Below are 57127 nucleotides of genomic sequence, written 5' to 3' on the forward strand. Positions count from 1 at the left end.
GCCTTTCACGGTGGCGATCACGTCAAACTCGGTCTCGCGGCCAGCTTCGATCAGCGGCTGGGCAATCACCATGCGCAGCACCGGGCGCGCGAAGTACTGCTCCTGATCACGGCCGTTGATCGTGATCTTGCCGGAACCCGGCTTGATCCAGACGCGGGCGACGGCTTCCTTGCGGCGGCCGGTGCCGTAAGCACGGCCCTGAGCGTCGATTTTCGGTTCAGCGAGGGTCTCCGGAGCGGCAGTGACGGTTTCGTCACCAGTCATGGTGCCGAGATCCTGGAGGGAGTTTGCAGTGTCGGTCATAATGATCAGGCCGTTTTGACGTTTTTACGGTTCATCGACGCAAAGTCGACGGTTTCGGGGGTCTGGGCCGTGTGCGGGTGCTCTGCACCGGCATAGACGCGCAGTTTCGAGAACTGCTTGCGGGCCAGCGGGCTTTCTTTCGGCAGCATGCGCTTGACAGCCAGCTCGATGGCGCGCTCCGGGAAGCGGCCGGAAAGGATCTTGCCGGCAGTGGTCGACTTGATGCCGCCCGGGTGGCCGGTGTGGCGGTAGTAGACCTTGTCGGTCAGCTTGTTGCCAGTGAATTTGGCCTTTTCCGCATTGATCACAATGACATGGTCACCGGTATCGATGTGCGGAGTAAAGTCAGGGCGGTGCTTGCCGCGCAGGCGCTTGGCGACGTAAGAAGCAAGGCGTCCGACAACGACATCAGTCGCGTCGATCACGACCCACTTATTCTCGACGTCCACGGGTGCGTTATAGGTTTTCATCGCTCTACTCAGAGCCTCTCGCTTTCGGAGTTCATGGAATGGAATTCAAGCGCTGGCGTTTAAGCGCCACATCCACCGTTGTCAACGCAGGGCTTGGACTTGCCCTGCTTTTTGCCACGGCGGCCTGCAGCAAGCCGGAACAGGCGCCGGAATCCCCCCCGGAATCCTCTGCAATCACTGCAGATGTGGTGCTTCCGGCCGTCTGGTCGACGCGTACGCTGGAATCACCGGTCTCCGCAATCGCCCTGTCAGGTGGCTCCCGGGGGATTCTGGCTGTTGCCTATGACACCGGCGGCCTGCAGTTTTTCGACATGGAAGCCGAACGGATCGGCGAACCAACCAATTTCCGCGTCAAAGCGCTAGCGGGCGGCCAAGCTGCCAATATTGCCGGCAGTACGTTGACCGTTTTCCCGGGGATCGACCGCGAAGGCGAGGTCAAAGCCTATGTGTTCGGCGACGGCCTCATCGCCCCGGCCCAGGTTGACCTTTCGGTGGATGGCGAGACCTTCGCCGAGGGCCTCTGTTCCGGCCCGGCAGGAACCGAGGGCATCATGCGCCTTGCCTTCTGGACCCTCGGCAACAATCGGGTGCTGCAGGCCGGTATTGTGAAGGAAAGCAATGGCGAGCTGACATGGGAACGCGGCGAATCCACCTTCACCGACTTTCCGATCGAGTCCTGCGCCTACACCACCGACACGCTGGTCGCCTCGCCGCGGGCCATCGCTGCCGCACCCCTGATCCGCGGAAAGGTCTCCGCCCTTCTGTCTCTGGAACCGGATTCGGGCCTTAAGATCTCCACCGACTTCGGCATAACCACATCGGATGTGAGCATCCGTGACGGCCTCAGCGTCTACGCCCCGGACAAGCCGGTCGCCATGGCGGCGATGGGGACCATGATGTCGGGTGGATATCCCGGCGGCGTAATTGCGCTGGCCGGTGAGATTGAGCCCGGCAAGAGCCAGGTCGTCTTTATCGATCCGAGCCCGATTACCCTGCCGGACGCGCAGACCGGCTCAAACTAGACTAAGCCGACGCATCGGGGCGCGCCGTCAGCCAGCCAAGGCGGACGGCCGCCAGCGTCACCACAACGCCGATGGCCTGGTGAAGCAGGGCGAGGTTCATTGGCGCGGCGTGCAGCAACGTCATGATTCCCCACAGGGCCTGCAGGCTGACGAGACCGGCAAAGGTGATGAAGCTGCGTCCATGCGCGGTTTTCCGGAGCATGAACGCCACAATCAGGCTTGCCGCCCATATCGCATAGGCGATGATGCGGTGATTGAATTGCGTCGCAGCCCGTCCCTCGAACAGACTGCGAATTCCGAGATCGCCCTCCATATAATGTGACGGGAAGAATTCTCCCGCCATCAGCGGCCAGTCATTATAACTGCGCCCGGCATCCAGTCCGGCAACAAGCGCCCCAGCCGCCATTTGCAGGAACACCGCCACCAGCAGCAACTTCGCCGTCACTCGCACGACACGGCTGGCAGGGCTGCGCTCGCGTTTACCGAGATCCAGCCACAACCAGCTGACGATCGCGATAATAAGCAGCGCCAGAATAAAGTGCGTCATAAGCCGGTAAGGCGCGACATCCACCCGGGTCGTCTCGCCGATACCGCTGGATACCATCCACCAGCCGATCGCGCCCTGAAGCCCGCCCAGCACGACAAGCCCCAGAAGCCGCAACAGCAGCGGCCGCGTCAGCCATTTGCGGACCGCAAAAACAGCAATACCGAGAACGGCGACCAGGCCGATCATCCGGCCGAAGAAACGGTGCCCCCATTCCCACCAGTAAATTTGCTGGAACTCAGCCATGGACATGCCGTGGTTGATGTAACGGTACTCCGCGGTGCCCTGGTATTTCGTGAAAGCATCGTTCCATGCACCGGCCGAGAGTGGCGGAATCGCGCCTTTGATCGGGTCCCACTCCGTAATCGACAGGCCGGAATCGGTCAGACGCGTGGCCCCTCCAATCAGGATCATCGCATAGACCATGAGGCCTACCAGAATCAGCCAGCGGCGGATCCAGACGGCAGCAGCGGGGGGGATTGTGGTTTCGCTCATGCGCTTTAATTGACGTGAGGTTGCCGCGCGGCAAGGGTCTGCGGGGTCGCATCTGCACAAAGGACTGCATTCATGCGCAAACCCCTCACCGCCCTGATCCTTCTGGTCTACCTGTTTGCATACATCGTACTGGCGGCCACTATCGGCGGCATGACATCCGGCTGGCCGCGCTGGTCAGAACTGGTGTTCTACGTTGTCGCCGGCATCGCGTGGATTTTTCCGCTGAAGCCCCTGTTCGCATGGATGAACCGCGGCACGCCTCCCCCGGAAGACGAATAAGATCGGACCGCCGCTGCCCGCCCCGTGACTAAAGCTTCATTCTGTCCGAATTGACGTAAAGGCTGCCGCGTGCATGCTGCAGCGCACAATTCAACGCGGAAAGGCGCTCCTTTCTGCCGCAAGACCTTAAAACTGTTGGATTTCCAACTGGCGGGTTAAGCAAGAGCGCACATTTCGCTGATAGGATTGTGTCGAACTGGCCAGCGAATGGCCCCGGAGCAGAAGCCCGATGTCCAAGACGCCGAAGAACAAGCAAGGTTTCTATACCGCCCCGCAACCCCAACCAGCCGATCCAGATGCAGCGCGCCAGGAGGCGTTTGAGGCGATGGACCGGATGCGGGACATGCTGATCAGCCGTTTTTCCAGCGGCGTCTCTCCCGCCTCCCTTGCGCTTGCTTACATGGATTGGGCGCTCCACCTTCAATCCGCACCCGGCAAGCAGCTGGAAATGATCCAGAAAGCCTTCCGCAAAAGTAACCGCCTGTCGGCCTACCTGCTTTCCACGATGGGCCAGGAAGAAGCCGATTGCTGTATCGAGCCGCTGCCCGGTGACAACCGCTTTCGGGATCCGGCCTGGCGCAAGCAGCCTTTCGGCGTCTGGTCGCAATCCTTCCTGCTGACCCAGCAATGGTGGCATAACCTCACGCATGATGTGCCGGGCGTCAGTCCGCATCATGAGGAAGTTGTCTCTTTCGTTGCCCGCCAGTTGCTGGACGTCTTCTCCCCCTCGAACAATCCTTTCACCAATCCGGAAGTTCTGGAGCGGACACGGGAGACCGGCGGACAGAACTTCGTCGCCGGCTTCAACAACTGGCGTGAGGATGTACGCCGCCAGATCCAGGGCAAGCCGCCGGTCGGCACCGAGGACTTCATTCCGGGCGAGGATGTCGCCGTCACGCCCGGCCGCGTCGTCTTCCGCAATCACCTGATCGAACTGATCCAGTATGCGCCCGCGACCAAGGAGGTTCATGCCGAACCGGTCCTGATCGTGCCGGCCTGGATCATGAAGTATTACATCCTCGACCTGTCGCCGCAGAACTCGATGGTGAAATACCTGACCGAACAGGGCTTCACCGTCTTCGCCATTTCGTGGCGCAACCCCTCCGCCGATGACCGCGATCTGTCGCTGAACGACTATCGCCGCATGGGGGTGATGGATGCGCTGGAAGCGATCAATGCGGTCTGCCCGGACCGCAAAGTGCACGCAACCGGCTATTGCCTTGGCGGGACCTTGCTTTCCATCGCGGCCTCGGCCATGGCGCGGGATGGCGATGACCGGCTCGCATCGGTGTCGCTGCTGGCGGCGCAAACCGATTTCAGCGAGCCCGGCGAACTCGCCCTCTTTATCGACCACAGCCAGATGCATTTCCTGGAAAGCATCATGTGGAACCGCGGCTTCCTCTCGGCAGACGAAATGGCCGGCGCGTTCCAGCTGCTCCGGTCGAACGACCTGCTCTGGTCGCGTATGGTGAAGGAATACATGATGGGCGAACGGCCACCGATGTTCGACCTCATGGCCTGGAACGCCGATACGACCCGCATGCCCTACCGGATGCATTCGGAGTATCTGAAAAAGCTCTACATCAACAACGACCTCGCCAATGGCCGGTTCATGGTGGATGGCCGGCCCGTCACCCTGCAGGGGCTTCGCGTGCCGGTCTTTGCGGTTGGCACGGAACACGACCACGTCGCGCCCTGGCGGTCGGTCTACAAGATCCATCAGCTGGCCGACACGGACGTGACATTTGCCCTCGCCAATGGCGGGCACAATGCCGGCATCGTCAGCGAGCCCGGCCACAATGGCCGTCACTACCGCATCGCGCACCACCGTCACCGGGATCAGATCCTCAGCCCGGACCAGTGGCTCGAAGCTTCGACAGAGAAGACCGGCTCGTGGTGGACCGGCTGGAGCGCGTGGCTGGCGAAGCATTCCTCAGCTGGCCTTGTCCGCCCGCCGCGGACCGGCGCAGCGCGTAAGGGTTATCCCGCGCTTGAAGAAGCCCCCGGAACTTATGTATTCCAGAGGTAGGAGTCCCTGCCCATGATCGATGCCTTTCTCGAAAATCGCACCTACGACCAGATCAAAGTGGGCGATACGGCCTCGCTGGAGCGTGCCGTCACCGAAAATGACGTCGAACTTTTCGCCCTCGTCTCCGGCGATGTGAACCCGGCCCACCTCGACGCCGAATTCGCCGCAAAGGACATTTTCGGCAAGCCGGTCGCCCATGGCATGTGGACGGCGTCGCTGGTCTCCGCCGTGCTGGGCACCACCCTGCCCGGTCCCGGCTGCATCTATCTCGGCCAGACGATCGCCTTCACCAAGCCCGTCTTTCCCGGCGACACCGTCACTGCCACCGTGTCCGTGCTGGAGAAGCAGGACAAGAAACGCCTCGTCCGGCTGGAAACGGTCTGCACCAATCAGGATGGCGAGACCGTATTGAAGGGCGAGGCGACGGTCATCGCGCCGAAAGACAGCGTCCGTGTCAAACGCAAGCACATGCCGGGCATCCGCCTGCGCCGGCATGACCGCTACGATGCATTCATAGAACGGGCAAAGGCCTCGCCTACCGTCCGGGCGGCGATTGTTCACCCCTGTTCCCCCATCGCCATTCAGGGCGCGGTCGAGGTACGGGACGAGGACCTGCTGGAACCCGTCCTGATCGGTCCGCGCGCCAAGATCGAAGCCGCCGCCGAAGAGGCTGGCGTATCGCTGGATGGTTTCGACATTATCGAAACCGAGCATAGCCACGCTGCTGCTGCCAAAGCCGTGGAGATGGCTGTCGGCGGCGAGGTTTCCGTTCTTGTGAAGGGCAGTCTCCACACGGACGAACTCCTTGGCGCGGTGGTGGCCCACGATTCCGGCCTGCGCACGGAACGCCGCATCAGCCATGTCTATGCCATGGACATCCCGGCCTATGACAAGCCGCTGATCGTGACCGACGCCGCCGTCAATATCCTCCCCTCCCTCGATCAGAAGCGCGACATCTGCCAGAACGCGGTCGACCTGCTGCACCAGCTGGGCGTTGAGGAACCGCTGGTCGCCGTGCTCGCCGCGGTCGAGACCGTGAACGCCGACATGCCTGCTACGCTGGATGCGGCCGCGCTCACCGTGATGGCAGCGCGGGGGCAGATCTCCGGCGCGCGGGTCGATGGGCCGCTCGCTTTCGACAATGCGATCAGCATGGCCGCCGCGAAAACCAAGGGCATCGTCTCCCCCGTCGCCGGGCAGGCGGACATCCTGCTGGTGCCGGATCTCGAAGCCGGCAACATGCTGGCCAAGCAGCTGATCTATTTCGCCGACGCCATCGCGGCTGGTCTGATCCTCGGTGCTCGCGTACCGATCGTGCTGACCAGCCGGGCCGATCCGCTGACGGCCCGCATGGCTTCGGCGGCGCTCGCCCGGCTGAGTGTCGGCATGACCTATACCAAGTCAGGCAGCTGACATGTCCGGCCCGTTGCTGATGACGTTCAATGCCGGGTCTTCCTCCGTGAAGATCGGCCTCTTCAGCATCGAAGGCGACAGGCTGGATCGGATCGCCCATGCGCTGATCGACTTCCGGCACAGCCCGCTCACCTTCCACCTCGTCGAAGGCAAGGCCGTATTCGATGTCGAACTCAAAGCTGATCATGCCGACCACCTCAACGATGTGATGGCGGAAACATTGGACTGGATTTCCGGACATTACGACCTCAGTGAACTGATCTGTGTCGGCCACCGCGTCGTGCATGGCGGGGACGAGTTCGATGGCCCGGTCCTGATCGACGACGGTTCCCTCGCCCGGATCGAAGCGCTTTCCATCCTGGCGCCGTTGCACCAGCCGCAGGCGCTTCGGCTGATCCGCGCGATGCGGCAGGTCCGGCCGGAACTTGTCCAAGTCGCCTCCTTCGACACGGTCTTCCACCGGACCAATCCGGAACTGATCCGCCGGTTTGCCCTGCCGCGCGAGGTGCATGACCGGGGCATCAAGCGCTATGGCTTCCATGGCCTGTCCTACAAGTTCATCGCCGCCGAGCTCCGCCGCCACTTCCCGGAAGCCGCGGCCGGACGCGTGATCGCCGCCCATCTCGGCAGCGGCGCGAGCCTTTGCGCGATGCTGGACGGCAAGAGCCAGGATACGAGCATGGGCTTCTCCACCATTGACGGCGTGCCGATGGCGACCCGCTGCGGGGCGCTGGACCCGGGCGTGATCCTTCACCTGCTGCAACAGGAACACAGGCCCGTCGAAGAGGTGGAGGACATGCTCTATCACCAGTCCGGCCTGAAAGGTGTGTCTGGTGGGATCAGTGCCGACTGCCGGGAGCTTGAGGCCAGCGATGATCCGCGGGCGAAGGAGGCGCTGGACCTGTTCACCCTGCGCATCGCCGGGGAGATTGGCCGCCTGTCCATGAGCATCGGCGGGCTGGACGCGCTCGTCTTCACCGCCGGTATCGGCGAGAACGATGCCTCAATCCGCGCCGCGGTCGCGAAACGTCTCGGCTGGATGGGGCTGGCCCTGTCAGATGAGGCGAACGCGAAAAACGCCGCCTGCATCTCGGCGCCGGACAGTCAGGTAAAAGCCTTCGTTATTCCGACCAATGAGGAACGTGTGATCGCCGATGAGGCGTTCAGCGTGTTCAATCAGGCTTCGTAAGTCGCGCGGCCAGCACGTTCGCCCGGAGACGCCCCCGCGCTCCGGCAAAAGTCCTGACTGTCTTTGAACTCAGCTCGTGTCGGGCTCGGGCCAGCGTTTCAGCGCCTCAAGCAACTGGACCGTCAGCCCACCGGAGACGAGGGCGACGGCAGCCGGCATCCGGTGCGTGTTCGGGATTGGCGGCACGTGGGGCCGGGCTTCGCCCGCGGCCTGCCAGCGCTGGATCGTGCGGGCGAGACATTTCGCTCGACGCTTGTGATCCTTCAGCGTGTCCAGCATTGCCTGCCACCGCGCGATCAGCGGCGCGGCGGGCACAGGCCCGCGAGACGGCACTGTCACCGGCCCTTTCAGGAAATGCGGACACGGCCGGGATGGCGCGGGCACCATGGTGAAGATGTAACGGTAGTCCGCCTCTTCCTTTTTGGGCGCGTAATAATTGCTGCCGATGCGTGGCTTCAGAGGCGCGAGATCCATCTGCAATGCCAGCAGGAAGATCAGACGGCGGAGCAGCACGGCCAGCCGCTTCAGCTCGGTGCGCACACGCCGATTCACCGATTTCGCTATGGTCTCAGGCGTCTTATAGAGGTCCACATTCACACCTGTCTCGGCGATTGCGCGGGCGAGCGTGTTGAAGGCCTGGAGGAGGAAAGCGCTGCAGTCGGTCATGGCGCGGAGATTGCCATGAAGGATTTATGGGGTGGATAGAGGCAGGCCCTCACCTCCCATCGCTGGCGCGATGGGCCCCTCCTCTCCCGCGAGCGGGAGAGGGGTGAAACCGGCGCCACCGCTACAGGTTTGCTATCTCGAAAGAACAACCCCTCTCCCTCCGGGAGAGGAGGGACCCGCGCCCGCAAGGGCGTGGGAGGTGAGGGATTGGCGCCGGTCTGTCCACTCCTGGAATTGAGGCATGACTAGCGAAGCACGAAAAATGACTACGCCATGACTTTGCATGACCAGCCATGACTATACCGGACTAAGCCGGACTAAAACGGATCATGAGCGACCTGGCGCGGCCGTCCCCGTCAGATCCGCCCCTGCACCCATTCGCGGGTGAGGAAGCCGTCGATCAGGTCGCAGACGAGACCGAGTTCGGAAAGCGCGGTGGAAAAGCGGCGCGGGTCGACCAAGGGCTTGAAAACGGAACCGGCTTCAAACTGGTTGTCGGCCTCCAGCGCCAGCGTCATATGCCCCTGATCGAACAGGCCGCGCAGCTTGCCGCCGGAAAAGTGGCGCTCCAGCGCGATGAGACGTTCCATCCGGTCAGGCGAGAACAAGGCGCGCGCTTCGACCTGATCGCTCGAATAGACGGTGAAGGCCTCGTCCAGTTCGCGAGAGATCAGGTCTACCTTTTTCAGGTCGCCCGCCCCCTTGCCGCGCTTCCACCATCCGGACCGGGCCATCAGTGTGCGTCCGGAAAAGCGCTGCGGATATTCGATGTGGATCAGGATGCCCTGAAAAGCGGTCTGGCTGTTCTTGCCGCCGGTATCGAGTTTCGCCTCGACGAGCGCGAATTTTGCGCCAGCCCGTTCGCCCTCGATCAGGTCTTCGAATTTGCGCTGGCTGTGGCCCGGCAGCAGCGCGGCGTCTTTCAGCACCTGATAGGCCGGAGTGGGTGGCGGACTGCCGGACATATCGTGGGTGGTGACCTGGATGTCACCGAACACGGTAGAGATGGTGCGCCCCTTGCTGGATTGCGGCCCGTTGATGGCTTCCATCAATTCCTTGCCGCGGGTTTTCAGCGACTGGAAATCCTCGATCCCGGAAAGATCCGGATGCAGGGTTTCATAGTGGAAGCCGAATGGCTTGCAGGCGGTCTTGAGGATGAGGTCCTTGGTCTGGGACTTCAGCGAATAGACTTTCAGCCAGTCGAACCCCGAGACACCGACGACGATGATGACACCGACAAAGAAGGACAAGGGAAAGAAGAAGCCGAACCCGCCAGACAGGAACATCATCACGATCACGACCGGCAAGGCCGCGAATACCCCCATCAGGGTGCGGGATTTGGCGCGGGATATGGTCTGCTTCCGGATCGCTTCGCGGGCACCAAGCTCAGGCGCGAGTTCGGTTTCCCAGATCCGTTCCACATCGGCGAATTCCGGCCGCTGGCGCGCCAGCAGGCTCAGGGGCTGCGCCTTGCGGATCGCGTCGTCGATCTCTCTGGTGTTGCCGATTTCCATGGAAAATCCCCCTTCACGCATTCATGCCGTGCAGGGACGCAGGAATCCAGCCCGGAGGGATCAGGCCGTCGCGGCGAGACGCGGACCGGCATAGGTGACGCGGTTGCGGCCGGTGGTTTTGGAGACGTAGAGCGCACGGTCGGCCGTCTCCAGCACCCGATCCAGCGAGGCGTCGGAAGTCAGCATTTCGAAACCGAAGCTGGCGGTCACTTTCAGCATCTGCCCGTTATATTCGATCTCGGTCCGCTCCAGACGTTCGCGAAGCCGGTCACAGACCAGCCAGGCCTGGTCGCGGTTGACGTTGGACAGGAGCACAACGAACTCCTCCCCGCCCCAGCGGCCGAGCTTGTCGAACGGTCCGCGCAGTTCGGAATAGGCGATCTCGGCAATCCGCTTCAGGATCGCGTCACCTGCCTGGTGGCCGTACTGGTCATTGACCAGTTTGAACTGGTCGAGGTCAAAAAGGACAATGGCTGCCATGCCGCCAGCCCGGCGCTGGCGATGCATCTCGTCCTCAGCCGAAATACGAAAGAACCGGCGGTTCAGAAGGCCCGTCAAAGGATCGGTCGACGCAAGGGATTCAAGCTGGCGCTGGTAGCGCTTCAGCTCGAACTCGTGCTGGGACGCGATCGTCGCCGTCGGAATGGCGACACAGACCGCAACGACGAGGTTGGCCACCAGGAACCGTTGCGGATCTTCCAGCACGCCCAGGCGATACACAAAAACAGAGAAGGTGAACGACAAACAAAGCGCCGTCGTCGCGACAAAGACGAAGAACGTCAGTGAATCCTTCATGTCCCGCGCAAAAGCACCCATCGGCCACCGTCTCCTACCCATTCGATCCGACATCCTGCCGGAATGTGCAGTTGTTATTGCATGTATAGGCTACTATCCCGGCAAGGCGCGCCGGCAAATTTACCATCCCGGCTTCAGACTTTGGCAAGGGGTTGAAATCGGCCGGACCTGACGACCGCTAAAATTGCAACCGTTTGCGCATTCCGGCGGCCCCGCGGCCGGATCGAGCCGCCGCAAATCGCAAAAAATTTGCAATGATCCAGTTGACGCTCTCCGGTCCGCGCCCTAAGTCCGCACCACCGCTAGCAGTCGGCAAGGGTGAGTGCCAATTCGCCTGCGCGGTCCGCTGGCTCCCGTGAGATCAATTCAAACTCGCATTCAAAGACTAGAGGGCAAAAGCCATGAAACTTCGTCCCCTGCACGATCGCGTCGTCGTACGTCGCGTCAAGGAAGAGGAAAAGACCAAGGGCGGCATCATCATCCCCGACACGGCCAAGGAAAAGCCGCAGGAAGGTGAGATCGTCGCAGTCGGTAAAGGTGCTGTCGGCGACGACGGCAAAGTCATCGCGCTGGACGTGAAAAAGGGCGACCGCGTCCTGTTCGGCAAATGGTCCGGCACCGAAGTCAAAATCGACGGCGAAGACCTGCTCATCATGAAAGAGAGCGACATCATGGGTGTGCTGGAGAAGTAATCTCCGCCCCTGACCGCTTTCCAGAAAAACAGCAAATTCAAAGAGGAAACTCGAAATGGCTGCAAAACACGTAGTTTTTGGCGCTGATGCCCGCGAAAAGATGCTCAAGGGCGTCGACACGCTGGCCAACGCCGTGAAGGTCACCCTCGGCCCGAAAGGCCGTAACGTTGTGATCGAGAAATCCTTCGGCGCACCGCGCACCACGAAGGACGGCGTCACCGTCGCTAAAGAGATCGAGCTGGAAGACAAGCTCGAGAACATGGGCGCACAGATGCTGCGCGAAGTCGCTTCCAAGGCCAACGACGTCGCTGGTGACGGCACCACGACCGCCACGGTCCTGGCCCAGGCCATCGTCCGCGAAGGCATGAAGCGCGTCGCCGCCGGCATGAACCCGATGGACCTCAAGCGCGGTATCGACAAGGCAGCTGCCGAAGTCGTGTCCGACCTCGCTCACCACGCCAAGAAGGTGAAAACCAACGAAGAGATCGCCCAGGTCGGCACCATCTCCGCCAACGGTGAAACCGAAGTTGGCGCGATGATCGCTGAAGCCATGGCGAAAGTCGGCAATGAAGGCGTCATCACGGTTGAAGAAGCCAAGTCGCTGGAAACCGAACTCGACGTCGTCGAAGGCATGCAGTTCGACCGCGGCTACCTGTCGCCGTACTTCATCACCAACCCGGACAAGATGATCGCCGAACTCGACGACGCGCTCATCCTGCTTCACGAGTCCAAACTGTCCAGCCTGCAGCCGATGCTGCCGATCCTGGAGCAGGTTGTTCAGTCGCAGAAGCCGCTGCTGATCATCGCTGAAGATGTCGACGGCGAAGCGCTCGCAACGCTGGTGGTCAACAAGCTGCGTGGCGGCCTGAAGATCGCTGCCGTGAAAGCCCCGGGCTTCGGCGACCGCCGCAAGGCCATGCTGCAGGACATCGCTGTTCTCACCGGCGGCCAGGTCATCTCTGAAGACCTCGGCATCAAGCTGGAAAACATCTCGATGGACATGCTGGGCAAAGCCAAGCGCGTTTCCATCGACAAGGACAACACGACCATCGTCGACGGCGCCGGCAAGAAGAAAGACATCGAGGCCCGCGTGTCCCAGATCCGCAAGCAGATCGAAGACACCTCGTCCGACTATGACCGTGAGAAACTGCAGGAACGCCTCGCGAAACTCGCTGGCGGTGTTGCCGTGATCAAGGTCGGCGGTGCGACCGAAGTCGAAGTGAAAGAGCGTAAGGACCGCGTCGACGACGCCCTGAACGCAACCCGCGCTGCTGTCGAAGAAGGCATCGTCCCGGGTGGTGGTACGGCCCTGCTCCGCGCCTCCAAGAACATCGACGTTGTTGGCGACAATGACGACGAGAAGGCCGGTATCGACATCGTCCGCAAGGCACTCGAAGCCCCGGTTCGCCAGATCGCCGAAAACGCCGGCGTCGAAGGTTCCGTGGTCGTGAACACGATCCTGCAGACCAAGACCCGTTCGCACGGCTTCAACGCCCAGACCGAAGAATATGGCGACCTGGTTGCCATGGGCGTCATCGACCCGGTGAAAGTTGTCCGCTCGGCTCTGCAGAACGCTGCCTCGGTGGCTGGCCTGCTGATCACGACGGAAGCCTCCATCGCCGAAGCTCCGAAGAAGGATGCGCCGGCTGGCGGCGGCATGCCGGACATGGGCGGCATGGGTGGCATGGGCGGCATGGGCTTCTAAGCCAATCTGCCTATTCCCTCGCGGAATGACCTTGGGGCGGCCCTTCGATTTCGGAGGGCCGCCTTTGTTTTGGCCATTGATGACCGCAACGGCACTGATACGATCTTCCGGGAATCTGCCCTCGCAAGCTGGCAACAAGACCGGCGGTGCTTTCGCCTGAAAGTAGCCTGATGAGGGACGGAAGACGGAGGAAACGCATGACCGAGCTTAATTTCTGGAACCTTGGCGATATTCTGGATGCCGTGGGCGCAGCCCTGGGTCCGGAAGACATGGCGCTGATCCATGGCGAGCGCCGCATTTCGTGGCCTGACATGACAGCCCGATCCAACCGCCTCGCCCGCAACCTGCTGGCTCGCGGCGCGAAAGTCGGCGACAAGGCGGGCTTCTATATGCGCAACCAGCCGGAATACATGGAAGGCCTCGCCGCCTGTTTCAAAGGCCGGCTGACCCATGTGAACGTCAACTACCGCTATCTCGAAGACGAGCTGTTCTACATCTTCGACAATTCCGACTCGACCGTCGTGTTCTTCGATGTCGAATTCATGGACCAGGTGGTGAAGGTGCAGCCGCGCCTGCCAAACGTGGTGGCCTGGGTCCAGGTGGGCGGCGGCGAGACAGCGGACTTTGCCGTGGACTATGAAGAACTCGCAACCACAGGTGACCCTTCTCCTCTGGGTATCCCACGCGCCGGCGACGACCTCCTCTTCCTCTACACCGGTGGCACGACAGGCATGCCGAAGGGTGTGATGTGGTCTCACGAGATCTGGCGCCGCGCTGGTATGGAAGGCGCTGAGGCCGCCGGCCTTCCGGTGCCGAAAAACATGGATGAACAGGTGATGGCCGCGCAGGCACTGGGCCGCCTTGTGCGCAATGTGCCCGCCTGCCCGCTCATGCACGGCACTGGCCTATTCACGGCGATGGGCTCGATGCTGGGCGGCGGCACAATCGTGACGCTGACCGAAAACAAGCATTTCGACCCGCAAAACCTGTTTGAAACGGTTGAGCGCGAAGGCGTGACCAATATGGCCATCGTCGGTGACGCATTCGGCAAACCGATGCTGGCCTATCTGGATGCCAATCCCGGCAAGCACAAACTCGATAGCGTCGTGGGCATCATCTCCTCCGGCGTGATGTGGAGCACAGAGGTCAAGCGCGGCCTGCTGCGCCACATGCCAAACGCCGCCCTGACCGACAGTTTCGGCGCGTCTGAAGCCGTTGGCTTTGGCTCCTCCGTCATGACGGCGGACGGTGAAGTGAAGACATCAAAATTCGAGATCGGCTCGAAGTGCAAAGTGTTCACGGAAGACGGCCGCGAAGTGGTGCCGGGCAGCGGCGAAGCGGGTTTCATCGCCCGCGGCGGCGCCGTACCGCTCGGCTATTACAAGGATCCGGAAAAGTCCGAAAAGACGTTCAAGACGATCAATGGCGAGCGTTATTCGGTGCCGGGTGACTGGTGCACGGTCGAAACGGACGGCACGATCACGCTGCTGGGCCGCGGCTCCAACTGCATCAACACCGCCGGGGAGAAAGTCTATCCCGAAGAGGTCGAGGAAGCCCTGAAGGCCCATGACGCGGTCAAGGATGCCCTCGTCGTCGGCGTGCCGGATGACAAATGGGGCCAGTCCATCACCGCCGTCGTCGCGCTGGATGGACAGGCGGATGAGGCATCTCTGCGGGAGTTCGTGAAAACGAAGCTCGCCCACTACAAGGCGCCGAAACGCATCCTGTTCAAGGACGATCTGGGCCGCGCGGTGAACGGCAAGGCGGACTACAAATCGATCAAGGCGTTCGCGCTGGCAGAGCTCGGTATCAGCGCGTAATTGCGATCAGGTCTTCCGGCGCCGCAGGGACCGGAAGACCGCATCGGCCCGCGCAACGAGCGTACCGTCTTCAGTCTTCATGTCGGCCATGACGTGGACCAGGTCTCCGTCCACGCCTTTCACTTGCGGATGGGCTTCCAGCCAGGTGCCTTCCGGCACGATGCCCATGAATTCCATTGTCAGCTTGATCGTGACCGACATGCGCTGGGTGGCCGACCAGACGGCCCAGGCAAGCGCACTGTCGGCAAAGGCGCAGATCATGCCGCCATGCATGAAGCCCATGCCGTTGCAGTGACGATCCAGAACCCAGATCCCGCTTCGCAGGTCGCCCTCACCCGTTGCGAGGAAGGACGGTCCGTTATGGATCGAGAACTTGCCGCGCGTCGGACGGGTCGCAAAGCCGGGGGGCGGCGGTTTCAGTTCGCCGTCGCCGCTCATTCGCCCGTATTGCCGAAGATGGGGTGAACCACTTCATCGCCCGGCTCAATGCCCAGTTCGGCAGAGCGTCCGCCATTCAGCTCAAGCACGGATTTCACAGGAACACCCGGCGTAATCGTGCGCAGCGAGCCCGGCACGGTCTGGCGCGCGATCGCGATGACTTTCCCGTTCGGGTCCATGAACAGCATGTCCAGCGGGATCAGCGTGTTCTTCATCCACATGGCCGCTTCGCGCGGCTGGCCAAAATCGAACAGCATGCCCGCATCGGCGTCCATGCTTTCGCGGTTCATCAGGCCCGTGGTGATCTCTTCCGGCTCGTCAGCGATTTCCACCGTGAAGGTGTGGGCGCCGTTCGCGGATTCGATGGTCAGCGGGCTGGTTTCAAGCTCGGCCAGCGCAGCCGGCGCTGAGAGGACGAGGGCGATGGCGGCCATGCCGCTGACGAGAAAGCGTTTCATGCGCCATGGTTTAGCCGCCCGCCTGACCAGCGGCAAGCATTCGTGGCGGTTGGAAAATGCTATCCGCGCGGCTTCAGGCTGGAGACGTGCTCGCCCTTGGCGCCGTCTTCGATGATCGCTTCGAGCGGCGTACCGGGTTCAATCTCTTCATACCCGGCTTTCCGCAGGACAACGGCATGGACGAAGATATCCACATCCTTGCCTTCCCGCTGCACAAAGCCGTAGCCGCGGCCGCGGTTGAACCATTTCAGGATCACCGGTTCAAAGTCCGGCTGGACGCCCATTTCCCGTGCCACAACAGCCTTGGGCCGCTCCATTTCGATGATGCTGGCAGTCTGCCAGCCGCGCTCTGTCTGCATCGCATTGCATACGATTCGGGCGCCCTCATCGGCATAGGTTTCGCCATAGGAACGCAGGCAGGTTATGTGAATCATCACGTCGCCCGACAGACTCGCGTCTGACGTCGATTCCGCCACGATGAAGCCGTAGCCCTTGACGCTGTCGAACCATTTGACGCGACCGATCACACGCACCGTTTCGGGCGTGGCGTCCGTCTCAGATTCCGATCTTGCAGCTATTCCCGTCATCAACCCATATTCCCCAATGACGCAACGTAAGAAAAGTTAACGCGCTTGTCACGCGATCTTCACACGAAAATTCGTCAGACCGCCAGGTGAGCGCTTAATGGTCAAATGTGGAGAAAATTGGTGACAACGGCGCGTCAGCAGGAATTTCTGCAATCTCCAGCCCGAATTGGGCTTTTCAGCGCGATCTCAGATCTGGGACGCGCGCAACAGCTAAAACGTGCGCCGTAACGCATATTCCAGAATTCCGGCTTCAAGATTCTTCATTGACAGGCTGGACGCGAAGAAACCCAGACGCACGGCCTCGGGATGAGGCTATTGGGCGCCCCGTCCGATGTAGCCCATATTCTTCGCGACACGGACGGCTTGGGCACGGCCGGTTACGCCGAGCTTGCGCGCGGCATTGGTGAGATGGAACCGGACGGTCGGGACGGACACGCCAACAATCTTGCTGATTTCGCTGTCTGTCTTCCCGAGCGCAGCCCATTTCAGGCACTGCACCTCCCTACGCGTCAGGTCCACAATTTCCGTCAACTTGCTCTGCGAGGCGGTTTCCCGGTGGGCAGACAGGAATTTGAGTGTCTTCAGATGCAGGCCGGGCGCATGTTCCTTGAACGTCGCTTCGATGTCGGGAAGCTTCTCATTTGTCACCCAGGTAATCGCTCCGATCACACCGAATGGCATGTAGCATGGGCAGACGATTGCATTCGTAACACCGTAGACTTCGTATTCGGCATTATCATTGAAAACTTCCAGCGCACGATTGTGCCGCCAGCTCTGCAGTGACTTACCATCGAAATAAAACGGCTCAGAGCAAATGCGCGCCGCATGAACGAAACCGGAGCGCAAGGCGAATGTCCGGTCGTTCCAATAGTCGAGATCAGGATCGAACCATTTGAAAAGCGTTTCGGCGTAGGGCCTGCCATTGGCGTCGCATATCGGCGATGGATCGCTCACATCCGCCGCGGCTGCCATGTAGGGTAGCCGGGCCCGCTTTCCCGCATCCACAAGCTCGACCGCCAAATCATGCAGGTCCATCGATGTTTCACCGGATCCGGTGTCGGAGCGTGAGGAGGAATTCATAACCTATTGGTTCTGGTAGCTTGATAGACCGGGCCCAATGTCGCTAGCCTCCCGGCTTGCAGGGAGGTGCATCATGAATCTTGAGCTATCTAAGGAAGATATCGCGTTCCGCGAGGAAGTGCGAGGGTTCCTTCGCGACAACCTGACGCCTTCCCTGGTTGCCGCTGGCAGAAAAGCAACAAGTGTTTTTGTCGAACCTGAATTTACCCTGCCGTGGCAGAAGAAACTGCACGCCAAGGGCTGGGCCGCGCCGCACTGGCCGAAGGAATATGGCGGCCCCGGCTGGACCGAGATGCAACGCTACATCTTCGCATCGGAATGCGCGATTGCCGGCGCGCCGCCATTGGCGCCGATGGGGCTCAACATGGTGGGTCCGTGCATCATCGGATACGGCACGCCGGAACAGAAGGATTTCTATCTGCCGCGCATCCTCGCCGGCGAGGATTACTGGTGTCAGGGCTATTCCGAACCGCAGTCAGGATCGGACCTTGCGTCCCTGATGCTGAAGGCCGAGTGCGATGGCGACGATTATGTGCTCAACGGGTCGAAGATCTGGACCACGCACGCCCATCACGCCAATCGCATGTTCTGCCTCGTCCGGACGCGTTTCGACGGAAAACCGCAGCAGGGCATCACCTTCCTGCTGCTCGAAATGAAGACACCGGGCATTACCGTTGATCCGATCATTTCGCTGGCCGGAGAGCATGAGCTGAACCAGGTCTTCTTTGAAGATGTGCGGGTGCCCGTGGCCAACAGGCTTGGCGAGGAGAATGACGGCTGGACGGTCGCAAAATACCTTCTCGAATTCGAACGCAGCGGCGGATCATCCGCCGGGCTGGAGGCAGGGCTGAAACGCCTCCGCGAAACCATGCTGAAGGATGGCACGATCGAGGCCAGCCTTGTGGCCAAGCTGGAACAGGCATCCATCCTGCTCGATGCGATCCGCGTCACGGAACAGCGCATCGTGGCGTCCCTCAGCGCCGGGCGTCCGCCGGGGCCTGCGGCCTCGATGCTAAAAGTCCAGCGGACAGAAATGATGCAGCGGATCGACGAGCTGGCCGTTGAGGCGTCCGGCATCCATGCGAACGTCTACGAACCCGCTACCTGGCATCCCGATTCCAACCTCGAACCGGTCGGCTCCGAGGCACTTGTCGTCTCAACGGCGAAATACCTGAACAACCGCGCAGGCTCAATCTACGGTGGTTCCAACGAAGTTCAGCGGAATATCATGGCGAAGGCCGTGCTTGGCCTCTAGGTCACCCTATCAACCTTGATAGCTTGTGCAGAAGGGGCGTTTCCGAGGACTTTCCCCCCAAGCTCCCAATAAAGGGAGTATCGGGAGGAAATTGTGAATCGTCGAACTAATTTTATAAAATCATTGTGCCTGGGCGCCTCGCTGACCGCGATCGCCGTCAACCTGCCGGCAACTGCCCAGGAAGCGGATACGGCCGCCCCTGAGGCTGACGCCGCACAGGACAATTCGATGAAACTCGGGTCGATCACCGTGACGGCCCAGCGTCGCGAAGAATCGGCAAATGATGTTCCGATGTCGATCCAGGCATTCGGTGGCGAGCAGCTCGACATCCTCCGCGTCAATGACGTCGATGACCTGCAGACCCTCGTTCCCAGCTTCTCCGTTTCACAGAGCTATCAGGGCGTGCCGACATACACATTGCGCGGCATCGGCTTTAACACGATCAACGTTTCTGCGACCTCCACCGTCGGTACCTATGTCGACGAAGTCGCCTATCCCTATCCGTTCATGAACTCCGGCCCGATGTTCGACATCGAGCGCATCGAAGTCCTGAAAGGTCCGCAAGGCACGCTGTTCGGCCGCAACACCACCGCCGGCCTGATCAACGTGGTCACGAACAAGCCGATCGACGAATTCCAGGCCAGCGTGGCAGCCGACATCGGCAACTACGACACCTGGAACCTCGAAGGCATGGTGAACCTGCCGATTTCAGAAAACGTGCAGGCCCGCTTCGCCATCCGTAGCGAAAACAGCGACAAAGGCTGGCAGAAATCGATCTCGCGCGGCGAAGACCGCGGCACGATCGACAAGCTTGGCTTCCGGGCTGCGCTGGCCATTCAGCCGACCGACAATCTTGACATCGACCTCTCGTACAATGGCTGGATCAACAAGTCCGACACCATTGCCGGGCAGGGCTTCGCCTTCACGCCTCCGACCGATCCGGCGAACATGACCGCGACGTCCGCCTTCAACGAACCCGGTCTCGCCAACTATCTCGCCAACGTTAATCTCAACAGCGGCGAACAGGCGGACTGGGCGCCTTACGCCCTTCGTTCGATGGATATCGGCGTTGGCGAAGGGATCGACGGACCGACTGAGGAAGATTCATCGTTCGATGCGCTGAAACTCGGTGTCAGCTACAATTTCGACAACGACATGCGCCTCGTCTCGCTGACAGGCTACAACAAGCTCGAGCGCGAAGCGGTTCTCGATTGGTCCGGCGTGCCGTACCAGGTCCTGCTACAGGATGTCAGCGGTGACATCAAATCGTTCAGCCAGGAGCTTCGTCTCGAAGGCGAAACCGGCAAGGCCAACTGGCTGGTCGGCGCTTATTACGGCAAAGACGAAATTACTGACGGCAACCGCACCATGCTGCGGGACAATGCCAACTCCAATTTCGTCAGCACCGCGGCTTACCTGCTGACTGTTGACCCGACACTTCTCGGCTTCCCGGCTTCGGTCGCGCCGTTGGTGAGCCTCGTCAATGTCGATCCGGAAACCGGACTACCCTATTCCGCAGTCGATTTGCTGACGTCTTTCCAGGGCTATTACGATACGGGTGATTTTGAATCGACGACCTGGAGTATTTTCGCCAATGCAGATTGGGAAATTACCCCTGAGCTGTCCCTGACCACCGGCATCCGCTACACGGATGACAGTCAGGACTATGTCGGCTGTTCCGGCGACGTGAACGGCTCGATGCAGCCCAACGTCAACGTGTTCAACCGGGTCTTCTTCACCCTGCTTTACGGACTGCCGACCCCGCCGGCCGCGCTGCAGGAAAATTCCTGTAACACGTACGATCAGGCGACCAATTCGTTCGGTCCGGTTGTGTCCGACACAAGCGAAGACAACGTCTCCTGGCGGGTCGTCGCCAACTGGACGCCGGATTCCGTTCCGAACACGCTGTTCTTTGCGTCTGTGTCGCAAGGCTTCAAATCGGCTTCCACCCCCGTCAACGCGGCGTCGAAGTCCGAGCAAAATGCTCCGGCCACACAGGAAGACCTGCTCGCATACGAACTGGGCGTGAAGGCCAGCCTGTTCGATCAGCGCATGCAGGCCAACGCGTCCGTCTTCTATTATGACTACACGGACAAGCAGGTGAACGCATTCTTCCCGGATCCGATCTACCGGGCGCTTGCACGCCTTCAGAACGCTCCGGAAGGCGAAGCATACGGCCTGGATGCGGAAATCACCTGGTTGCTTTCAAGGGAACTTACCGCTGTGGGCGGCCTGACCCTGCTGCATACGGAATATGGCAGCTTTGACACGACCGACGCAGCCGGCCTGCCGACGAATATTCAAGGCGACCCGTTCCTCTACAGCCCGGAAACGACCGCCAGCTTGTCGCTGATCTACGACAAGCCGGTCACCACAAAACTGGGCCTGCGGGGCTCGCTCAGCGGTCGCTGGCAAAGCGACTCGACTGCGGGTGATCCGGACAATCCGCTTTATGACATCGATTCCTACGGTGTCCTGAACGGAACCATTGGCATCTATTCGTTGAACGACAACTGGGAGTTCGCGATCTGGGGCCAGAACCTGACGGATGAGTATTACTGGCAGCAGATCACGTCGAACGCGAACGTGGTTCTCCGCTTCGCTGGCCGTCCCCGTACCTACGGGGCATCACTCAGCTACAAGTTCTGAGTTCCTCCTCAAACGGGCCGCGTCCCCGGGTTTACCCGGGGGCGTGGCTTCTTTTTTTTCCGGGGATAGGTACTCAGATGTATGATGGCGGCAACGCCACAAGGAATGCAGCCGGCTGAGGCCGGCATATCTGCTAGAGGAAATCATGAGTAACGCGCGAACACTGACCAAAGCCGATTTCGATCAGATGCCGACATTGGGTGACATCGCACGTTATCACGCGAAACAGCGCCCGGATGCGATCGCGCTAAGCTTTGAGGGCCGCGACACATCCTACGAGGCATTCAATCGCCATACCAACAAGGTCGCCAACGCGCTGCTGGCGGCTGGCGTCAAGGCCGGTGAACGCGTCGCCTATGTCGGCAAGAACAGCGACCTCTATTTCGAACTCCTGTACGGCGCAGCCAAAATGGGCGCCGTGACCTTGCCGATCGGCTGGCGGCTGGCCCCGGCAGAAATGGCGTACATCATTCAGGACGGTCAGGGCTCGCTCCTGTTCGTCGGCCCCGAAGTGGTTGACCAGGTGCAGGCCGCGCTCTCCGAACTCGACCACCCGCCGAAAGTCATCCTGATGGAAGATGTCGGCCCGGAGGGGTTCGTCGGCTGGCGCGATGCCCAGAGCGATGCAGATCCAGGCATCGAGATTTCTCCGGACGATGTCGCGCTTCAACTTTATACGTCGGGCACAACCGGCCGCCCAAAGGGCGCCATGCTCAGCCATGACAATCTGCTTGGCGGACGGCGTGAAGCCGCTGAAACGGATCTTCCTTGGAACCAGTGGGGCCCCGACGATGTCAGCCTCGTCGCCATGCCGGTCGGCCATATCGGCGGGACGGGCTGGGGCATTGTTGGCCTGTTCAATGGCGCGAAAGGTGTCGTTGCCCGCGAATTCGATCCATTCAAGGTGCTCGACTTCATCGAACAGGACCGCATCTCGAAAATGTTCATGGTCCCTGCAGCCCTGCAGATCGTGGTCCGGCAACCGAACGCCCGCAAGGTCGACTATTCGCGCCTCAAGTACATTCTATATGGCGCCTCGCCCATCCCGCTCGACCTGCTGCGCGAGTGTATGGAAGTCTTCGGCTGCGGTTTCTGCCAGCAATACGGTATGACAGAGACCTGCGGCACGATCGTCTACCTGCCGCCAGAAGATCACGACCCGGCCGGGAATGAGCGTATGAGAGCCGCCGGCATTCCCATGCCCGGCGTGGAAATCCGTATCGAAGATGACGAAGGCAACGTCTTGCCGCCGCACACGGTCGGCGAAGTCGTTACGCGATCCCGCGCCAATATGAAGGGTTACTGGAACCTCGACGAGGCGACCCGCACCACAATCGCCGACGATGCCTGGCTGCACACAGGTGACGCGGGATACCTGGACGAGGACGGCTACCTCTACATCCACGACCGCGTGAAAGACATGATCATCTCAGGCGGCGAGAACATTTACCCTGCCGAGGTCGAAAACGCCGTCTACGGTCACCCGGATGTCGCCGAGGTCGCCATCATCGGCGTGCCGGATGAGAAATGGGGCGAAGCGGTGAAGGCCGTCGTTGCCCTGAAGCCGGGCGCCGAGCCGGACGCAGACTCCATCCTGAAATTCGCCCGCGACCGGATCGCTGCTTTCAAGGCTCCAAAAAGCGTTGAATTCATCGAGGCCCTGCCGCGCAATGCGTCCGGGAAGATCCTGAAGAAGGACCTGCGCGCGCCATACTGGCAAGGCAAGGACCGCGGCGTGAACTAAGCGGAGCGCGCCGGTTCAGTCTGCCGCCCTCAGCGTGGTCAGGTAATCAATAATGGCTGCCCGCCGTTCCGGCTTCCGTTCACCGGGGTACGCCATGTTCGTACCATGCACCTTCTTGCGGGGTGACTCTATAAAGGCATCGATCTCTTCGGGGGTCCAATCGAAACCAGCTTCCTTCATGGCGGGCGAGTAGCGGAAATTGTCGAGCGATCCTGCTGTGCGGCCGACAATTCCTGCCAGGCTTGGTCCCATAAGGGTTTGCCCGGGCACCACCGAATGGCAGACGGCACATTGGCGTTTGAATAGAAGTGCGCCTTCAGATGTCTCATCTGCCGCAGCGGACCCTGCCAACAGAGCGCCAACGGCTGCAGCCAGAATCAATTTGGTGCTTGCGAATAAAGCGTTCATTTCGGCCTGCTTCCCTGCTGATAGAATCCTGAGTCCGCGCGTCTCTTGCTTCTGAGTACCCGCCGTTTCCTGAACCGGATATGAAAAATGGGAGGGTGTGTGCACAGTCCCTTTGCACAGACGATGGTGCGAACCCACCTTCTCCGCCATTTGTTGCACGATCCGCGAGCGCCACTGTTCGGCCTTGAGGCAAACGCCATCACCTAAAGGCGCAACACCCCCTATCTTTCGGCGCAATCGGTCCGGTCGAGCGCCGATCCGCACGAAAACAATCACCGCAGCAACGATCCTGCGCGAAGTGTGTGCGTCTTCCCACGCACTCGGGATTTCGACCAAAAAAATTCTGGATCGCTTCTGATCCCTCCAAATAACAATTGTGTTACAAGAGTAGCTCGGAAGCCGATCAGGTTCAGCGCTACAAAAAATTCAGGGACGGGAACGACTTCCGGGGCAAGAGCATTTTTTTGATCGCTTTGACGAGGAAGTTCACATGACTAAACACTGGTTCGGCGCATCGTTGGTCGCGTTGTCACTATCTACTTCCTGGGCTCACGCTCAGGAGACCGCCATTCCCGATCCGATCGAACCGGAAGAGCTGGTCGTTGAAGCAGAGATCGCCCCCGGCCCGAATGTCTTTGTCGCTTCGCCGTCCTGGGGCGGCGCCGGCGCGGTGACCATTCTTTCCGCGGACGACCTTTCCTACAAAGGCAACTTCGCGACCGGTATGACGACACAATTCTTCCTCGGCCCGGACGCCGCGGTCGGTTACGTTGCATCGGCCTTCCCTGAGCGGATCACCTATGGCCCGGTCAAAGCCTATTTCCAGAAGTTCGACGTCAACACGCTGGAGACAACGCAGGAAATCGAGATCCCGCCGCAATTTGCCCAGACCCAGGCGCAACAGCCAGGCATGAGCATCAGCGCTGACGGCAAATGGGCGTATATCCAGAACGCAACGCCGGCCACCTCGGTCACCGTACTGGACCTGAAAGCCGGCACGGTCGCTTCCGAAATCCCGAACCCGGGCTGCTGGGGCATCTACCTCGCCGAAAAAGGCCTGAAATTCTCGAGCCTCTGCGGCGATGGCACGATGTTGACCGTCGAGCTGAATTCCAAGGGCAAGCTGAAGAACCAAGCCTACAGCGACCCGATCTTCGACGTCGATGCGGATCCGCTGTACGTCCACTCGCAACGCATTGATGGAAATCTCGTATTCACCACATATGGCGGAACGTTCGTCACCGTGTCCGACAAAGGCAAGAAAGCTACTGTTCTCGATAGCTGGTCGTATACGGATGGTATCGAGGGCGATTGGGCGCCCGGCGGGTATGAAATCCTCGCCTACAATGAACCGAACGGCATCATGTTCGTTCCCATGCATCCAGACGCCAAGGACGGCAGCCACAAGAACGGCGCCACCGAACTCTGGGCCATCGACATGAAAGCGAAGACGGTGCTTTACCGCTCTTACGTCGAACACATGACCCACATTGCCGTGACCGATGACGCAGAAGCCCCCGTCCTGTTCGGCGTGAACAGCCACGGCGGCGACGTCTACCGCTACGAAATCGACCCGACTGCGAAATTTGCGGCCAAATTCACCGATACGCTCCAGATCATGGACGCCGGTTACCTGGTGGTGAAATAAGCATGTTACAAAGCATGCTTCTTCTCACCCAGGCAACCATCGCCTTTTTCCTGGCGTTGCTGTTCGTGCGGGCTGCCCTGCACAAGCTGGGGGACAGGTATCGCTTCCAGGGCATTCTGGCAGACTACGATCTGCTGCCGGAAGGGTCGCTCAGCATTGCATCATTCGCCATTCCGGTGATCGAGCTGGCTGCTGCGGTTCTCCTGATCATGCCGGCTGGCCGGCCGATCGGCGCCGCACTCGCCGGGACACTCCTGACTGGCTATGCCATCGCCATGGCCATCAGCCTGGCTCGCGGCCACTCCCTGATGGATTGCGGATGTGGTGGCGCGCCCGAGCCGATCAGCTGGATGCTGGTCGTGCGAAATGTGAGCCTCGTGGCGCTCATCGTGCCGACCGCGACAGGACTTGTTGGGTCGACGGCGCCAAACCTCGCACTTGATGCCACCTCGCTCGGCATGGCCACGCTGCTTCTTCTGGTCTGGATGACCGCAGAAACGATGCTGGCGAATTCCCGGCGAATGAATGAAGGCATGCCGGGCCCGGCAACGACATGGAGCACATCATGATGGTCAGCATTCTTAGTTTTGCGGTCGCCGCACTCTGGCTGGTCGTTGTGGCCATGGCCCTGATGATGTGGGTGATGCTGCGCCAGATTGGCGTGCTTTACGAGCGCGTCGCCCCGGTTGGCGCCCTGATGGACCAGGCCGGTCCGCAGGTCGGCGAAGCAAGCCCGGTGTTCCCGCTTCAAAGCCTGACGGGCGGAACCGTGCGGGTCGGCGCATCAGGCGCGAAGGCCATGCTGGTCTTCTTCCTGTCGCCCACCTGCCCTGTCTGCAAGCAATTGCTGCCAGCGCTGGCGGGTATCCAGTCTGCGGAAAAGGCATGGCTCGATGTCGTCCTCGCCAGCGATGGCAGCCCGGACAAGCACATGGAGTTCATCAATCGCCAGAAGCTTTCGAACTTCCCTTATGTTCTGTCGACGGATCTCGGAATGGCCTACCGGGTCCAGCGCCTGCCCTTTGCCGTACTGGTCGACAAGGCCGGCACCGTGCAGGCGAAAGGCCTGATCAACAACAGGGAGCAATTGGACAGCCTGTTCAACGCTCTGGATGCGGGCGTTGCCTCATTCCAGCAGCTGAAATCGATCCGGGAGGCAGGGTAATGCCGGGAACGAAGTAACAGGCACGACCACACAGCATTGAAAAAGACGACGAAAATTCAGGAGAGACAAGAGTGTTGAAAGTCATTGAACGGATCCAGAGCGCCCTCACCGGCCTTGTTGAAAACACCGCCCGGCGCAGTGCCCGGCAATTCGGTCGCCGCAGCGCGCTCGCCAAAATGGGCGGCGTGATGGTTGGCGGTGCAGCCTTTTCGGCTCTGCCATTTGACCGCGCCTGGGGCGCTACACCGTCCGCAGGTGACGGCACCTATGACGACAAGAGCTGCGACTATTGGCGCTACTGCGCGCTGGACGGCTTCCTCTGCACCACGTCCGGCGGCAGCAAATCCAGCTGCCCGGTCGGCGCCGAAGCTTCGCTGGTCTCCTGGGTGGGCACCTGCCACAACCCCGGCGACAATCGCGACTATCTGATTTCCTACTATGACTGCTGCGGCAAGACGGCGTTCTCCGGCGCCCAGTTCTGCCTCCGCAGCGAAGGCGAACGCCCGGCATACTCCATGGGCCTGCACAATGACATCAACTGGTGCATGTCCAACGCCAACAAGGGCTATCATTGTACGGTCGCTCTCGTGGTCGGAGTTGCCGAATAATGACTCTGAGGACGCTTGTCACCGGCATCAGCATCGCAACGCTCTTGGGCTTCACCATGCCACTGGTGACGTCAGCCGAACCACAAGCGTCCTATGGTCTCGACGACCACGACAAGGTCGTCCGTAAAATGTCATCGGCGAAGTCTCTCTACATGCTGAAATGTTCAGGGTGTCACCGGGTGGATGGCAAGGGAGCGCCGACCGCCGGCATCCCGCCATTCCCCGGCTTCATCGCCCCGCTCGCCCGCAACCCGGATGGACGTGTCTATATCGCACACGTCCCGGGGATTGTTGGATCGAGGCTGTCGAACGAACAGCTCGCCGATGTCCTGAACTACGTTATCGATGAATGGGCGGGTGAAGACGCATCCGACACCCCAAGATTCACAGTCGAGGAACTGGCCGAACTTCGGCAAGTGCCGGTGACCAACATCGTCGAATACCGACGCGACGTCGTGAACCAGTTGATCGAATCCGGTGATCCGGTTGCTGATTATCCATGGCCCTGATCCGGCGGGATCGGTCATGAACACCTTTGTCCAGCCAACGGAGGCTGGAAAATAACAGGCACTCAGTCCTGGGGCAGACTGAAGAGCCACTAACAAAAAAAGGGAGCGAGCATCTGAGCAAGCGCCTTCGCATCGCGAAGGGGCACAGGGAAGTTGTGTTCAAAATTGGGAAGATAGACATGCGTGATGAAGTGATTGGAGTTTTTAAGAAGGCGTCTCTGCCGCGAGCCGGCAAACTGCTTCTCGGAGCCTCGGGGCTGGCTTTGGCAATGTCTCTGGCATTCGTGCCCGCCGCCTATGCGGATGACGAACCGGAGAGCGATAACCTGATGTTCGAAAAGGTGACTGTGACCGCCCAGAAGCGTGAACAGGATTCACAGGACGTCGGCATCGCAATTACCGCCCTCAGCGGGGACCAGCTTGAGGCGCTCGGCTATACCAATGCGCAGGATGTTGCCGCATTCTCTCCTGGCGTCGTATCGGTCCAGCCGAACGGCGAAGGCAGTTACTCCTTCGCTATTCGCGGCGTTGCCAACAACGACCTCAGCACGAACGTGGAAAGCCCCGTCGCTGTGTATGTCGACGAAGTTTACATCAGCCAGATGTCGGCCGCCGGCTTCTTGCTGTTCGACATCGATCGCGCTGAAGTCCTCCGTGGTCCACAGGGCACGCTCTTCGGCCGGAACGCGACCGGCGGCCTGGTTTCCTTCACGACGGTCAAGCCAAGCCAGGAATTCGGGGGCTATGGCAGCATCTCCTACGGTCAGTACGACGACATGATGATGGAAGCCGCTATCAACATGCCGATCAATGACTGGATTTCTGCGCGTCTTTCAGGTGCGCAGCATACCTCCACCGGCTATATCAAGAACCGGGAACATCCAGGTGAGAACCTGAACAACAATGATGATTACGGTCTGCGCTTCCAGCTCCTGATGGAGCCTTCCGACGATCTCAGCATCCTTCTGAACGCGCGGACCGGTGGCCAGGAAATCCGTACCGGCTTCTTCGAGTACAAGTCTGCGGTCGATGGAGGCGGTCAGTACACGCCCGGCGTGCTGAACGAATTCCTCGGAAACTACGAAGATACAGATGGCGATGTCTGGGCGGGTGACTATGACACGCGCGGCTTCAACATTTCAGAAACCGAAGGATACACAGCGACCGTCAACTGGGATGTCGGCAACTGGAAACTTACTTCCATCACCGACTATCAGAAAATTTTCCGTAACTATATCGAGGACACCGACGCCACACCCGTTCGGGCATATGAGTACTTCCAGACAAACGATGCCGAGCAATTCTCCCAGGAGGTCCGGGCCTCTACCACGATCGGCGCGCTCGATTTCGTGACCGGCATTTACTACATGGATTTGAGCAGCTCGGACTCCACCGGTGGCATCGCGCCCCTGCTCTATACCGATCCTGACAATGGCATCTTTGAAGAAGATGTGATGACGGATCCGACGCTGGCAAACGGCGACCGGACCCCGTCTCAGTCCTCGACCAAATCGGCATCGATCTTTGCCCAGGGCGAATACCGATGGAAAGATTTCACTTTCATCGGCGGTCTGCGTTACATCGATGAGAAGCGTGACTTCGTCTCCACCCGTCAGGATGTTCACTTCGACGAAGAAGCCATCAGCGGGCTCGATCCTCGCACGACCGTGATCTACACATACTCGACGTTCGATCCGCCGGAGCGTTCGTTCAATATGTGGTCCTGGCGGGCACAGGCGAACTACCAGCCGAACGAAGACATGCTCTACTATGTCAGCTGGAACCGGGGCACGAAGTCAGGTGGCTTCAGCCAGCCTCCATATGATCCGACGTCTGCGCTTCTGACTTCGCCTGAAAACCTGACCTACGAGCCGGAAGAACTGGACGCGTATGAAGCCGGTATGAAGTGGGATGCGATCCCCGGTTACCTCCGGATCAATGGCGCAGTCTACTATTATGACTACGGCAACTACCAGGCCTACACCAACTTCCCGGGCAGCCTGGGCAGCGCAACCATCAACGCCCAAGCCACCAACAAAGGCGCGGAAATCGAACTGCAAGCCGCCCCCATTGACGGCCTGACCACTCAGCTGGGTGTCGGCTATGCCGATATTGAAGTGACCGACGTGGTTGGCTTTGAAGGCATGACATTGACCTCGGTCAATTCGCCGGAGTGGAACATCAATGGTTTGATCCGTTACGAGTTCCCGGTCGGTTCCTGGGGCAATCTCGCCCTGCAGGCGGATGCACAGTACCAGTCCGAACACTACTTCGGTCTGGATGTGACGCCGGCAACGACGGAAGATGGTTACACCGTCGCGAACCTCTCTGCGACCTGGCTGCCGGCTGATGCGAACTGGAAGTTCGGCGTCTCGGTGGAAAACGCCTTCAACGAGGAATACCTCGTCCAGACCTTCGACCTGTCCGACTGGATCGGCATGATCGAGGAATATTATGGCAAGCCACGCTGGGTGAGGGCGAAACTGAGCTGGGAGTTCTGAGGTCTCCCTATGGATGGGGCGGGGAGGTTTTGCCTCCCCGTCAAAACCTGCCCCGCCCCACCGAACCCAGACGAACCGTGCCCACGGCTCCGGCATTCCGCTCACTACGGGATGCCGGAGCCGGTCATTTCGTGGCCTGATGCCTCCGGCGTACATCTATTCGGCCCTACAGACTTGACCTTGCCGCCGGTTTGCCAAGTCTGCGAATTGCGCAGTTCGGAGACCTCGGCCCCATATGCTCAACAAGCTTTTTGATCTGGATGCCCGGGGCACGACAGCCCGAACCGAGATTGTGGCAGGCATCACGACGTTCCTCGCGATGTCCTACATCATCTTCGTGAACCCCGACATTCTGGCGGATGCCGGCATGGACAGAGGCGCCGTCTTCGTGGCGACCTGCCTCTCTGCGGCCATCGGGTCCGCCATCATGGGGCTTTACGCGAATTATCCGATCGCGATTGCGCCCGGCATGGGGCTCAATGCCTATTTCACTTATGGGGTCGTGATCGGCATGGGCCTGTCCTGGCAAGTCGCGCTGATGGCTGTGTTCATGTCTGGCGTCATCTTTGTCGTGTTGAGCCTGCTGCCAATCCGCGAATGGATCATCAATGCCATTCCGCTGGACATGAAGATGGCAATCTCCTCGGGCATTGGCCTGTTCCTGATCATCATCGGCCTCACCGGCGTCGGCATTGTCACGTCTCATCCCGCAACGATTGTTGGCCTCGGTGACCTGTCACAAACGCCCGCATTGCTCGCGATGTTTTGCTTTTGCCTGATCGGCATTCTGGAAGCCCGGAAAGTGCCGGGCGGTATCCTGATCGGCATACTGGCGACCACGCTGATCGGCATCGTGCTCGGAGCCGCCCCGCCGCCGGGATTGCTCTCCATGCCACCGTCCATCGAGCCTACGCTGTTCGCGATGGATTGGTCACAGGCACTGAACCTTGGAATCACAATCATCGTGATCTCGTTCCTGTTCGTGGACATGTTCGATACTGCCGGCACGCTTGTTTCGGTCGCGCACCGCGCCGGCCTTCTGGATGACGAGGGCCATGTCACAAACCTGAGGCGCGCCCTGGTCGCAGACAGCACCGCGACCGTTATCGGGGCGGCGCTCGGCACGTCGTCGGCCACAAGCTACATCGAAAGCGTTGCAGGCGTGAAAGCAGGTGGCCGGACAGGACTGACCGCGCTCACCGTTGCGGGGCTGTTCTGCCTGGCGCTGTTCTTCGCCCCCCTCGCGGGAGCGGTCCAGCCTTACGCAACCATGCCGGCGCTCGTCTATGTAGGATGCCTCATGCTCAGCGGCCTGACCCATGTGAACTGGCAGGACCCGACATCATTCATGCCGGCCGTGATCACCGCCGTGGCGATGCCGCTCACCTATTCCATCGCGAACGGCATCGGCCTCGGGATCATCGTCTACGTCGTACTGAAGATTGGCGCAGGAAAGTGGCAGGATGTCGGGCCTGGCGCACTCGTTCTGGCCGCAGCCTTCCTGCTCAAATTTGTATTCCTCGACTCTGTCTGAAGCAAAGAAAGGCGTAACCGGACAATGCAGCGGACATACCTTCGAAGACTGACGCCGTTGATCGCTGTCTTCTTCGCGGCGCTTGCCTGCGCTTGCGCGACGTCAAACGCAGTTCCAGTCAACAGTGAAGTGATGTCGGTTGACGGGCTGATCGAGGCCACCCCCAGGATCGCTGTTGCCACAGCCTACGATCCGGAGTTTTCGGTGCTGCTCCCGTCGCTCGAACACCCCGTGGAACACAAGGTTCACGGCACCTCGTACTGGACGGGGGAATTGGGCGACCACCCGGTTGTCCTGTTCAAAACCGGGGTCAGTATCGTCAATGCGACGATGAACACACAGCGCCTGCTGGACGGGTTCCACATTACTCACATCGTGGTCAGCGGCGTTGCAGGGGGCCTCGACCCGGATCTCTCGATTGGCGATGTGACGGCGCCTGCCCGCTGGGTAAAATATGATGAAGCCACCTATTTGCGGGAAACCGAACCCGGCGTCTTCAAGGCACCCTTCCCGGGTGTCCGCCCCCTTGTGCCGCCTTACGGATTCATGGGGACAAGAGGCGTACGGATTGCGACCTCCGAAGACCCGGCTCCTGCCCCCCAACTCTGGTTTGAAGCTGACTCAAGCCTCCTTGATATCGCCGAGGCTGCCGCTTCGAACGCGACCCTGCAGCAATGCGAAGAGTCAGGCCTATGCCTGCCCGATGAACCAGACTTTCATATCGGCGGGGCCGGTGTTTCGGGGTCTGTCTTCATGGATAATGCGGCGTACCGGGACTACCTGCATGAGACATTTGACGCGCAGGTCGTTGAAATGGAGACGGCGGCCATCGCCATGGTCGCCCATTCCAATGAAATTCCTTTCATCGCCTTTCGGAGTGTATCAGACCTGGCTGGCGGAGGCACCGCCAGCCAGAATGAAATCCGGGCTTTCGAGCACCTTGCCGCCCGAAACTCTGCCGTCCTCGTGATCGCGTTCCTTGAGCAGATGCAGACACCATGAAGCGGTAATCCGTTTCATGGATGATTGAGCTATCGCGCGCCTTGTCCGTCATCCACACGAATGCATGTACCGGTGACAGCATCCGAAGCCGGGCTCACAAGATAGAGCAATGTCGAATCCAACTGAGCAGGATTGCCTATCCGCTTTCGAGGGAAATGCTGGGCGATATCACCCATCCGGCTGAGCATGCCGTCCATCATCTCGGATTCGAAGGCGCCCGGCGCAATGGCATTGACGTTGATGTTATTGCGTGCCCACTCAACAGAGAGCGTCTCCGTTATCCGCACAACGGCGGCCTTCGACACCGAATAAAGCGCCGCGCCTTCCCCACGATAGCTGTACGCCGCGGAAGACGCGATATTGACGATCCGGCCCGGCTTGCCCGCAGCCATCAACCGCCGTGCAACCTCGCAGCTTAGGACGAATGGTGCCCGCACATTGATATCCAGCACACGGTCAATCAGTTCGATGTCCATCTTGTGCGCACGTTGTGCGTCGGGAATGCCGGCATTGTTGACGAGTATCGTGACCAGCCCAAGCTCCGCTTCAGCTTTCACGACGCCAGCGATCATCTGGTCCGCATCCGTCGCATCCATCTCGATCGCGACGGCTTCCCCACCATCTGCACGGATTTCCGCGGCCAGCGCTTCAAGTCGGTCAAGACGGCGGGCTGCCAGAGCCACCTTGGCACCGCAGCTTGCCAACACTTTCGCGAAGCGAAGGCCAAGTCCCGAAGACGCACCTGTGACGAGCGCCACCTGCCCGGACAGGTCGGCCGAGTTGTTGGGAAGTGGATAGGTCATTACTTGCGTGTCCCGCTGGTTGGAATCTCATTGAACGGAACGTTCTTGTCGACGCGGATATCTCCCGGAAGGCCAAGCACGCGCTCGCCGATAATGTTCCTCAGGATTTCATCCGAGCCGCCCTCAATACGTGTCGCAGGTGAACGCATCAGCATGGCCTGGAAACGGCCGTTCTGCGGGCTGTTCTCATCCCACAGCACGCCAGCCTGCCCCTGCAGGTCCAGTGCATAAATGGCGAGGTCCTGCATGGTGGCACCGGCTACCAGCTTGCCGATGGAGTTCTCCGGCCCTGGCGTCTCTCCCTTGGATAGTGCCGTGATGGAACGCATGCCCGTATACTTGAGGCCGCTCTGTCTCACGGCGATTTGAGCGAGTTTCGACTTCACAGCCGAGTCCGCCACGGCGGGCTGTCCGTCGATCTCGGCTTCCATGCAGAAGCGGAAAAGTTCCGGGAACCCGGTCGACATGCTGGAGCCGATGGAAAGCCGCTCATTCATCAGCGTGGTCAGCGAAACCTTCCAGCCTTCGCCCACGGCGCCGAGACGCTGCGAGTCCGGAATGCGGACGTCGGTGAAATAAACTTCGTTGAAGCCGGAGGCGCCGTTCGCCTGCTTGATCGGCACGACCTTCACACCCGGCGTCTTCATCGACAGGAAGAACATGGTCAGGCCCTTGTGCTTCGGCACGTTCGGGTCCGTCCGCGTGATGAGCAGGCCCCAGTCGGAGTTCTGAGCTCCGCTGGTCCATATCTTCTGGCCATTGATGATCCAGTCGCCGGAACCGTCATCGGCTTTCACGGCGCGGGTGCGCAAGCCGGCAAGGTCCGATCCTCCGGCGGGCTCGGAGAACAGCTGGCACCAGATTTCCTCGCCATTCGCCAGCGGGGGAAGACGCTCGCGCTTCTGCTCTTCGCTGGCCCACTCCATCACGGTTGGACCGCACATGCCATGGCCGATGGTGAACGGGCCGGAGAGCGCTGCATACGGGCCCTCTTCCTGGCTCCAGATCACGCGCTCGATCGGAGTTCGCGCGGCGCCGCCATATTCTTTCGGCCAGTGGAGGCAGGCCCAGCCTGCATCGGCTTTCTTCTTCTGCCATGCCTTGCCAGCCACAATCGGGTCTTCAGTGACGACGCCGCTCGATCCGAAATTGGCGCGGCGAAGCTCCGCCTCCAGATGTTTCGGTGCATTTGCGTCGATCCATGCACGCACTTCCTTGCGGAAAGCTGCTTCTTCGGGTGTGTCTTCGAAATCCATGTCCCTGCCCTTTCCTTATGCGGCCGTTTCGGCGTTGCCAGCGCTCATGCGGTCGATCAGTTCAGCTTCCCATGTAGAGAGCGAACCGAGCGCCAGCGCGAGGTTGTTGGACCGCCGGTAGTAGAGGTGGCAGTCGAAGGCCCAGGTGAAGCCCATGCCGCCATGCACCTGAATATTGTTCTTGGAACAATGCTGGAAAGCGGTCGTCGCCGAGACGCGCGCCGTCGCCGCCGCGACAGGAAGCTCCGCCGGGCTCGATCCCAGCGCCCACGCGCCGTAATAGCAATTGGAGCGCGCCAGCGTCGCGGAGACGTACATATCCGCAAGGATATGCTTGATCGCCTGGAAGGATCCGATGGGCCGGCCGAAGGCCATGCGCTCCAGCGCATAGTCCCGCGCCATCTCCAGCGCCTTGTCGGCGCCGCCGACCTGTTCGAATGCCATAAGCACAGCGGCCCGGTCCATCACCTGCGTCGCGATGTGCCATCCATCGCCTGCCGTACCCAGCAGCTCTGCCGGTGCATTGTCGAACGTCAGGCGCGCCTGCCCGCGCGTCGGGTCGATGGACTGAAGTGTCTCGCGGGCCACCCCCTCGCCGGTCAGCGAAACGAGGTAGAGTGAGATGCCCTTCTCATCCTTCGCAGCAACGATGGCGAAGTCGGCATCGGCGCCATCGGCCACCGGCATCTTCACACCGGAGAGCTTGCTGCCTTTGGCGCTGACGGAGATATTGTCCGGTCCGGCACGGCCCTGCCCCTCGGCCAGTGCGAACGTCCCGATGGCTTCGCCCGCAGCAAGCTTTGGCAGCCATTCTGACTTCTGGCTTTCGGACCCGGCCAGCAGCAGGAATTCCGCCGCGAGATAGATGGAGGAAGCCACTGGCACCGGCGCAATCGCGCGACCGAGTTCCTCTGCGATCACGCAAAGTTCCAGATGGCCGAGGCCAACGCCGCCATACGCTTCCGGAATCGCTGCGCCGAGCAGGCCCATGTCAGCCAGCCCCGCATAGAGCGCCTTGTCATAGGTCGCGTCGGATTCGAGGATCGCACGAACTGCTTCGGGCGGGCATTTTTCGGATAGAAAACGCCGCACCTGATCGCGCAACTGTTTCTGCTCGTCGGAGAAATCGAGGTTCAATTTTGCCTCCCTGTTTCATGTTTTGCCCGGAGTGTCCGGGCCTGCCCGGCACAGGTCAAGCCATTCCGCCAAGGCATCCCCGAGCGAATTGCCATAACCCTATCAGGAGTAGTTCGGTTTCCGCTTTTCAAAGAATGCCGCGACCCCTTCGGCGAAGTTCGGATCATTGGCGGTCAGGATCTGGTTACGATCTTCAATTGCCATTGCAGCTTCAAGGCCGGACACGTCGACAGCGATATTCAGGCCATCCTTGGTGAGACGCAGACCCAGCGGCGTTGCGTGCAGCATGTCTTCGACAAAGCCCTCGGCTTCCTTGTGCATCTCGCTGCCATGAACAACCCGGTTCGCAAGACCGATCTCCATGGCCCGCTGCGCAGAAATGAACCGCCCGGTCAGCATGTACTCGCTTGCGAGCGACATCCCGACCATGCGCGGCAGGAAGTAGGATACGCCCATATCGCAGGAAGAAAGCCCAATCCGGATGAAGGCGGCATTCATGCGCGCATCTTCCGACAGGATCCGGATGTCCGAAGCCAAAGCAAGCGCAAACCCGCCGCCACTTGCGGCCCCCTGGACGAGACTGATGATCGGCTGGGGGCAGCGGCGCATCGCGACATAGATCTCCGCAATCGACCGCTGATTGTCGAGACCGCTTTCCATGCTGCGCTTTCCGTGGTTTTCCGAGGAATCCTTGAGATCCAGTCCTGCGCAGAAAGCCCGGCCTGCCCCTTCAAGGACAACGACCCGCACAGACCGGTCGAAATAGAGAGATTGAAAGACTTCCCGAAGTTCTGAAACCAGTTGCGGATTCAACGCGTTCAGCCGATCCGGCCGGTTCATCTTGATATACAGAACCTGGTCTTTCTGCTCCAGAATAAGTGCCTGATAGTCCGACTTCATGATACCTCACCTCCTTATTTCCTTTCTCAAATTCTGAGGCGGAGTGGTGCATAGGCGCAAGGCCTTTCCTTGCGGAATGACGCTCCGTAGGCCTACGATCAGTGCGTTTGGCCGGGCGAAACGCACGTTCCCCAAGGGCAAGCGAAAATCCCCATTCCTGGGTTGGAAACACCGGGAAAAGGCTTGTGAAAACGAGCAGACACCTCGTAACTTCCCACCCAACATCAAACCAAGGAACGCCATTCCTTGCAGTGGCCGAACCAGATCAAAGTGCGAAGAAACCCATGACCTCCGTGACGACGAAGTACCCCAACCTCTTTTCTCCCCTGCAGGTCGGCAACACGACAATCAAGAACCGGGCGATCATGGGCTCGATGCATACCGGCCTTGAGGAGCAAGAAGATGGTCATTTCCGGATGGCCGAATTCTTTGCCGAACGAGCGCGCGGCGGAATCGGCCTGATCATTACAGGCGGCATTTCTCCGAACGAGGAAGGCGGTCTTGGTGCAAAACTGTCAAATGCTGAGGAAGTGGCCCGCCACCGCGTGATCACCGACGCGGTCCATGACGCCGCCCCGGATGTTCGCATTTGCATGCAGATCCTGCATTCTGGTCCGCTCGCACCGCATGACAAATGCGTCGCCCCCTCACCTGTCCGCTCCCCCATCGCGCGCTTCGTTCCGAACGAACTCGATGAAGAGGGTATCGAGAAGCAGATTTCCGATTTCGCCAATTGCGCCAAGTGCGCGAAGGAAGCCGGATATGACGGCGTCGAGATCATCGGATCTGCCGGTTACCTGCTGTCGACCTTCCTCGTGCAGAAAACCAATCTTCGAACCGATCGCTGGGGCGGTTCTTTCGAAAACCGCATGCGCTTTCCGCTGGAAATTGTCCGCCGGGCACGGTCGGCGGTGGGCGATGATTTCATCATCATCTTCCGCATCGCCGCGATGGACATGCTGCAGGGCGGCATGTCGTGGGAGGAAATCGTCGAGCTTGCGCACGAACTTGAGAAAGCCGGCGTCTCGATCATCTCGACACACTTCACCTGGCATGAATCCGCAGTTCCGACGATCGCCACCATGGTGCCACGCGCCGCCTTTACCAGCGTGACCGGCCGCCTCAAAAAGCTGGTGAATGTTCCGGTCATCACGAGCAACCGCATCAACATGCCGGATGTTGCAGAAGCGGTTCTGGAACGCGGAGATGCAGATCTGGTCTCCATGGCACGTCCGATGCTTGCCGACTCCCAGTTCATGAAAAAGGCTGCTGAAGGCCGGGAAGACGAAATCAATACCTGTATCGCCTGCAACCAGGCCTGTCTCGACCATACATTCGGCGGCAATCAGGAAGTCAGCTGCCTGGTCAATCCTCGCGCCTGTCATGAAACCCAACTGGTCTACAAGCCGACCTCAAACCCAAAACGCATCGCTGTTGTTGGCGCCGGCCCCGCGGGTCTCGCCTACTCCACCATCGCGGCGGAACGCGGGCACACCGTCGACCTGTTCGACCAATCCCCCGAGATCGGCGGCCAATTCAATCTGGCGAAAAGAGTTCCGGGTAAAGAAGAATTTTACGAGACGCTCCGCTACTTCAAACGCCAACTTGAAGTGACAGGCGTCAATGTGAACCTTGGCAAACGCGTGGATAAGGACTTCCTGAAATCCGGCGGCTATGACGAAATCATCTTCGCCACAGGCATCAGCCCCAGGACGCCGGCAATCGAGGGCATCAACCACCCAAGCGTGGTCGGATACATCGACGCAATTCAGGGCAACAAGCCAATCGGTAAGCGCGTCGCCATCATCGGCGCCGGTGGCATCGGCTTCGATGTCGCAGAACTGATCACCCATGTGGGCAAATCCTCGGCGCTCGACATCGACAAATTCGCGAAGGAATGGGGCATCGATTTCGAGAACCACCCGCGAGGCGGTGTGACCGGTGTGGAGCCCATGGTCGAGGAATCGCCGCGCGAGGTCTGGCTGTTGCAGAGAAAGAACACTGGCGTCGGCCGTGGGCTTGGCAAGACGACAGGCTGGACCCATCGCCTGACGCTTAATCGGAAGGGCGTACGAATGGTGCCGGGCGTCACCTATGAACGCATCGATGATCAGGGCCTCCACTGCCTGATCGACGGTGAGCCGAAAACTCTGGAAGTCGATACGATCATCCTGTGCGCAGGTCAGGAACCTCTCCGGGATGTATACAACGAGTTCGAAGGCGACTCAGAGAAGGTTACGCTGGTCGGCGGCGCTTTCGAAGCCGCGGAACTGGATGCAAAGCGCGCCATCAATCAGGCCGCCCACCTGGCCGCTGAGGTGTAAGCTCTCCACATTCAGCTATCAGGAGTTCACTCCTCCATTCCCCACAATGGCTATGCCAATTCTCTCAGGATTGGCATGGCCTTTTTCGTTCTGGACACAAATTGAATGCATGACCGTCCGACGACCTCGCACACAGGAATTCCGACACGCGTCAGCCTAACCCGACGTCACGCCGATACCTCCCTAACCTGCGCTTGCCGAAAATATTGGAACATGTTCTAGTTTTCTCGAAAAGGGAGAAAACAACATGCCAACAAGTCAGCTTTCGAGAGTCCGGAAATCCATTCTGCCGGTGGCCGGCGACACCTGGCAAAGCATAGCAGACCGCGAACTTGCGGACATGAACGCTGAAGAAGGCGTGTCCAGCCTGCAAAGCTGGAATCTGCATGTTTTCATGCGTTCTTCCGGCGCGGCCGGTGGACCAAAATCAGGCAACCCCATCCTGCCCAGCGACGTGATCTTCGTCGAACCGCCAATGAGCGATGCATGACCAGCGCCAAAATAAGGGATGTGCAAATCGCGGCGGCCCATGACGGCGAGGCGGAACTTCTGGTGACGCTCGAGTATGGCAATGGCGGCCGGACGCAGGTGACACTCGATGAGTTCGCCGCCCGCGTTCTGCTCTCCAGTTGCCAGACCGAAAAGCCGGATGACCTGATCGGTGCCGACTGGGTGCTCGTGCGCGACGCCCTTATCGCTTCCTCTGAACGATACGCAGACAACACAACAAACAAATAAAACGGGAGATAACTGACATGTATGACCTGATCATCAGGAACGGTACGGTCGTCGACGGATCCGGAATGCCCGCCTTCAAGGCCGACATTGCCGTTCGCGGGAACAAGATCGAAAAAATAGGACGCATTTCGGAGAGCGCTTCCAAGGAAATTGACGCTGAAGGACGGATCGTTGCGCCAGGCTTCATCGATCCGCACACGCATTTTGATGCTCAATTGCTGTGGGACGGCTTCGCGAAACCTGCACTCTCGCATGGCGTGACAACCATCGTGCCAGGGAACTGCTCACTTTCCCTGGCTCCCTTGAAGGCGGAACACCGGATGAAACTCGTGGGCATGTTCAACCAGATCGAAGAGATGCCGCTCAAAGCGTTCGAAGAAGGCGTTGTCTGGGACTGGGAAACCTTCTCGGAATACATCACACGCATTCGCAAGGGTCTTGCCATCAATGTTGCGCCACTGGTCGGCCATAGCGTCCTGCGCCTGTGGGTCATGGGCGATGCCGCGATGGAGCGGACGGCAACCGACACCGAAATCGCAGAGATGCAATCGGTCCTGCGCGAATGCCTGGACGCCGGCGCCATCGGACTATCGACCAGCTATGTCGACATGGACGAGAAACTGCAGCCAGTGCCGAGCCGGCATGCCGATGCGGGCGAAGTGGATGCGCTGGCCAGCGTTCTTGGAGAATATGGACGCGTGCTCCAGATCGTCCCGGAATTCTACGACCCGGACCTGACTATCGCACGGTTGGACCAATTGGCTGAGCTTTCCCTGAAATATGGAATTCCCACGACGTTTTCACCGCTCTTCGTGAACGCTGACAACACGAATGCGGTCGACAAAGTTATCCGCCGTGTGGATGAGCAGTTTGCACGAGGCGCACGTGTCTGGCCGCAGGTACAGACCCGCCCGATCGACATCAGCTTCTGTTTCGCCGTGCCGAGCCTGCTCTTCATCCGCCTACCGAGCTGGTATGGCGTGATGCGCTTCGGCACACACGACCAGATCGTTGCAGCATTCCGTGACGAGGATACCCGCAAGAAGCTGATCGCCGAAGCCGCACAGCAAGGCGAGTTGTGGCCTCGCCTGCGCTTGCGCCACGTCAACACACCAGAGAACCAGAAATATGTCGGCAAGACATTGGCCGAAATCGCCGAGATGCGCGGGACGACGCCAATCGATGCAATGATCGACCTGTCTCTTGAGGAAGATCTCGACGCGCACTTCATTGCTGCAAGTATGGGGCACAATTCGGATGAGAAGGTTTCCAGCATGCTGAAGCATCCTCGTGTCCACATCGGCGCGAGCGACGGCGGGGCGCACATCCTCTCATTCTCGACTTACGGCGACACGGGGTACCTGTTCGGACATTTCGTCCGCAGTCTGAACCTGATGGGCATGGAAGAAGCTGTGAAGAAGGTGACTTCCGACACAGCTGCCATCTGGGGCATCCCGGACCGCGGCCTCCTTCAGACGGGCTATATCGCCGACATCGTTGTCTTCGATCCCGATTCCATCGACCGGGGAGAAGAAATTTACGTGCAAGATGTGCCGGGTGACGGCAGCCGTTATGTACGGGAATCTCACGGCGTTGATACGGTTATCGTGAGCGGCGGAATCGCCTGGTCCGCTGATGATGGCTATCAGGAAACACGCGGCGAAATCCTTCCGGGTGCGAAGGCCGATTTGCGTCCAGTGGTGGCCGCATGAGCTGGCCGGGAGTAAAGCAGCGGCGCATCGGAACCAATGGCATTCAGTTGAACATTGCAGAGGCGGGGGACGGCCCCCTCGTCCTCCTGCTGCACGGATTTCCGGAGAGCTGGTATTCCTGGCGTCATCAGTTCGCACCACTGGCAGCGGCCGGATACCACGTCGTGGCACCGGACATGCGCGGCTATGGCAAGAGCGACAAACCGGAAGAGATCACCGCCTACAATCAGGTGGAAGTGGTGAACGATATCATCGGCCTCATTCCGGCGCTCGGATACGATGAAGCCGTCGTGATCGGTCATGACTGGGGTGCGCCAACGGCCTGGTCGACCGCGTTGTTCCACCCGAACAAGGTCCGCGCCGTCGGCGGTCTCTCCGTTCCCTTCATGCCGCGCTCCCCCGTCCAGCCGATGCCAATGATGCGGGAGATGTTCAAGGGCCAGTTCTTCTACCAGCTGTATTTCCAGGAACCCGGCGTTGCAGAAACAGAGTTCGAGGCGGACCTGAAAACCAATCTGCGCAAATTCCTGTGCATGGCGGGCGGGGAGACCGACCTTGCCGCACTCCCCCCCAAGGCAGAGGATGATGACCTTCTCTCGGGCCTGCCCGATCCGGAACAGCTTCCAGCCTGGCTGACAGAAGCGGATCTCGATTTCTACACGAATGAATTCACGAACTCCACGATGCGTGGGCCAATCAACTACTATCGCAATCACGACCTGACCTGGGAGATGACCGAGGGCGCGCCGACGGAAATCCACCAGCCAGCCATGTTCGTCGCGGGAACAAACGACGGCGTCGTCATGATGGCCGAGGAAGCCATCAAAATGATGCCGCACTTCGTGAAGGACCTCCGCATCAATCACATGATCGAAGGCATCGGACACTGGACCCAACAGGAGGCGCCTGACGCGGTGAACACGCAGATACTTGCGTTCCTGAAGAGTCTGGACGCCTGAAAGCGAGGGGCACATGGCTGAGAAAGTAATCATCATCGGCGCCGGCATTGGCGGACTCTGCACTGCGCTCATGCTTCAACCCACAGGACGCAACATCCTGCTTCTGGAAAGGGATGGCCCGATCGGGACAGACGAGCCTGATGATCTGTTCCGCACATGGAAGCGAACTGGTGTCGGACACGTTCGGCAGAGCCACGCCTTCCTTGCGCGTCTTCGCACCATCCTGAAGGAGGAACACCCGGCCTTGCTGGATAGCCTGATGTCCCACGGGGTGCGGGAACTCACCTTCGAAATGATGCTGACCGAGCAGCAGCAGGAAACCTACCAGCCGCAACCGGAAGACAGCGACCTTACCATCATCACCAGTCGGCGCACTACGCTGGAAATGGTTATCCGCAGATACGTTGAATCTTTGCCGAATGTAGAAGTTCAATCCGGCTTCTTTGTCCGTAGACTTATCACTTCAAGAGGAACTGACGGAGTGTTCGCTGTCAGCGGCGTTGAGGGAGAGCAGGACGGAAAGCCCACTTCCATCACCGCAGACCTCGTTGTCGATGCTTCCGGCAAAGGTGGCTTCACCATCGAGCAACTGATGGAAGAAGGCGCGAACATTTATGAAGAAAGCGAAACAGCAGGCATTCTGTACTTCACCCGCCACTACCGCCTCCTGCCCGGCTGTTCCGAACCGGATCGCAAATCAAACCCGCCTGCTTCGGGTGACCTGGGATATCTGAAGTTTGGCGTATTTCCGGGGGATAATGGAAACTTCTCTATCACGATCGCCCTGCCCGAAGTCGAGATGGAGTTGAGGAAAAAAATCCTGAACCCGGAAATTTTCCACCGCATTACCCTCATGCTGCCCGGTCTGCAGCCGTGGACCAATGAGGAGCGATCAGAGGGAACGAGCAAGGTCTTCGGTATGGGCGATTTGAACAATCGCTGGCGCGATACGGTTGTGGAAGGCAAACCCGCCGCCGTCGGCTATTTCCCGCTCGGCGACACGCTCGTTCGGACAAATCCGCTTTACGGGCGGGGATGTTCATTCGCCGCGGTCAGTGCACAGCTGCTACGTCAGACTCTGGACGAATCGGCGGACCCAACCAGGCGGGCCCTTGCCTATCACCAACGGATCCTGAGCGACCTGCGTCCCTATTATATCAATCAGCGCAAACAAGACCGCTCCGCGATACGCCGGGCTCAACGCAACCTGATGCCCGGCACAACCCCGTCGATCCGTTCGCGTATGCTCGAGAGTTTCGCAGAGGATGGTGTGCGAATTGCCTTGCGGTCAGACACCCGGCTTTTGCGCGAAGCAATGCGCGGGTTCCACATGCTGGAACATCCGGACAAATGGTTGGGCAAACCCGGCAATCTCGCAAAGGTGCTCTACTTCTGGATCCGTGGAAAGAAAGCGAACGCGGCTGCGTACCCACCACCGCCGGGCCCGGAAAGAACCGAAATGCTCTCGGCCCTTCAAATCGACCCCCAGGCCGATATCATCCGTTTGAAACAGGATGAACAGCTCGCAGCATGACAAGTACTTCCACCCTCCCAGACATCGGACAGCGTGAGCGCGCAAAGGAAGAGCGCCGCCAGAGAATTATCCGCGCCGTGCGTGACCTCATTCGGGAGACTGGCGATGCCAATCCCTCGATGCGCCTGATTGCCAGTCGCGCGGGTGTCAGCATTGCGACAGCCTACAATCTTTTCGGATCAAAACAGGCGGTCGTTCTGGCTGTTCTGGAAGACCGGCAGAACTTCAAGGAGCGGTTTGCGTCGCTGAAAGCACGGAACCCGATCGATCTGGTTTTCGCCGCTCACGAACTGGCTGTGAGCTACTACACGCACGACCCGGAATTCTATCGCCCGCTATGGCGCGCGCTCCTGGATTCCAGTGGTAAAAGTGACATGAGTATCGTCCCTCCCGAACGCCAGGCGGAAACGCGCGCAGCATGGCGGACAGTACTATTGCAAGCCCGGGATGACGGGTATCTCGACAAGGATGAATCCATTGAATGGCTGGAACGCAGCCTGACGCATAGCGCAACAGGCGCCATGCTTTCTTGGGCTACCGAAGCCCTTTCGACGGAAGCACTCCTGCCTTCAGCTGGCTTGGGATACGCTTACATCCTGAGCGCCGCCGCAACCGCCAAAGGCAGGCCTACGCTCAAACAGCGTATCGCGAGCTACAAAGCCTCACTTCCATAAGCTTCTGTCTTGCGAAATTGCGATAGATGGGAAAGCTCGACAGCGGGGTCGATACCACGCCTGAGGGGTTGAGCCCCGCGAAAAACCACCTATTGGAAGGTCTCGTGATCGGATTGGGGGATCACGAGGTCAGCAACAGGAAGCCTGGGGGACATGACCTACGTCGCGGCAATGTTCATAAAGAAAATGATCGATCAGGCGCCAGAGTCGCTTGATCGAGCCGAGCTGTTTGCCGACGTGGGTATTACCGAAGAGGATGCAGCGAACCCAAATACTGTGGTTCGGGATACTCAGTACTATTCATTGCTTGAAACCATAGCGGCGGCCGAAGCACCGAATATCGGTTTCCACCTTCGTACATCTGCGGCGATGACATGTGCGGATTTCGGCGCCGTCGGTCTCGCCTGGAAATGTGCACCAACCCTGCGCCGTTCCTTTCAGCGGATGGACCGGTATGCCCGCGCTTACAATACAACGGCCACATTCCGGCTTGTTGAAAAAGACGGTTTCAGCATGTGGACTCACCAAAGGTTGGAGCCCAAGCGGCTGGGCATGTATCTGTCGACCGAAGGCACGCTGGGGACCTATGTCGCCATGTGCCGGGAAACGACGTTTGCGGAAAACAAACCGCACGCGGTTCAGTTTCGCCACCCCGAACCAGCAGGATCCCTTGAGGCACTGGAAGCCTATTTCAGATGTCCGGTGACATTCGGCGCTGAAATTGATGCGATCATCTTACCCGAGGAGCGTCTCGACCGGAAAAACACCGTCGGCGATGAAAGCATCTGGCGGTTCCTGACGAGCCATATTGAGCAGACCCTGGTCGAAGAAGATCATGAGGAAGCACTGGATCGTCAGGTCATAATCCAGATCGCCAATATGTTGAGCGAGGGTATTCCGACCCTTTCAGACATCGCGTCGGAGCTCGGCATGAGCGCCCGCACGCTTCAACGCCGTCTCGCCGACCAAGGGCAGACATTTCAGTCCCTCGTCGATGAGGCGCGCAGGCAGCTCGCCGAAAAGTTTCTGACAGATACCAGATACTCCATCGCCCAGGTCGCGTTTCTGACCGGGTTTTCCGAGCAGAGCGCGTTCACCCGGGCATTCAAACGCTGGGCCGGACAAACCCCGGGCTCATTCCGGGAAAGCGCAATGGAGCACCGGGTGTGACAACCTGCGAATGCGCGCGCTGATTCCGCCCCTTCGAGTCGCGCCAGCTTGAACCGCCCGGGAAAGTAGCCAGAGCCGGTTTTCATCTCCAGGCGACTCGACCAAAACGCGCCAGATGCCCAATATTCATGAAGCTGGTCGCCCAGATTCCGCTCAGATAATCAGGGCCAGGCGCAGACAAAGGCCCAGCGGGAAAATTTAGAACCACTGGGGCGTGCAATACGATCCTGATTGGAATAGGGTTCCCCTAACGGAACAATCTCAAAAACTCGGAGCATTGAAATGGCAACACTCAAGGTCAATGGGCAGGTGATGACGGTTGATGTTGACGATTCAACGCCCCTGCTCTGGGTCATTCGCGAACAGTTGGGACTTACGGGTACGAAATATGGTTGTGGCATTGCCGCGTGCGGCGCCTGCACGATCCATATCGACGGTCAGGCTATCCGCTCCTGCGTTTACCCGGTCGGCGCACTCTCGGGAGAAGAAGAAATCACAACCATCGAAGGCCTGTCGGAGGACGGTAGCCATCCGGTCCAGCAGGCATGGGTGGAGCTCGATGTTCCCCAGTGCGGTTACTGTCAGCCTGGCATGATCATGGCGGCCGCAAGCCTGCTCAATGAGAATCCCGAAGCGACGGACGAAGACATCGACGCATCGATCACCAACATTTGCCGGTGCGGCACCTTCACCCGTGTCCGGAAGGGCATCCACCTGGCCAAGACGAAGAAAGCCTGAGGAGGACGACAGAAATGACTGCTATCACAGGCCTTTCCCGCCGCGGATTTATCATCGGAACCGGCGCCACCGGTTTGACCATCGGCATTCTTTCCGCTTGTGCACCCGGCGGCCAGGACGCACCGGTCGACGCGGGGCCGCCCCCGCCTGAAGTGAACGCATGGGTTCACATCGGAACCGACGACGTGGTCACGGTTCGCATCGCCCGCTCCGAGATGGGCCAGGGCACACTGACCGGTCTCGCGCAAATGGTCGCCGAAGAACTTGAGTGTGACTGGGACTATGTGAAGACCGAATACCCAACCCCGGGGCAAAACCTCGCACGTGACCGCGTCTGGGGTAACTTCCTCACGGGCGGCAGCCAGGGCATCCGGTCGAGCCAGGACTATGTCCGGGAAGGCGGCGCAGCAGCCCGCATGATGCTGGTTCAGGCCGCGGCAAACCGCTGGGGCGTCCCAGTCGATGAATGTTCAGCCGCGAAGAGTGTCATCACGCACGGCCCGAGCGGCAAGACTTTGCGGTTCGGCGAAGTCGCCGCCGAAGCCGCCGAGCTGCCAGCCCCTGAAACGGTTACACTGAAAGATCCGTCCGAGTGGAAGATTATCGGACAATCCGTGCCGCGTCTCGACACGACGGGGAAAGTCACCGGCAAGCAGCTCTACACCACCGACATGAAAATGGATGGTATGCTGAACGCCGCGATCAAGGCGGCACCCAAACGTGGCGGCACGCTCAAATCCTTCGATGCCGAAGCGGTCACCTCAATGCCGGGAGTGAAGGCAGTCGTTCAAGTGGACGATAAAGCCGTTGCGGTTGTTGCAGACTACTGGTGGCAGGCGAAGACGGCACTCGATGCCCTCCCGATCGAATGGGACACTGGAGAGGGCTCTGACTTTTCGAGCGCTGCGTTTGAGGCGGATCTCGACGAAGGTCTCACAGCCAGCGAAACCTTTGTCGGGAACAAGGCTGGCGATGTCGACACGGCCTTTGCCAACGCCGCGCAGGTCATTGAAGCAAGGTACAACGCACCTCACCAGAACCATGCCTGCATGGAGCCGATGAATGCGATCGCAGTCTGGACACCGGAAAAGTGCGAAGTCTGGTGCCCGACCCAGAACGGCGAAGCTGCTCTGGCGGCAGCGGCCGAGGCGGCCGAGCTGCCAATACAGAATTGCGACGTATACAAACAGCTTCTGGGCGGCGGATTCGGCCGCAAAGGGGCAGCAGACTATATCTCGCAGACGGTAAAGATTGCGAAACAGATGCCGGGCACGCCGATCAAGCTGCTCTGGTCCCGCGAAGAAGACATGGAACAAGGCTTCTATCACCCGATCACCAAAGCTTATTGCCAGGGCGCGCTGGATGCGGACGGCAATCTGACCGGCCTGAAAATCCGGATTTCCGGTCAGTCCATCCTCGCTGGCATCATGCCGCAAGCGCTGATGGATGGCGCCGATATGATCGTGTTCCAGGGACTGCTTCCGTCAGGCGTAGACCCCAGGGTCGAAGACCAGTCGATCAAGTACACCTTCCCAAATCTCCTGGTCGACCACGCCATGCGGAACCCGCCTGTTCGGCCGGGTTTCTGGCGAGGGGTGAATGCGAACCAGAACGCCATCTATCTCGAATGCTTCCTGGACGAACTCGCTCATGCCGCTGGCCGGGATCCACTGGAGTTCCGTCTGGCGCATCTGAAGGACAGTCCGAAAATGACGGCAGTACTGCAGGCGGTTGCGGACAAGTCCGGATGGGGTGCCGATGACGGGCTTTCCCGCGGACTCTGCTGTTTCTATTCGTTCGGCAGCTACACGGCCGCTTGTGCGGAAGTGACTGTCAGCGATGACGGCGAACTGAAGATGCACAGGATCGTGGCCGCAACAGATCCGGGCTACGGCGTCAATCCGCAACAGATCGATGCACAGGTTGCTGGATCGTTCGTTTACGGTCTTTCCGCCATGCTGCATCAGGAGATCACATTCGAAGATGGCGAGACCCAGCAGAAGAATTTCAACACCTATGATTCAATGCGGATCGCCGAGATGCCGGAAGTGGAAACACTCGTGATGCCATCGGGCGGCTTCTGGGGTGGCGTCGGCGAGCCAACCATCGCGGTGGCACCCCCGGCCGTCCTCAACGCAATTTTTGCGGCCACCGGCAAACGTATCCGCCAGCTTCCACTGAAGGACCAGGCATTGAGATAACTCATGACCAGGCAAACTGGCGCACTGGGAATTCTTGCATTACTCATGTCTCTTCTCGGGGCGTGCGGGTCAACGCCGACAGACGCAATGGCCGCCGAAACAAGCCCGCTGGCAGACACCGGTTCTGCCGCGGTGCTTGCACTTGCATGTTCTGGCTGTCACAGCCCGGCGGGCGGGGCAATTGCCAGCCTTGAAGGCCGCACATCTACAGAATTGCGAACCGCCCTGCTTCGCTACCGCACCGACCCGGATGGCGGCAGCGTGATGCACCGCATGATGAGAGGGTATTCCGAGGCAGACATAGACGCGATCAGCGTCTACCTGGCTGAGGATATCGCGGAATGACCTATTCGTATCTCAACCGGCGCGACCTGATCGTTGCCTTGTCCGGGACAGGCTTGCTCGCTGCGCTGCCGCTGAAGGCCGCGGCACAGGTCAAAGCGAGACTGGTCATCGTCGGGGGCGGTTTCGGTGGCGCCACAGCAGCCCGTTTCCTGAAAACGCTACTTCCGAGCGCCTCCGTCACCCTCATTGAAGCCAATAGGGAGTACTACGCCTGCCCGTTCAGCAATCTCGTTGTTGCTGGCCTGCGCGAGCTCTCCGCGCAACGATTCAGCTACGAGGCACTGAAGTCGCAAGGGATCAGGGTTGTTCAAGACCACGCGATGAAAGTGGACCCTGTTGGCCGGTCTGTGCAGGTCTCCTCCGGCCAAACTTTTGACTATGATAAACTGATCCTGTCTCCGGGCATCGATTTCAGGTGGAATGAGATAGAAGGCTATGACGAGGCGGCCGCAGAAATCATGCCGCACGCATGGAAAGCAGGTCAGCAGACCACCTTGCTGCAGCAACAATTGAGCAAAATGAAAGACGGCGGTGTCGTGGTGATGTCTGTGCCGCCCGCACCGTTCCGCTGCCCGCCCGGGCCATACGAGCGGGCCAGCCTGATTGCACAATACCTCAAGACTCATAAGCCGGCGTCGAAACTGATCATCCTTGATGCTCAGGACAAGTTCTCGAAACAGCCTCTCTTCGAGGAAGCATGGTCCAGTCTCTATCCGGATCATATCGAACGATATGGCGCCAGTGAGTTTGGCCGTGTCGTTTCCGTTTCGCCGTCATCCATGACCCTCTCGACGGAATTCGAAGATTTTCAGGCTGACGTCGCGAATGTGATCCCGCCTCAACAGGCGGGCGCGATCGCTCACCATGCCGGCGTAGCGGACATGACGGGCTGGTGCCCGATCGATCCCCTGACATTCGCCTCCACTCTCCAGCCGGACATCCACGTCATCGGCGATGCCACAATCGCCTCCCCAATGCCGAAGTCCGCGTTCTCGGCGAACCTCCAGGCGAAGCTTTGTGCGATGCAGATTGCGAGAGTTCTTGCCGGAGATTCACCTCAGCCAACGACCCTGACAAACACCTGCTACTCGTACCTCTCCGATACGACCGCCGTATCGATCACAGGCGTCTACACAAATAGTGGCGGCGCTCTGCATTCTGTTGAGGGCGCGGGGGGCCTCAGCCCGCTGGATGCATACCCGATCATCCGCCAGAATGAAGCGCTCCAGGCAAAAACCTGGTTCCGCACGATCACCGAACAGACATTCGGATGAAGGCCGCCGCTCCGTTCGGACTGCTTTCCTTCCTGTTTCTGGCGGCATGCGGGCAGGCGCAGGACGATCGGCTGGCAAGCCCCGTGACAATCGTCGGGGATGCCATCACTGCCCCCCTCGAAGGCAGAATGGGGAATCCTGTACGTGGGCGGGAAACCTTCACCTCACGCGAGGAAGGGCATTGCGTCCTGTGCCACCAAATGGCGGGCCTCGATGCTGAATTTCAGGGAAATGTCGGCCCGGCACTCACCGGCATCGGCGCACGCCTGACTGCCGGACAGATCCGCTACCGCCTTGTTGACGCTCAAGGCATTTGGCCGGACACTGTCATGCCCTCCTACTATCGCACAGGCGGTCTTCGTCAGGTTGGCAAAGCGTATCAGGACGCCCCAGCGCTCAGCGCACAACAGATCGAAGACATCGTCGCGTTTTTGGAAATGCAGGCTGACTGATGCCCGACGACAACCGCTCACCTTCCACAGTTCGCTGGACGCGCCGCGCCGTTCTTGCCTCCACCGGTCTCGTCTCGATCGCGTCCATCCTTGCGCCATTGGCATCCGCAACCCCTGAAGATGCCGATCAGGCAATCCGGGATATTTTCGGCGACCGGCCGGTCAATCCTGGCAGAGTGACCGTGACTTTGCCGCCCATCGCTGAAAACGGCAATTCCGTCTCGATCGGGATCTCCGTCGACAGCCCCATGACCGATGCTGACCACGTCAAACAGATTGTCATCCTCTCGCCACGCAACCCGATCGCGACAATCGCGCGGTTCCATCTGGGACCGCATGCCGGACGTGCCGAGGTTTCCACGCGGGTCCGCATGGCCGGAACACAGACACTCCGGGTGATCGCGGAGATGAGCGATGGCACGCTCTGGTCCGGCACGGGCAGCACCTATGTCACGCTGGCTGCGTGCATAATCGGTTAGGAAGGTATCGGCGCAATGATCCGCATTTCAGCCCCGGAATCAGCCTTTGAAGGCGAGGTGATCGAGCTAAAAGCAATGATCCAGCACCCCATGGAAACGGGCTACCGGCGCGATTCCAAAGGCGACATCATTCCCCGCGACATCATCAAATCTTTCCGCTGCACCTATGACGGCAATATCGTCTTCGAGGCTGAATTCTTCCCGGGCATTGCCGCCAATCCGTTCCTGACTTTTCATGCCCGCGCCACACATACCGGCGCCCTGACATTCTCGTGGACCGACCAGCATGGAGAGAGCTGGACCGAAGAACGGATGCTGACAGTCTCATGAGACGGGCCTGCTTGTTGGCCTTGGTCCTCGCGGGATGCAGCGAAGATCATGACCGCGTCGCTCAACCTAGCCAGATTGCCCCTGAGGATATCCAGTCTGGCTACGACTTCCTGCAGCCGGAGACCCAGTCCCTGCAGGACGATGAATTCGCCAACCCCGGATACCTCTGGGTCGACAAGGGACAAGCCTTGTTCAATCAGGCCCCGGAGAATGGCGGGCCAACCTGCTCTTCCTGCCATAGCGACGACAGCCGCCCGGTCTCCAAAGCCGCTGCGCATTACCCGGCTATCGACGAACTAACCGGGAAACTTGTGAATATCGAGGCTCGGATCAATCTCTGCCGCGAGCGCTATCAGGATCTCTCGCCACTGGAATACGAGAGCGACGAGCTTCTGGGCCTGACAGCCTACCTCTCCCACCTTGCACAGGGAGAGCCGGTCTCCGTGAAAATCGATGGCCCGGCGAAGAAATACTACGCTGCTGGCGAAGAGTATTTCTTCCTGCGCAAAGGCCAGTTCAATCTGGCCTGCAGCCAATGCCACAACGAACACTGGGGGGAAAAGCTGCGCGGCGACACGATCAGCCAGGGGCACGGCAACGCGTTTCCAGCCTACCGGATGGAATGGCAGACTTTTGGATCACTCCATCGCCGTCTGCGCGATTGCGATTCCGGGATCCGCGCTGAGCCGCTGGAATTCGGTTCGGAGACCTACACCGCCGTTGAACTCTATCTGGCGAAACGAGCAGAGGGGCTGGCCATGGAATCTCCGGGTATCAGGCGATGACAAAGCCGCAAAAGCCCCGCCTGAGCATCCGAGTCGATCTGCCTGGCGGCGGACGGTTCGGTCCCGGCAAAGCCGCGCTGCTGGATGCCATTGCGGACCTTGGCTCCATCAACAAGGCGGCCACGCATCTTGGCATGTCGTATCCACGGGCCAAGAAACTTGTCGAGGAAATGAACAAGGATTTTGGTGTTCCGCTCGTCATTTCAGCGCAAGGCGGCGCTGACGGGGGTGGCTCCCGCCTGACCGAAGCTGGCGAAAGCACAAGGGAGATGTATCGGGAGCTCTGCAAACGATCACTCGCGCACACAAACACGCTCCTCGCGAAGTTTTGTAAGCCCAATTCAGGTGAATAGGGCTGTCGCATTATAATTCGCCATTTATAATGCCCTGAATGCCTAATCCATCACGCCTCTACGCAGAACACCCTCAGAATGTGCTCGCCCAGTGGCTGGCGTGGCGCCAGACCGGCCCGGTTGCGCTCGTGGTTGTCTCGTCCACGGAAGGCGGGAGCGTCCGGTCTCCCGGGGCATTGATGGCGGTATCAAGTGATGGACGGCGGTGCGGCTACATCTCGGGCGGCTGCGTGGACGCTGATGTCGTTTTGCAGGCGCAGCAGGCCATCGAAGACAACAAGGTCCTGACGCTGAGATATGGTGCTGGATCTCCCTTCATCGACATGCCGCTCCCCTGCGGCGGCGCTATCGAGATCACGATCCTGCCCAGCGCCGATGAAAATGCCCTGCGGCAGTGCCATGACAGTTTGCGCGCAAGAAACTGGACTCGACTTTCGCTGCCCGAACTCCCGTCGTCATTTGTCTATCGCCCAAAACTCCGTATCAGGATTGCCGGGCGCGGCGCCGATGCGCTGGCGCTCGCCCGTCTCGTCCGGGCAGGCGGCTATAACCTCACGCTCCAGCTGCGCGATGGCGAGGACATCGACGAAGCCGCGCTGGATGGTTTCGACGATGTGAAAGCTCTCAAAACGCCCCAGGACCTGCCACCCGCGGCAGACGATACTTCGACTGCCTTCCTCCTGATGTTCCATGATCCCGATTGGGAAGCAGCTTTGCTGAAACAGGCGCTGCGCGGTCAGGCCTTCTACATCGGCGCCGTCGGCAGCCGGAAGACGCAAAACCGCCGCAAGGCGCACCTCGAGCAGGAGGGTGTTGAAGCGGCACAAATTACCCGCGTGCGCGGACCGATCGGTCTGGTGCCTTCAATGCGGGATGCTTCGATGCTCGCGATTTCCGCGTTGGCGGAGATCGTCAGCGCTTACAAGGACACGACAATCAATCCATTTGCGAACACAGCCATTATTCTCCTGGCCGCGGGGCAATCGGAACGTTTCCAGGATGGTGACAAACTGCTCGCAGACCTCGCCGGGAAACCTGTCCTCGGTCACGCCGCCGCAATGCTTGCAGACCAACCGGTCGCGGCCCGGATAGCTGTGACGGGACCGGGTCAGGCGGACAGGCAGAGAATCCTGAAGGCCGCAGGGTGGCAGATCGTTGAAAACAGCGACACCACCAGCGGACAGTCTACGTCCCTGAGAGCCGGCATGGACGTCGTCGCCGGAATGCCGGCGGTCGAGCAGGTCCTGATCCTGCTGGCCGACATGCCCTTCGTTTCCGACGCGCACCTTCACGCACTTCGTGAAGCCATGACGTCTGAAACAACAGCGTCAATGTCGGTAAACCGGAACGCGCTTTGTCCGCCCGCCATTTTCTCGAAAGCGACGTTCGATCAATTGAAGAGCATTTCAGGGGACGTTGGTGCCAAGCAAGTGTTCCGTGCCTTGAGCCACACACAAACCTGCCAGCTACCGGACAGCAACGCGCCGGATATCGACACCGTCGAAGACCTTGCCCGGGCGACCGGCGCACTGCCAGCTTAGGAGCCGGGGTTTGATCTACGTGCTTCCTGTCGTCTTCTTTATCACAGCAGCGCTCTATGCCAGCGTAGGCTTCGGCGGTGGGTCGACATACAACGCCGTTCTGATCTTGTCGGGCGCAGATTTCCGGGTCGTGCCCCTCATAGCGCTCGCCTGCAACATCCTCGTCGTTTCGGGAAATGTAATCCGCTATGGCATGACGGGCAATTTGAACTGGCGTGCGCTGTTGCCAGCATTGTCCTTGTCCATACCACTCGCCTGGCTCGGCGGACGCATACATGTGAGCGAATTTGTCTTCTCGGCATTGCTCGGAGTTACGCTTTTGCTGACCGGGCTTTCCATGATGTTCCAAAATCGCTGGCGGCAATCTGATGAAGATATTCCTCCATCCCGCAGTCTGTTCCTGCTGCCTGTCGGTGCGGGGACCGGATTCCTGGCCGGTCTGGTGGGCATTGGTGGAGGTATCTTCCTCGCGCCCGTGCTCTACTGGCTCCGGTGGAGCCACGAAAAAGCCATCGCGGCGGCCTGCAGCCTGTTCATTCTTCTGAACTCCGTTTCCGGACTTGCAGGGCAAGCGACCAAACTGAACAATGTCGGCACGCTTCAACTCGCGACGCCCTATCTTCCCCTTTTGCCAGCCGTCCTGGTTGGCGGGTGGATCGGCAACCGGTTTGGTGTCCTGAAAATGCAGCCCGCCCATCTGCGCCGCGGAACGGCTATTCTGATCCTCGTCGTTGCCGTACGGCTGCTCTACAAAGTCTGGAGAACAGCATAACGCCATGACCTCTCCTTCACCCACACCTCTTCGCGACACCTTCGGCCGGCAAGTCACCTATCTCAGGCTTTCAGTCACGGATCGCTGCGATCTTCGCTGCACCTATTGCATGGCAGAGGCGATGACATTCCTTCCGCGGAAAGATTTGCTGACCCTCGAAGAACTGGAGTTCGTGGCGAAAGCGTTCATACGCCGGGGTGTCAGGAAAATCCGTATCACAGGCGGCGAACCCCTGGTCAGAAAGGATATCCTGACACTGTTTGGAAATCTCGGTGCAGCACTTGGCCAGGGCCTTGAGGAATTGACCCTCACCACGAATGCTACACAGCTCGCACAACATGCAGATGACCTCGCCAGAGCTGGCGTTCGCAGAGTAAATGTTTCGCTCGATACGCTGGACCGGAACCGGTTCGAGGAGATCGCCCGGCGAGATCAGCTTGCTCAGGTTCTTGATGGCATTCACGCGGCAAAAGCCGCAGGACAGAAGGTCAAAATAAACACAGTAGCCTTGAAACATCAGAATGCCGATGAACTGTCCGATATCATCTCATGGTGCCACGAACAGGGACACGACATATCCCTGATTGAAGTCATGCCGCTCGGTGAGACCGGAGAGGACCGGTTTGACCAGTACATTCCGCTGGACCTCGTTCAGCAAAAACTCGAAACGCACTGGACACTCGACCCGGAAGAAAAAACTGACCCGCTGGCCGGGCCTTCTCGCTACTTCCGCATCCGGGAAACGGGCGGGCGGGTCGGCTTCATCACGCCGCTGACAAACAATTTCTGCACCGGATGCAACCGGGTCCGGGTGACCTGTACCGGCCGGATATATATGTGCCTTGGGCAAAATAGTCATATTGATCTGCGCACGCCGCTGAGAGAGTCCACAGATCCCGAAAAAGCGCTCGACGAAGCATTGGACGCCGCCCTCTTCGCCAAGCCTGAGCGCCATGATTTTGCGATCCGCTCGCCAGGTGAAGCTCCGTCGCTCAGGCGCCATATGTCAGTGACGGGAGGCTAGCGATGGCAACAATTCTTTATTTTGGGAAGCTGTCGAGCCTCTTCGGCGAGCTTTCGGAGCAAGCCCCTCTGCCGAGCGAAATTTCGGACACGGCAACACTCAGGAAATGGCTCGACGAAACACGAGGTTTCGATGGCGCGCTCATGCACAACAGTGTCCGCGTCGCGGTGAACAGCGAAATTGTCTCCGACCCCTTTCCGATTTCAAATGCAGATGAAATCGCATTCCTGCCGCCGGTCGGAGGGGGATGATGATCCGCGTAACCGACCAGCCGTTCACAATTTCCGATGCCGTCACAGAATTTGAGAGGCACGCTGCCGGCGCTGGCGCAATCGTTACATTTTCCGGCCTGGTCCGGCCGCAATCCGCTGAAGGAGAAGTCGTGACGCTGCACCTGCAGGCTTACGCTCCAATGACAGAAAACGGAATCCGGCATGCGGTCGACGCGGCGGCAATAAGATGGTCGCTTGGCGCGGTTCAGGTCATCCATCGGATTGGCGACATGACACCGGGAGATCCGATTGTGTTCGTGGCCACAGCCGCTCCGCATCGGCGGGCTGCATTTGAAGCGGCGGACTTCCTGATGGATTACCTCAAGACCGACGCGGTCTTCTGGAAAAAGGAAGTGACTGCGTCCGGATCGCACTGGATCGAACCAAGAGCGGAAGACTATCGCGACCGCTCCAGATGGAAACAACAGGAAGAGAGCTGACCCCCAATGCATGGCATCAATGAAAGTCTCGAGTTCAAACCGGTCCGCATCGCCGTTCTGGTCGTCAGCGACACGCGAACGCTCGACACCGACACGTCTGGCGCGACACTCGTTCAGAGGCTTGAAGAGGCGGGTCATATTCTCGCCGACAGGAAAATTCTGAAGGACGATAAAGCCGCTATCCGGGCCCAGGTTTCAGCCTGGATTGCCGATCCTGAAACCGATGTTGTGATCACCAGCGGCGGCACCGGGCTGACTGGCCGGGATGTGACACCGGAGGCAGTGACACCGCTATTCGACAAGACGATTGAAGGCTTTTCCGTAATCTTCCACCAAGTCAGCTTCCAGAGCGTCGGGCTGTCTACACTGCAATCGCGTGCGGTCGCGGGGCT

57 protein-coding genes (2 of these 57 running past the window's edge) are annotated in these 57127 nt (G+C 59.7%); 42 read left to right on the forward strand and 15 right to left on the reverse strand.

Annotated features, from left to right (window positions below; translation table 11 throughout):
* Together rpsI and rplM are read right to left on the reverse strand one after the other, a co-directional pair.
* Nucleotides 1-303, reverse strand: partial view of a 30S ribosomal protein S9 gene (rpsI, locus tag R3C98_RS10065; protein WP_035584248.1) — the 5' portion only. The gene continues 186 nt to the left of window position 1, outside the view; 303 of the gene's 489 nt are visible here — the first part of the coding sequence; its start codon is at nt 301-303; its stop codon lies off the left edge, out of view.
* Between the two features lie 5 nt (nt 304-308).
* The gene (gene rplM / locus R3C98_RS10070) at nt 309-773 is read right to left on the reverse strand and encodes a 50S ribosomal protein L13 (protein ID WP_371313931.1); all 465 of its coding nucleotides are present in this window, start codon (nt 771-773) and stop codon (nt 309-311) included.
* A 38-nt stretch (nt 774-811) separates the two neighbouring features.
* Here rplM and R3C98_RS10075 point away from each other — a divergent pair, with 38 nt between their 5' ends.
* Entirely contained in the window at nt 812-1795 is a 984-nt protein-coding gene (locus R3C98_RS10075) for a hypothetical protein (RefSeq protein WP_371313932.1), read from the forward strand.
* A gap of 1 nt (nt 1796) precedes the next feature.
* Here R3C98_RS10075 and R3C98_RS10080 read toward each other — a convergent pair whose 3' ends face one another.
* Complete coding sequence (locus R3C98_RS10080) at nt 1797-2834, reverse strand: COX15/CtaA family protein (RefSeq protein ID WP_371313933.1); 1038 nt, start codon at nt 2832-2834, stop codon at nt 1797-1799.
* A gap of 72 nt (nt 2835-2906) precedes the next feature.
* Here R3C98_RS10080 and R3C98_RS10085 point away from each other — a divergent pair, with 72 nt between their 5' ends.
* From R3C98_RS10085 to R3C98_RS10100, 4 genes are all read left to right on the forward strand, one after another.
* Nucleotides 2907-3113, forward strand: a complete 207-nt coding sequence (locus R3C98_RS10085; RefSeq protein ID WP_371313934.1) for a DUF2842 domain-containing protein — start codon at nt 2907-2909, stop codon at nt 3111-3113.
* Nucleotides 3114-3342: 229 nt separating this feature from the next.
* The gene (locus tag R3C98_RS10090; protein WP_371313935.1) at nt 3343-5142 is read left to right on the forward strand and encodes a PHA/PHB synthase family protein; all 1800 of its coding nucleotides are present in this window, start codon (nt 3343-3345) and stop codon (nt 5140-5142) included.
* A 12-nt stretch (nt 5143-5154) separates the two neighbouring features.
* Nucleotides 5155-6555, forward strand: coding sequence for a bifunctional enoyl-CoA hydratase/phosphate acetyltransferase (locus tag R3C98_RS10095; protein ID WP_371313936.1), 1401 nt, complete (start codon nt 5155-5157; stop codon nt 6553-6555).
* A 1-nt stretch (nt 6556) separates the two neighbouring features.
* The gene (locus R3C98_RS10100; RefSeq protein ID WP_371313937.1) at nt 6557-7744 is read left to right on the forward strand and encodes an acetate/propionate family kinase; all 1188 of its coding nucleotides are present in this window, start codon (nt 6557-6559) and stop codon (nt 7742-7744) included.
* 69 nt (nt 7745-7813) lie between these two features.
* On the opposite strand, the gene R3C98_RS10105 is transcribed toward R3C98_RS10100, so the two are convergent.
* From R3C98_RS10105 to R3C98_RS10115, 3 genes are all read right to left on the reverse strand, one after another.
* On the reverse strand, nt 7814-8410 hold the full coding sequence (locus tag R3C98_RS10105; protein ID WP_371313938.1) for a hypothetical protein: 597 nt from the start codon (nt 8408-8410) through the stop codon (nt 7814-7816).
* A gap of 356 nt (nt 8411-8766) precedes the next feature.
* Nucleotides 8767-9924, reverse strand: coding sequence for a DUF3137 domain-containing protein (locus R3C98_RS10110; protein WP_371313939.1), 1158 nt, complete (start codon nt 9922-9924; stop codon nt 8767-8769).
* 60 nt (nt 9925-9984) lie between these two features.
* Complete coding sequence (locus R3C98_RS10115) at nt 9985-10740, reverse strand: GGDEF domain-containing protein (RefSeq protein WP_371313940.1); 756 nt, start codon at nt 10738-10740, stop codon at nt 9985-9987.
* A 380-nt stretch (nt 10741-11120) separates the two neighbouring features.
* On the opposite strand from R3C98_RS10115, the gene groES reads away from it, so the two are divergent.
* The 3 genes from groES to R3C98_RS10130 all read left to right on the forward strand — a co-directional run bounded on the left by groES (nt 11121) and on the right by R3C98_RS10130 (nt 14936).
* Nucleotides 11121-11411 (forward strand): co-chaperone GroES, encoded by a 291-nt coding sequence (groES, locus tag R3C98_RS10120; RefSeq protein ID WP_371313941.1) that lies wholly within the window; start codon nt 11121-11123, stop codon nt 11409-11411.
* Nucleotides 11412-11466: 55 nt separating this feature from the next.
* Entirely contained in the window at nt 11467-13116 is a 1650-nt protein-coding gene (gene groL / locus R3C98_RS10125) for a chaperonin GroEL (RefSeq protein WP_371313942.1), read from the forward strand.
* Between the two features lie 197 nt (nt 13117-13313).
* Nucleotides 13314-14936 (forward strand): acyl-CoA synthetase, encoded by a 1623-nt coding sequence (locus R3C98_RS10130; protein WP_371313943.1) that lies wholly within the window; start codon nt 13314-13316, stop codon nt 14934-14936.
* Between the two features lie 6 nt (nt 14937-14942).
* Here R3C98_RS10130 and R3C98_RS10135 read toward each other — a convergent pair whose 3' ends face one another.
* From R3C98_RS10135 to R3C98_RS10150, 4 genes are all read right to left on the reverse strand, one after another.
* On the reverse strand, nt 14943-15374 hold the full coding sequence (locus R3C98_RS10135; RefSeq protein ID WP_371313944.1) for a PaaI family thioesterase: 432 nt from the start codon (nt 15372-15374) through the stop codon (nt 14943-14945).
* Nucleotides 15371-15832: a DUF192 domain-containing protein gene (locus R3C98_RS10140; protein ID WP_371313945.1), complete on the reverse strand. Its 462-nt coding sequence runs from the start codon at nt 15830-15832 to the stop codon at nt 15371-15373. Before R3C98_RS10140 ends, R3C98_RS10135 begins: the two co-directional genes overlap by 4 nt.
* 59 nt (nt 15833-15891) lie before the next feature.
* Complete coding sequence (locus tag R3C98_RS10145) at nt 15892-16419, reverse strand: cold-shock protein (RefSeq protein WP_371313946.1); 528 nt, start codon at nt 16417-16419, stop codon at nt 15892-15894.
* A gap of 312 nt (nt 16420-16731) precedes the next feature.
* Complete coding sequence (locus R3C98_RS10150) at nt 16732-17499, reverse strand: helix-turn-helix transcriptional regulator (protein ID WP_371313947.1); 768 nt, start codon at nt 17497-17499, stop codon at nt 16732-16734.
* A 73-nt stretch (nt 17500-17572) separates the two neighbouring features.
* Here R3C98_RS10150 and R3C98_RS10155 point away from each other — a divergent pair, with 73 nt between their 5' ends.
* From R3C98_RS10155 to R3C98_RS10165, 3 genes are all read left to right on the forward strand, one after another.
* On the forward strand, nt 17573-18754 hold the full coding sequence (locus R3C98_RS10155) for an acyl-CoA dehydrogenase family protein (RefSeq protein ID WP_371313948.1): 1182 nt from the start codon (nt 17573-17575) through the stop codon (nt 18752-18754).
* Nucleotides 18755-18847: 93 nt separating this feature from the next.
* The gene (locus R3C98_RS10160; protein ID WP_371313949.1) at nt 18848-21403 is read left to right on the forward strand and encodes a TonB-dependent receptor; all 2556 of its coding nucleotides are present in this window, start codon (nt 18848-18850) and stop codon (nt 21401-21403) included.
* Between the two features lie 145 nt (nt 21404-21548).
* Nucleotides 21549-23147: a fatty acid--CoA ligase gene (locus tag R3C98_RS10165; RefSeq protein ID WP_371313950.1), complete on the forward strand. Its 1599-nt coding sequence runs from the start codon at nt 21549-21551 to the stop codon at nt 23145-23147.
* 15 nt (nt 23148-23162) lie between these two features.
* Here the strand turns inward: R3C98_RS10165 and R3C98_RS10170 are convergent, their stop codons facing one another.
* Nucleotides 23163-23831: a cytochrome c family protein gene (locus R3C98_RS10170; RefSeq protein WP_371313951.1), complete on the reverse strand. Its 669-nt coding sequence runs from the start codon at nt 23829-23831 to the stop codon at nt 23163-23165.
* A gap of 214 nt (nt 23832-24045) precedes the next feature.
* On the opposite strand from R3C98_RS10170, the gene R3C98_RS10175 reads away from it, so the two are divergent.
* The 8 genes from R3C98_RS10175 to R3C98_RS10210 all read left to right on the forward strand — a co-directional run bounded on the left by R3C98_RS10175 (nt 24046) and on the right by R3C98_RS10210 (nt 32522).
* The gene (locus tag R3C98_RS10175) at nt 24046-25203 is read left to right on the forward strand and encodes an amine dehydrogenase large subunit (RefSeq protein ID WP_371313952.1); all 1158 of its coding nucleotides are present in this window, start codon (nt 24046-24048) and stop codon (nt 25201-25203) included.
* A gap of 14 nt (nt 25204-25217) precedes the next feature.
* Nucleotides 25218-25772 carry a MauE/DoxX family redox-associated membrane protein gene (locus tag R3C98_RS10180; protein WP_371313953.1) on the forward strand — a complete coding sequence of 185 codons (555 nt, stop codon included), beginning with the start codon at nt 25218-25220 and terminating at the stop codon, nt 25770-25772.
* Nucleotides 25769-26368 carry a redoxin domain-containing protein gene (locus R3C98_RS10185; protein ID WP_371313954.1) on the forward strand — a complete coding sequence of 200 codons (600 nt, stop codon included), beginning with the start codon at nt 25769-25771 and terminating at the stop codon, nt 26366-26368. The genes R3C98_RS10180 and R3C98_RS10185 overlap by 4 nt, the downstream gene beginning before the upstream one ends.
* Before the next feature lie 71 nt (nt 26369-26439).
* A complete protein-coding gene (locus tag R3C98_RS10190; RefSeq protein WP_371313955.1) occupies nt 26440-26976 on the forward strand; it encodes a methylamine dehydrogenase light chain in 537 nt (178 codons plus the stop codon).
* Nucleotides 26976-27485 carry a cytochrome c gene (locus tag R3C98_RS10195; protein ID WP_371313956.1) on the forward strand — a complete coding sequence of 170 codons (510 nt, stop codon included), beginning with the start codon at nt 26976-26978 and terminating at the stop codon, nt 27483-27485. Before R3C98_RS10190 ends, R3C98_RS10195 begins: the two co-directional genes overlap by 1 nt.
* A 269-nt stretch (nt 27486-27754) precedes the next feature.
* Nucleotides 27755-29986 carry a TonB-dependent receptor gene (locus tag R3C98_RS10200; RefSeq protein WP_371313957.1) on the forward strand — a complete coding sequence of 744 codons (2232 nt, stop codon included), beginning with the start codon at nt 27755-27757 and terminating at the stop codon, nt 29984-29986.
* 235 nt (nt 29987-30221) lie between these two features.
* A complete protein-coding gene (locus R3C98_RS10205; RefSeq protein WP_371313958.1) occupies nt 30222-31520 on the forward strand; it encodes an NCS2 family permease in 1299 nt (432 codons plus the stop codon).
* Between the two features lie 24 nt (nt 31521-31544).
* A complete protein-coding gene (locus R3C98_RS10210) occupies nt 31545-32522 on the forward strand; it encodes a 5'-methylthioadenosine/S-adenosylhomocysteine nucleosidase (protein ID WP_371313959.1) in 978 nt (325 codons plus the stop codon).
* A 29-nt stretch (nt 32523-32551) separates the two neighbouring features.
* Here R3C98_RS10210 and R3C98_RS10215 read toward each other — a convergent pair whose 3' ends face one another.
* The 4 genes from R3C98_RS10215 to R3C98_RS10230 all read right to left on the reverse strand — a co-directional run bounded on the left by R3C98_RS10215 (nt 32552) and on the right by R3C98_RS10230 (nt 36618).
* Nucleotides 32552-33325 carry an SDR family NAD(P)-dependent oxidoreductase gene (locus tag R3C98_RS10215; protein WP_371313960.1) on the reverse strand — a complete coding sequence of 258 codons (774 nt, stop codon included), beginning with the start codon at nt 33323-33325 and terminating at the stop codon, nt 32552-32554.
* Complete coding sequence (locus R3C98_RS10220) at nt 33325-34581, reverse strand: acyl-CoA dehydrogenase (RefSeq protein WP_371313961.1); 1257 nt, start codon at nt 34579-34581, stop codon at nt 33325-33327. The genes R3C98_RS10215 and R3C98_RS10220 overlap by 1 nt, the downstream gene beginning before the upstream one ends.
* Before the next feature lie 15 nt (nt 34582-34596).
* Nucleotides 34597-35718 (reverse strand): acyl-CoA dehydrogenase family protein, encoded by a 1122-nt coding sequence (locus R3C98_RS10225; protein WP_371313962.1) that lies wholly within the window; start codon nt 35716-35718, stop codon nt 34597-34599.
* 102 nt (nt 35719-35820) lie between these two features.
* Nucleotides 35821-36618, reverse strand: a complete 798-nt coding sequence (locus tag R3C98_RS10230; protein ID WP_371313963.1) for an enoyl-CoA hydratase/isomerase family protein — start codon at nt 36616-36618, stop codon at nt 35821-35823.
* 284 nt (nt 36619-36902) lie between these two features.
* On the opposite strand from R3C98_RS10230, the gene R3C98_RS10235 reads away from it, so the two are divergent.
* The 23 genes from R3C98_RS10235 to moaB form a co-directional block, all read left to right on the forward strand.
* Nucleotides 36903-38942 (forward strand): FAD-dependent oxidoreductase, encoded by a 2040-nt coding sequence (locus R3C98_RS10235; protein WP_371313964.1) that lies wholly within the window; start codon nt 36903-36905, stop codon nt 38940-38942.
* A 292-nt stretch (nt 38943-39234) separates the two neighbouring features.
* Nucleotides 39235-39432: a hypothetical protein gene (locus R3C98_RS10240; RefSeq protein WP_371313965.1), complete on the forward strand. Its 198-nt coding sequence runs from the start codon at nt 39235-39237 to the stop codon at nt 39430-39432.
* Nucleotides 39429-39680, forward strand: coding sequence for a hypothetical protein (locus R3C98_RS10245; protein WP_371313966.1), 252 nt, complete (start codon nt 39429-39431; stop codon nt 39678-39680). Before R3C98_RS10240 ends, R3C98_RS10245 begins: the two co-directional genes overlap by 4 nt.
* A gap of 17 nt (nt 39681-39697) precedes the next feature.
* Nucleotides 39698-41392: an amidohydrolase family protein gene (locus R3C98_RS10250; RefSeq protein ID WP_371313967.1), complete on the forward strand. Its 1695-nt coding sequence runs from the start codon at nt 39698-39700 to the stop codon at nt 41390-41392.
* Entirely contained in the window at nt 41389-42351 is a 963-nt protein-coding gene (locus tag R3C98_RS10255) for an alpha/beta fold hydrolase (RefSeq protein ID WP_371313968.1), read from the forward strand. The genes R3C98_RS10250 and R3C98_RS10255 overlap by 4 nt, the downstream gene beginning before the upstream one ends.
* A gap of 13 nt (nt 42352-42364) precedes the next feature.
* The gene (locus tag R3C98_RS10260; RefSeq protein WP_371313969.1) at nt 42365-43885 is read left to right on the forward strand and encodes an NAD(P)/FAD-dependent oxidoreductase; all 1521 of its coding nucleotides are present in this window, start codon (nt 42365-42367) and stop codon (nt 43883-43885) included.
* Nucleotides 43882-44559 (forward strand): TetR/AcrR family transcriptional regulator, encoded by a 678-nt coding sequence (locus tag R3C98_RS10265; protein WP_371313970.1) that lies wholly within the window; start codon nt 43882-43884, stop codon nt 44557-44559. Before R3C98_RS10260 ends, R3C98_RS10265 begins: the two co-directional genes overlap by 4 nt.
* 153 nt (nt 44560-44712) lie before the next feature.
* Nucleotides 44713-45729 carry an AraC family transcriptional regulator gene (locus tag R3C98_RS10270; RefSeq protein ID WP_371313971.1) on the forward strand — a complete coding sequence of 339 codons (1017 nt, stop codon included), beginning with the start codon at nt 44713-44715 and terminating at the stop codon, nt 45727-45729.
* Nucleotides 45730-46011: 282 nt separating this feature from the next.
* Entirely contained in the window at nt 46012-46467 is a 456-nt protein-coding gene (locus R3C98_RS10275) for a (2Fe-2S)-binding protein (RefSeq protein WP_371313972.1), read from the forward strand.
* Between the two features lie 14 nt (nt 46468-46481).
* The gene (locus tag R3C98_RS10280; protein ID WP_371313973.1) at nt 46482-48668 is read left to right on the forward strand and encodes a molybdopterin cofactor-binding domain-containing protein; all 2187 of its coding nucleotides are present in this window, start codon (nt 46482-46484) and stop codon (nt 48666-48668) included.
* Nucleotides 48669-48671: 3 nt separating this feature from the next.
* A complete protein-coding gene (locus tag R3C98_RS10285; protein WP_371313974.1) occupies nt 48672-49013 on the forward strand; it encodes a cytochrome c in 342 nt (113 codons plus the stop codon).
* Entirely contained in the window at nt 49010-50287 is a 1278-nt protein-coding gene (locus R3C98_RS10290) for an FCSD flavin-binding domain-containing protein (protein WP_371313975.1), read from the forward strand. Before R3C98_RS10285 ends, R3C98_RS10290 begins: the two co-directional genes overlap by 4 nt.
* On the forward strand, nt 50284-50739 hold the full coding sequence (gene soxX / locus R3C98_RS10295) for a sulfur oxidation c-type cytochrome SoxX (protein ID WP_371313976.1): 456 nt from the start codon (nt 50284-50286) through the stop codon (nt 50737-50739). Before R3C98_RS10290 ends, soxX begins: the two co-directional genes overlap by 4 nt.
* On the forward strand, nt 50739-51218 hold the full coding sequence (locus tag R3C98_RS10300; protein ID WP_371313977.1) for a thiosulfate oxidation carrier protein SoxY: 480 nt from the start codon (nt 50739-50741) through the stop codon (nt 51216-51218). Before soxX ends, R3C98_RS10300 begins: the two co-directional genes overlap by 1 nt.
* 15 nt (nt 51219-51233) lie before the next feature.
* Entirely contained in the window at nt 51234-51548 is a 315-nt protein-coding gene (soxZ, locus tag R3C98_RS10305) for a thiosulfate oxidation carrier complex protein SoxZ (protein ID WP_371313978.1), read from the forward strand.
* An 11-nt stretch (nt 51549-51559) separates the two neighbouring features.
* A complete protein-coding gene (soxA, locus tag R3C98_RS10310) occupies nt 51560-52333 on the forward strand; it encodes a sulfur oxidation c-type cytochrome SoxA (RefSeq protein ID WP_371313979.1) in 774 nt (257 codons plus the stop codon).
* Entirely contained in the window at nt 52330-52686 is a 357-nt protein-coding gene (locus R3C98_RS10315) for a winged helix-turn-helix domain-containing protein (RefSeq protein ID WP_371313980.1), read from the forward strand. The genes soxA and R3C98_RS10315 overlap by 4 nt, the downstream gene beginning before the upstream one ends.
* Before the next feature lie 38 nt (nt 52687-52724).
* Nucleotides 52725-54227, forward strand: a complete 1503-nt coding sequence (locus R3C98_RS10320) for an NTP transferase domain-containing protein (protein WP_371313981.1) — start codon at nt 52725-52727, stop codon at nt 54225-54227.
* A 19-nt stretch (nt 54228-54246) separates the two neighbouring features.
* The gene (locus R3C98_RS10325; protein ID WP_371314034.1) at nt 54247-54999 is read left to right on the forward strand and encodes a sulfite exporter TauE/SafE family protein; all 753 of its coding nucleotides are present in this window, start codon (nt 54247-54249) and stop codon (nt 54997-54999) included.
* A 4-nt stretch (nt 55000-55003) separates the two neighbouring features.
* A complete protein-coding gene (gene moaA / locus R3C98_RS10330) occupies nt 55004-56023 on the forward strand; it encodes a GTP 3',8-cyclase MoaA (protein ID WP_371313982.1) in 1020 nt (339 codons plus the stop codon).
* 2 nt (nt 56024-56025) lie between these two features.
* On the forward strand, nt 56026-56274 hold the full coding sequence (locus R3C98_RS10335) for a MoaD/ThiS family protein (protein ID WP_371313983.1): 249 nt from the start codon (nt 56026-56028) through the stop codon (nt 56272-56274).
* Entirely contained in the window at nt 56274-56735 is a 462-nt protein-coding gene (locus R3C98_RS10340) for a molybdenum cofactor biosynthesis protein MoaE (RefSeq protein ID WP_371313984.1), read from the forward strand. Before R3C98_RS10335 ends, R3C98_RS10340 begins: the two co-directional genes overlap by 1 nt.
* Nucleotides 56736-56741: 6 nt before the next feature.
* Nucleotides 56742-57127, forward strand: the 5' portion of a protein-coding gene (gene moaB / locus R3C98_RS10345; protein WP_371313985.1) for a molybdenum cofactor biosynthesis protein B. The gene runs 151 nt beyond the window's last position; the window shows 386 of its 537 coding nt (coding positions 1-386); it begins with the start codon at nt 56742-56744; its stop codon lies beyond the right edge, outside the window.

The organism is Hyphomonas sp. (assembly GCF_041398465.1).
In the GTDB taxonomy this organism is placed as follows: Bacteria; Pseudomonadota; Alphaproteobacteria; order Caulobacterales; family Hyphomonadaceae; genus Hyphomonas.

Bases quoted from the DNA above. Each gene is read 5' to 3' on its own strand.
- rplM (WP_371313931.1), bottom strand. From the start codon at position 773: ATGAAAACCTATAACGCACCCGTGGACGTCGAGAATAAGTGGGTCGTG.
- R3C98_RS10075 (WP_371313932.1), top strand. From the start codon at position 812: ATGGAATTCAAGCGCTGGCGTTTAAGCGCCACATCCACCGTTGTCAAC.
- R3C98_RS10080 (WP_371313933.1), bottom strand. From the start codon at position 2,834: ATGAGCGAAACCACAATCCCCCCCGCTGCTGCCGTCTGGATCCGCCGC.
- R3C98_RS10085 (WP_371313934.1), top strand. From the start codon at position 2,907: ATGCGCAAACCCCTCACCGCCCTGATCCTTCTGGTCTACCTGTTTGCA.
- R3C98_RS10090 (WP_371313935.1), top strand. From the start codon at position 3,343: ATGTCCAAGACGCCGAAGAACAAGCAAGGTTTCTATACCGCCCCGCAA.
- R3C98_RS10095 (WP_371313936.1), top strand. From the start codon at position 5,155: ATGATCGATGCCTTTCTCGAAAATCGCACCTACGACCAGATCAAAGTG.
- R3C98_RS10100 (WP_371313937.1), top strand. From the start codon at position 6,557: ATGTCCGGCCCGTTGCTGATGACGTTCAATGCCGGGTCTTCCTCCGTG.
- R3C98_RS10105 (WP_371313938.1), bottom strand. From the start codon at position 8,410: ATGACCGACTGCAGCGCTTTCCTCCTCCAGGCCTTCAACACGCTCGCC.
- R3C98_RS10110 (WP_371313939.1), bottom strand. From the start codon at position 9,924: ATGGAAATCGGCAACACCAGAGAGATCGACGACGCGATCCGCAAGGCG.
- R3C98_RS10115 (WP_371313940.1), bottom strand. From the start codon at position 10,740: ATGGGTGCTTTTGCGCGGGACATGAAGGATTCACTGACGTTCTTCGTC.
- groES (WP_371313941.1), top strand. From the start codon at position 11,121: ATGAAACTTCGTCCCCTGCACGATCGCGTCGTCGTACGTCGCGTCAAG.
- groL (WP_371313942.1), top strand. From the start codon at position 11,467: ATGGCTGCAAAACACGTAGTTTTTGGCGCTGATGCCCGCGAAAAGATG.
- R3C98_RS10130 (WP_371313943.1), top strand. From the start codon at position 13,314: ATGACCGAGCTTAATTTCTGGAACCTTGGCGATATTCTGGATGCCGTG.
- R3C98_RS10135 (WP_371313944.1), bottom strand. From the start codon at position 15,374: ATGAGCGGCGACGGCGAACTGAAACCGCCGCCCCCCGGCTTTGCGACC.
- R3C98_RS10140 (WP_371313945.1), bottom strand. From the start codon at position 15,832: ATGAAACGCTTTCTCGTCAGCGGCATGGCCGCCATCGCCCTCGTCCTC.
- R3C98_RS10145 (WP_371313946.1), bottom strand. From the start codon at position 16,419: ATGACGGGAATAGCTGCAAGATCGGAATCTGAGACGGACGCCACGCCC.
- R3C98_RS10150 (WP_371313947.1), bottom strand. From the start codon at position 17,499: ATGAATTCCTCCTCACGCTCCGACACCGGATCCGGTGAAACATCGATG.
- R3C98_RS10155 (WP_371313948.1), top strand. From the start codon at position 17,573: ATGAATCTTGAGCTATCTAAGGAAGATATCGCGTTCCGCGAGGAAGTG.
- R3C98_RS10165 (WP_371313950.1), top strand. From the start codon at position 21,549: ATGAGTAACGCGCGAACACTGACCAAAGCCGATTTCGATCAGATGCCG.
- R3C98_RS10175 (WP_371313952.1), top strand. From the start codon at position 24,046: ATGACTAAACACTGGTTCGGCGCATCGTTGGTCGCGTTGTCACTATCT.
- R3C98_RS10180 (WP_371313953.1), top strand. From the start codon at position 25,218: ATGCTTCTTCTCACCCAGGCAACCATCGCCTTTTTCCTGGCGTTGCTG.
- R3C98_RS10185 (WP_371313954.1), top strand. From the start codon at position 25,769: ATGATGGTCAGCATTCTTAGTTTTGCGGTCGCCGCACTCTGGCTGGTC.
- R3C98_RS10195 (WP_371313956.1), top strand. From the start codon at position 26,976: ATGACTCTGAGGACGCTTGTCACCGGCATCAGCATCGCAACGCTCTTG.
- R3C98_RS10200 (WP_371313957.1), top strand. From the start codon at position 27,755: ATGTCTCTGGCATTCGTGCCCGCCGCCTATGCGGATGACGAACCGGAG.
- R3C98_RS10205 (WP_371313958.1), top strand. From the start codon at position 30,222: ATGCTCAACAAGCTTTTTGATCTGGATGCCCGGGGCACGACAGCCCGA.
- R3C98_RS10210 (WP_371313959.1), top strand. From the start codon at position 31,545: ATGCAGCGGACATACCTTCGAAGACTGACGCCGTTGATCGCTGTCTTC.
- R3C98_RS10215 (WP_371313960.1), bottom strand. From the start codon at position 33,325: ATGACCTATCCACTTCCCAACAACTCGGCCGACCTGTCCGGGCAGGTG.
- R3C98_RS10220 (WP_371313961.1), bottom strand. From the start codon at position 34,581: ATGGATTTCGAAGACACACCCGAAGAAGCAGCTTTCCGCAAGGAAGTG.
- R3C98_RS10230 (WP_371313963.1), bottom strand. From the start codon at position 36,618: ATGAAGTCGGACTATCAGGCACTTATTCTGGAGCAGAAAGACCAGGTT.
- R3C98_RS10235 (WP_371313964.1), top strand. From the start codon at position 36,903: ATGACCTCCGTGACGACGAAGTACCCCAACCTCTTTTCTCCCCTGCAG.
- R3C98_RS10245 (WP_371313966.1), top strand. From the start codon at position 39,429: ATGACCAGCGCCAAAATAAGGGATGTGCAAATCGCGGCGGCCCATGAC.
- R3C98_RS10250 (WP_371313967.1), top strand. From the start codon at position 39,698: ATGTATGACCTGATCATCAGGAACGGTACGGTCGTCGACGGATCCGGA.
- R3C98_RS10255 (WP_371313968.1), top strand. From the start codon at position 41,389: ATGAGCTGGCCGGGAGTAAAGCAGCGGCGCATCGGAACCAATGGCATT.
- R3C98_RS10260 (WP_371313969.1), top strand. From the start codon at position 42,365: ATGGCTGAGAAAGTAATCATCATCGGCGCCGGCATTGGCGGACTCTGC.
- R3C98_RS10265 (WP_371313970.1), top strand. From the start codon at position 43,882: ATGACAAGTACTTCCACCCTCCCAGACATCGGACAGCGTGAGCGCGCA.
- R3C98_RS10270 (WP_371313971.1), top strand. From the start codon at position 44,713: ATGACCTACGTCGCGGCAATGTTCATAAAGAAAATGATCGATCAGGCG.
- R3C98_RS10275 (WP_371313972.1), top strand. From the start codon at position 46,012: ATGGCAACACTCAAGGTCAATGGGCAGGTGATGACGGTTGATGTTGAC.
- R3C98_RS10280 (WP_371313973.1), top strand. From the start codon at position 46,482: ATGACTGCTATCACAGGCCTTTCCCGCCGCGGATTTATCATCGGAACC.
- R3C98_RS10285 (WP_371313974.1), top strand. From the start codon at position 48,672: ATGACCAGGCAAACTGGCGCACTGGGAATTCTTGCATTACTCATGTCT.
- R3C98_RS10290 (WP_371313975.1), top strand. From the start codon at position 49,010: ATGACCTATTCGTATCTCAACCGGCGCGACCTGATCGTTGCCTTGTCC.
- soxX (WP_371313976.1), top strand. From the start codon at position 50,284: ATGAAGGCCGCCGCTCCGTTCGGACTGCTTTCCTTCCTGTTTCTGGCG.
- R3C98_RS10300 (WP_371313977.1), top strand. From the start codon at position 50,739: ATGCCCGACGACAACCGCTCACCTTCCACAGTTCGCTGGACGCGCCGC.
- soxZ (WP_371313978.1), top strand. From the start codon at position 51,234: ATGATCCGCATTTCAGCCCCGGAATCAGCCTTTGAAGGCGAGGTGATC.
- R3C98_RS10315 (WP_371313980.1), top strand. From the start codon at position 52,330: ATGACAAAGCCGCAAAAGCCCCGCCTGAGCATCCGAGTCGATCTGCCT.
- R3C98_RS10320 (WP_371313981.1), top strand. From the start codon at position 52,725: ATGCCTAATCCATCACGCCTCTACGCAGAACACCCTCAGAATGTGCTC.
- moaA (WP_371313982.1), top strand. From the start codon at position 55,004: ATGACCTCTCCTTCACCCACACCTCTTCGCGACACCTTCGGCCGGCAA.
- R3C98_RS10335 (WP_371313983.1), top strand. From the start codon at position 56,026: ATGGCAACAATTCTTTATTTTGGGAAGCTGTCGAGCCTCTTCGGCGAG.
- R3C98_RS10340 (WP_371313984.1), top strand. From the start codon at position 56,274: ATGATCCGCGTAACCGACCAGCCGTTCACAATTTCCGATGCCGTCACA.